Source organism: Sorangium sp. So ce131 (assembly GCF_051519095.1).
Taxonomy (GTDB): Bacteria; Myxococcota_A; Polyangia; order Polyangiales; family Polyangiaceae; genus Sorangium.
Window position 1 is genome coordinate 3,224,130 of sequence record NZ_CP150455.1, and the last position, 56,806, is coordinate 3,280,935.

44 protein-coding genes, 2 tRNA genes and 1 pseudogene (2 of these 47 only partly in view) are annotated in these 56,806 nt (G+C 75.1%); 19 read left to right on the forward strand and 28 right to left on the reverse strand.

Features of this window, described 5'->3' with window-relative positions:
* The 7 genes from WMF43_RS11935 to WMF43_RS11965 all read right to left on the reverse strand — a co-directional run.
* A protein-coding gene (locus tag WMF43_RS11935; protein WP_437679880.1) for an ABC transporter permease crosses the window boundary here: on the reverse strand, positions 1 to 118 show its start. The gene continues 878 nt to the left of window position 1, outside the view; the window shows 118 of its 996 coding nt (coding positions 1-118); its start codon is at positions 116 to 118; its stop codon lies beyond the left edge, outside the window.
* Complete coding sequence (locus tag WMF43_RS11940) at positions 115 to 1,647, reverse strand: ABC transporter permease (protein ID WP_437679882.1); 1,533 nt, start codon at positions 1,645 to 1,647, stop codon at positions 115 to 117. Before WMF43_RS11940 ends, WMF43_RS11935 begins: the two co-directional genes overlap by 4 nt.
* Before the next feature lie 16 nt (positions 1,648 to 1,663).
* Entirely contained in the window at positions 1,664 to 3,313 is a 1,650-nt protein-coding gene (locus tag WMF43_RS11945) for an FHA domain-containing protein (RefSeq protein ID WP_437683996.1), read from the reverse strand.
* Positions 3,313 to 4,407, reverse strand: coding sequence for a S1 family peptidase (locus WMF43_RS11950; protein WP_437679884.1), 1,095 nt, complete (start codon positions 4,405 to 4,407; stop codon positions 3,313 to 3,315). Before WMF43_RS11950 ends, WMF43_RS11945 begins: the two co-directional genes overlap by 1 nt.
* Before the next feature lie 17 nt (positions 4,408 to 4,424).
* Positions 4,425 to 6,242: a Stp1/IreP family PP2C-type Ser/Thr phosphatase gene (locus tag WMF43_RS11955; protein ID WP_437679885.1), complete on the reverse strand. Its 1,818-nt coding sequence runs from the start codon at positions 6,240 to 6,242 to the stop codon at positions 4,425 to 4,427.
* Entirely contained in the window at positions 6,239 to 8,260 is a 2,022-nt protein-coding gene (locus WMF43_RS11960; RefSeq protein ID WP_437679887.1) for an FHA domain-containing protein, read from the reverse strand. The genes WMF43_RS11955 and WMF43_RS11960 overlap by 4 nt, the downstream gene beginning before the upstream one ends.
* Before the next feature lie 172 nt (positions 8,261 to 8,432).
* The gene (locus WMF43_RS11965; RefSeq protein ID WP_437679888.1) at positions 8,433 to 9,230 is read right to left on the reverse strand and encodes a hypothetical protein; all 798 of its coding nucleotides are present in this window, start codon (positions 9,228 to 9,230) and stop codon (positions 8,433 to 8,435) included.
* 277 nt (positions 9,231 to 9,507) lie between these two features.
* Here WMF43_RS11965 and WMF43_RS11970 point away from each other — a divergent pair, with 277 nt between their 5' ends.
* Positions 9,508 to 9,897, forward strand: coding sequence for a hypothetical protein (locus tag WMF43_RS11970; protein ID WP_437679890.1), 390 nt, complete (start codon positions 9,508 to 9,510; stop codon positions 9,895 to 9,897).
* A 99-nt stretch (positions 9,898 to 9,996) separates the two neighbouring features.
* Here the strand turns inward: WMF43_RS11970 and WMF43_RS11975 are convergent, their stop codons facing one another.
* From WMF43_RS11975 to WMF43_RS11990, 4 genes are read right to left on the reverse strand one after another with little or no spacing between them, the layout of a single operon-like run.
* A complete protein-coding gene (locus tag WMF43_RS11975) occupies positions 9,997 to 11,094 on the reverse strand; it encodes a tetratricopeptide repeat protein (RefSeq protein WP_437679892.1) in 1,098 nt (365 codons plus the stop codon).
* Positions 11,091 to 12,266 carry a threonine aldolase family protein gene (locus tag WMF43_RS11980; RefSeq protein ID WP_437679894.1) on the reverse strand — a complete coding sequence of 392 codons (1,176 nt, stop codon included), beginning with the start codon at positions 12,264 to 12,266 and terminating at the stop codon, positions 11,091 to 11,093. Before WMF43_RS11980 ends, WMF43_RS11975 begins: the two co-directional genes overlap by 4 nt.
* 54 nt (positions 12,267 to 12,320) lie before the next feature.
* Positions 12,321 to 13,904 carry a GMC family oxidoreductase N-terminal domain-containing protein gene (locus tag WMF43_RS11985; protein ID WP_437679896.1) on the reverse strand — a complete coding sequence of 528 codons (1,584 nt, stop codon included), beginning with the start codon at positions 13,902 to 13,904 and terminating at the stop codon, positions 12,321 to 12,323.
* Positions 13,901 to 14,434: a hypothetical protein gene (locus WMF43_RS11990; RefSeq protein ID WP_437679897.1), complete on the reverse strand. Its 534-nt coding sequence runs from the start codon at positions 14,432 to 14,434 to the stop codon at positions 13,901 to 13,903. Before WMF43_RS11990 ends, WMF43_RS11985 begins: the two co-directional genes overlap by 4 nt.
* 97 nt (positions 14,435 to 14,531) lie before the next feature.
* Here WMF43_RS11990 and WMF43_RS11995 point away from each other — a divergent pair, with 97 nt between their 5' ends.
* The 8 genes from WMF43_RS11995 to WMF43_RS12030 all read left to right on the forward strand — a co-directional run bounded on the left by WMF43_RS11995 (position 14,532) and on the right by WMF43_RS12030 (position 21,894).
* The gene (locus tag WMF43_RS11995; protein WP_437679899.1) at positions 14,532 to 16,226 is read left to right on the forward strand and encodes a hypothetical protein; all 1,695 of its coding nucleotides are present in this window, start codon (positions 14,532 to 14,534) and stop codon (positions 16,224 to 16,226) included.
* A gap of 304 nt (positions 16,227 to 16,530) precedes the next feature.
* Entirely contained in the window at positions 16,531 to 17,085 is a 555-nt protein-coding gene (locus tag WMF43_RS12000) for a Spy/CpxP family protein refolding chaperone (RefSeq protein WP_437679900.1), read from the forward strand.
* Positions 17,086 to 17,108: 23 nt separating this feature from the next.
* Positions 17,109 to 17,336: a hypothetical protein gene (locus WMF43_RS12005; protein ID WP_437679901.1), complete on the forward strand. Its 228-nt coding sequence runs from the start codon at positions 17,109 to 17,111 to the stop codon at positions 17,334 to 17,336.
* Positions 17,337 to 17,391: 55 nt separating this feature from the next.
* A complete protein-coding gene (locus tag WMF43_RS12010) occupies positions 17,392 to 18,078 on the forward strand; it encodes a response regulator (protein WP_437679903.1) in 687 nt (228 codons plus the stop codon).
* Positions 18,075 to 19,424 (forward strand): HAMP domain-containing sensor histidine kinase, encoded by a 1,350-nt coding sequence (locus WMF43_RS12015; RefSeq protein ID WP_437679905.1) that lies wholly within the window; start codon positions 18,075 to 18,077, stop codon positions 19,422 to 19,424. Before WMF43_RS12010 ends, WMF43_RS12015 begins: the two co-directional genes overlap by 4 nt.
* Before the next feature lie 66 nt (positions 19,425 to 19,490).
* Entirely contained in the window at positions 19,491 to 19,865 is a 375-nt protein-coding gene (locus tag WMF43_RS12020; protein ID WP_437679906.1) for a response regulator, read from the forward strand.
* Positions 19,866 to 20,095: 230 nt separating this feature from the next.
* On the forward strand, positions 20,096 to 21,250 hold the full coding sequence (locus tag WMF43_RS12025; protein ID WP_437679908.1) for a hypothetical protein: 1,155 nt from the start codon (positions 20,096 to 20,098) through the stop codon (positions 21,248 to 21,250).
* Between the two features lie 155 nt (positions 21,251 to 21,405).
* A complete protein-coding gene (locus tag WMF43_RS12030) occupies positions 21,406 to 21,894 on the forward strand; it encodes a hypothetical protein (RefSeq protein ID WP_437679910.1) in 489 nt (162 codons plus the stop codon).
* Between the two features lie 21 nt (positions 21,895 to 21,915).
* Here WMF43_RS12030 and WMF43_RS12035 read toward each other — a convergent pair whose 3' ends face one another.
* Genes WMF43_RS12035 through WMF43_RS12045 form a run of 3 tightly spaced genes read right to left on the reverse strand, consistent with a single transcriptional unit; the run spans position 21,916 to position 27,064 of the window.
* On the reverse strand, positions 21,916 to 22,926 hold the full coding sequence (locus tag WMF43_RS12035; RefSeq protein WP_437679912.1) for a hypothetical protein: 1,011 nt from the start codon (positions 22,924 to 22,926) through the stop codon (positions 21,916 to 21,918).
* Positions 22,923 to 25,553 carry a Kelch repeat-containing protein gene (locus WMF43_RS12040; RefSeq protein WP_437679913.1) on the reverse strand — a complete coding sequence of 877 codons (2,631 nt, stop codon included), beginning with the start codon at positions 25,551 to 25,553 and terminating at the stop codon, positions 22,923 to 22,925. The genes WMF43_RS12035 and WMF43_RS12040 overlap by 4 nt, the downstream gene beginning before the upstream one ends.
* 8 nt (positions 25,554 to 25,561) lie before the next feature.
* Positions 25,562 to 27,064, reverse strand: a complete 1,503-nt coding sequence (locus WMF43_RS12045) for a serine/threonine-protein kinase (protein WP_437679915.1) — start codon at positions 27,062 to 27,064, stop codon at positions 25,562 to 25,564.
* Between WMF43_RS12045 and WMF43_RS12050 the strand changes: the two genes are divergently transcribed.
* Complete coding sequence (locus WMF43_RS12050) at positions 27,063 to 27,281, forward strand: hypothetical protein (RefSeq protein ID WP_437679917.1); 219 nt, start codon at positions 27,063 to 27,065, stop codon at positions 27,279 to 27,281. The two genes, WMF43_RS12045 and WMF43_RS12050, sit on opposite strands and share 2 nt — an antisense overlap.
* A 65-nt stretch (positions 27,282 to 27,346) precedes the next feature.
* Here the strand turns inward: WMF43_RS12050 and WMF43_RS12055 are convergent, their stop codons facing one another.
* From WMF43_RS12055 to WMF43_RS12065, 3 genes are all read right to left on the reverse strand, one after another.
* Complete coding sequence (locus tag WMF43_RS12055; RefSeq protein WP_437679918.1) at positions 27,347 to 28,387, reverse strand: diacylglycerol/lipid kinase family protein; 1,041 nt, start codon at positions 28,385 to 28,387, stop codon at positions 27,347 to 27,349.
* On the reverse strand, positions 28,388 to 29,587 hold the full coding sequence (locus WMF43_RS12060; RefSeq protein ID WP_437679920.1) for a hypothetical protein: 1,200 nt from the start codon (positions 29,585 to 29,587) through the stop codon (positions 28,388 to 28,390). It abuts the gene before it with no gap.
* Positions 29,588 to 29,741: 154 nt separating this feature from the next.
* On the reverse strand, positions 29,742 to 31,082 hold the full coding sequence (locus tag WMF43_RS12065) for a hypothetical protein (protein WP_437679922.1): 1,341 nt from the start codon (positions 31,080 to 31,082) through the stop codon (positions 29,742 to 29,744).
* Positions 31,083 to 31,403: 321 nt separating this feature from the next.
* On the opposite strand from WMF43_RS12065, the gene WMF43_RS12070 reads away from it, so the two are divergent.
* Together WMF43_RS12070 and WMF43_RS12075 are read left to right on the forward strand one after the other, a co-directional pair.
* Complete coding sequence (locus WMF43_RS12070) at positions 31,404 to 32,756, forward strand: MFS transporter (RefSeq protein WP_437679924.1); 1,353 nt, start codon at positions 31,404 to 31,406, stop codon at positions 32,754 to 32,756.
* Between the two features lie 97 nt (positions 32,757 to 32,853).
* Entirely contained in the window at positions 32,854 to 36,186 is a 3,333-nt protein-coding gene (locus tag WMF43_RS12075) for a protein kinase domain-containing protein (protein WP_437679926.1), read from the forward strand.
* Positions 36,187 to 36,325: 139 nt separating this feature from the next.
* On the opposite strand, the gene WMF43_RS12080 is transcribed toward WMF43_RS12075, so the two are convergent.
* Positions 36,326 to 37,288 carry a hypothetical protein gene (locus WMF43_RS12080; protein WP_437679928.1) on the reverse strand — a complete coding sequence of 321 codons (963 nt, stop codon included), beginning with the start codon at positions 37,286 to 37,288 and terminating at the stop codon, positions 36,326 to 36,328.
* Between the two features lie 795 nt (positions 37,289 to 38,083).
* Between WMF43_RS12080 and WMF43_RS12085 the strand changes: the two genes are divergently transcribed.
* Together WMF43_RS12085 and WMF43_RS12090 are read left to right on the forward strand one after the other, a co-directional pair.
* Positions 38,084 to 39,607, forward strand: a complete 1,524-nt coding sequence (locus tag WMF43_RS12085; RefSeq protein ID WP_437679930.1) for a M16 family metallopeptidase — start codon at positions 38,084 to 38,086, stop codon at positions 39,605 to 39,607.
* Complete coding sequence (locus WMF43_RS12090) at positions 39,604 to 41,232, forward strand: M16 family metallopeptidase (RefSeq protein WP_437679932.1); 1,629 nt, start codon at positions 39,604 to 39,606, stop codon at positions 41,230 to 41,232. Before WMF43_RS12085 ends, WMF43_RS12090 begins: the two co-directional genes overlap by 4 nt.
* Positions 41,233 to 41,295: 63 nt before the next feature.
* Here WMF43_RS12090 and WMF43_RS12095 read toward each other — a convergent pair whose 3' ends face one another.
* From WMF43_RS12095 to WMF43_RS12105, 3 genes are all read right to left on the reverse strand, one after another.
* Positions 41,296 to 41,940, reverse strand: coding sequence for a hypothetical protein (locus WMF43_RS12095; RefSeq protein ID WP_437679934.1), 645 nt, complete (start codon positions 41,938 to 41,940; stop codon positions 41,296 to 41,298).
* Between the two features lie 45 nt (positions 41,941 to 41,985).
* Entirely contained in the window at positions 41,986 to 43,542 is a 1,557-nt protein-coding gene (locus tag WMF43_RS12100) for a DUF6600 domain-containing protein (RefSeq protein ID WP_437679935.1), read from the reverse strand.
* 242 nt (positions 43,543 to 43,784) lie between these two features.
* Entirely contained in the window at positions 43,785 to 47,258 is a 3,474-nt protein-coding gene (locus WMF43_RS12105) for a HEAT repeat domain-containing protein (protein WP_437679937.1), read from the reverse strand.
* Positions 47,259 to 47,816: 558 nt separating this feature from the next.
* Here WMF43_RS12105 and WMF43_RS12110 point away from each other — a divergent pair.
* Positions 47,817 to 49,040, forward strand: coding sequence for a hypothetical protein (locus tag WMF43_RS12110; RefSeq protein WP_437679938.1), 1,224 nt, complete (start codon positions 47,817 to 47,819; stop codon positions 49,038 to 49,040).
* The gene (locus tag WMF43_RS12115; protein ID WP_437679940.1) at positions 49,037 to 49,831 is read left to right on the forward strand and encodes an MXAN_2562 family outer membrane beta-barrel protein; all 795 of its coding nucleotides are present in this window, start codon (positions 49,037 to 49,039) and stop codon (positions 49,829 to 49,831) included. The genes WMF43_RS12110 and WMF43_RS12115 overlap by 4 nt, the downstream gene beginning before the upstream one ends.
* A gap of 131 nt (positions 49,832 to 49,962) precedes the next feature.
* On the opposite strand, the gene WMF43_RS12120 is transcribed toward WMF43_RS12115, so the two are convergent.
* Together WMF43_RS12120 and WMF43_RS12125 are read right to left on the reverse strand one after the other, a co-directional pair.
* Positions 49,963 to 50,553, reverse strand: a complete 591-nt coding sequence (locus WMF43_RS12120) for a serine protease (protein WP_437679942.1) — start codon at positions 50,551 to 50,553, stop codon at positions 49,963 to 49,965.
* Positions 50,554 to 50,735: 182 nt separating this feature from the next.
* Positions 50,736 to 50,809, reverse strand: a tRNA-Pro gene (locus WMF43_RS12125).
* Positions 50,810 to 51,119: 310 nt separating this feature from the next.
* Here WMF43_RS12125 and WMF43_RS12130 point away from each other — a divergent pair.
* The 3 genes from WMF43_RS12130 (at position 51,120) to WMF43_RS12140 (ending at position 52,984) form a co-directional block, all read left to right on the forward strand.
* The gene (locus tag WMF43_RS12130) at positions 51,120 to 51,536 is read left to right on the forward strand and encodes a VOC family protein (protein ID WP_437679944.1); all 417 of its coding nucleotides are present in this window, start codon (positions 51,120 to 51,122) and stop codon (positions 51,534 to 51,536) included.
* Positions 51,537 to 51,779: 243 nt separating this feature from the next.
* A complete protein-coding gene (locus tag WMF43_RS12135) occupies positions 51,780 to 52,790 on the forward strand; it encodes a hypothetical protein (RefSeq protein ID WP_437679946.1) in 1,011 nt (336 codons plus the stop codon).
* A gap of 121 nt (positions 52,791 to 52,911) precedes the next feature.
* Positions 52,912 to 52,984: transfer RNA gene (locus tag WMF43_RS12140), tRNA-Arg, on the forward strand.
* Positions 52,985 to 53,117: 133 nt separating this feature from the next.
* Here WMF43_RS12140 and WMF43_RS12145 read toward each other — a convergent pair.
* The 5 genes and pseudogenes from WMF43_RS12145 to WMF43_RS12165 form a co-directional block, all read right to left on the reverse strand.
* Positions 53,118 to 53,906: pseudogene (locus WMF43_RS12145) on the reverse strand (tyrosine-type recombinase/integrase); the annotation flags it as partial.
* A 633-nt stretch (positions 53,907 to 54,539) separates the two neighbouring features.
* A complete protein-coding gene (locus tag WMF43_RS12150) occupies positions 54,540 to 54,848 on the reverse strand; it encodes a hypothetical protein (protein ID WP_437679948.1) in 309 nt (102 codons plus the stop codon).
* Positions 54,849 to 55,097: 249 nt separating this feature from the next.
* Positions 55,098 to 55,376, reverse strand: a complete 279-nt coding sequence (locus WMF43_RS12155; RefSeq protein WP_437679950.1) for a hypothetical protein — start codon at positions 55,374 to 55,376, stop codon at positions 55,098 to 55,100.
* A 162-nt stretch (positions 55,377 to 55,538) separates the two neighbouring features.
* The gene (locus WMF43_RS12160; RefSeq protein WP_437679952.1) at positions 55,539 to 56,315 is read right to left on the reverse strand and encodes a hypothetical protein; all 777 of its coding nucleotides are present in this window, start codon (positions 56,313 to 56,315) and stop codon (positions 55,539 to 55,541) included.
* Positions 56,312 to 56,806, reverse strand: partial view of a hypothetical protein gene (locus tag WMF43_RS12165; protein ID WP_437679954.1) — the 3' portion only. Its footprint extends 21 nt past the window's final position; only the last 495 of its 516 coding nucleotides appear in the window; the start codon falls outside the window, past its right edge; its stop codon occupies positions 56,312 to 56,314. The genes WMF43_RS12160 and WMF43_RS12165 overlap by 4 nt, the downstream gene beginning before the upstream one ends.

Sequence of the window (56,806 nt, forward strand, 5' to 3'; positions counted from 1 at the left end):
GCGCGGCGAGCAGCTCGGCGAAGATCGCGATCAGCGCGAGCACGCCGAGCAGCGCGGCGCCCGCGGCGACGCGCTTGCTGCCCAGCATCCGGCGGAGGAACGCCGCGGCGTGGGTCACGCGCCGCCCCGCCGGGTGAGCACCGCGGTGCCGAGCCGCGGATCGACGAGCACGTAGGCGAGATCCGTCGCGATGACGCCGAGCGCGGCGATGCCGGCGGCGACGATGGAGATCGCCATGAGCCAGCTCACGTCGCGCGCCTGCACCGCGAGCAAGGTGAGCTCGCCGAGGCCGTGGAGCTCGAAGACGCGCTCGACGACGAAGGCGCCGCCGAGCGCCATCGGCGGCTCGAGGACGGCGAGCGTGACGACCGGCAGCGCGGCGTTGCGCAGGCCGTGGACGACGATGGCGCGCGCCGTGCCGGCGCCGCGCGCCCGCGCCGCGCGGACGAAGTCCTGCGTGAGGACGGCGACGAGCGCGGCGCGCTGCTGACGCGTCGGCGCGGCGATGAGCGGCAGCGCGAGGATGCACGTCGGCAGGAGCAGCGAGCGCGCGCCGTCCGAGAGGATCGCGGCGGCCATCGCCACCATGGCGGTCGGGAGGACGGCGAGCGTGAGCACGGCGACCGTGATCGCCGAGTCGCTCCGGCGGCCGCGCGAGGCCGCGCTGAGCGCGCCGAGCGGGACGGCCACCGCGTAGGCCAGGGCGATCGCCCCGAAGACGAGCGCGAGCGTGACCGGCGCGCGGCGCGAGAGCTCGTCGAGCACCGGCTCGCCCGTCGCCGCGACGCCGAGGCGGTGGGTGACGGCGCCGAGCGCCCACTTGCCGTAGCGGGTCTCGAGCACCGTCGCCGCGACCCGCGTCGGGCCGGTGAACACCTCGAAATCGCTGCGATACACGTTCCAGAAGGCCTTCCACCGCGCGACGCAGGCGCGGGCCTCCGCGAGGTCGTCGCCCGGGGCGATCCTGTCGTCGACCTCGGCGATGTGGGCGGCGATGTCGACGAGGGCGCGCGCCTGCGCGAGCGTGGCCGCGTCGCGCGGCGGCGCGAGCGCGGCGAGCACCGGCTGCAGGGCGAACGTGTCGAGCTCGCGCAGCTCGGCGGCGCGCGACGCGGAGCCGTAACGGACGAGGCGCCGCACGGCGCTGCGCACCGACGCGCTCCGGAACTCGACGCCGCGGTCGCGCCAGAACCGCGCCCAGAAGGCGACCGCCTGCGCGGGGGCCGCCGCCTCCTCGGCGCGCGGCAGGCCCATCCGCGCCGCGACGGGCGCGAGCGCGACGGCGACGCGGGCGCGCGGCTCCGGCGCGAGCCCGTCGAGGGCCGGCAGGATGTGCGGCAGCGCGGCGCCGCCGAGGCGCCGCAGCTCGGCCGCGGCGGCGCGCTCGCCCTCGCCGCCGGCCGCGATGGCCTGCGCGGCCGCGAGGGCGCGCAGGCGCACGTCGAGCGGCGCCAGGTTGAGGAAGCGCGGCAGGTCGAGGAAGCGCTCCCGGCGGAGCCGCGCGAGCTCGGCGCTGGAGAGCGAGGTGGCGAGCAGCGGATCGTCCGTGGGATCCGGGACGTAGGAGAGCACCAGGAACGTGAGCAGCGAGACGCCGAAGAGGGTGGGCAGCGTCCAGAGGAGCCGGCGGAGCGCGTGGCGGAGCATCTCTCTCGCGCAGGGGTCAGCGCAGGATGGCGTCGAGCAGGTCGATGCGCATCCCGAACTTGTAGGGGGAGGCCTTCACGACCTCCGTCTTCTGGCCGGAGATCGTCTCGTCGTTCCCCTCGAGGTAGCTGCCCGCGTTGATGCCGATGACCTTGCCCTGGCCGTTGAAGATGGGGCTCCCGTTCATGCCGCTCGTGCTGCGGGCGTCGTGCTGGATCAGCCAGGCCTCGGCGGCGGGCGCGGGCCGGCCGTTCGCGCCCGTGATCCGGCCGATGTTGGCGGCGAGGAAGGTGGCGACGGGGTTCGCGGCGTCCGTGAGCCGCTCCGGGAAGCCGATCAGGTACACGTCGTCGCCCGCGCCGGCCGCGGCGAGCTCCTCGCGGGTGGCGAGCTCCAGGACGGCGGCGGCGCGCCCCGAGATCGACACGACGCCGACGTCCGGGGTGAGCTGGTCCGCGCTGTCGCGGTGCTGCGGGTGCGTCCGCATGCTGGTCACGGCGAAGCTTATCTGGCCTCGGCCCTCGTTCTCGAGCGCCACGATCGCGCCGCCGCGGCGCTTGGCCGCGGCGATGCAGTGCGCGTTCGTGGCGAGGACGGAGGGGCGCACGGCGAACGCGGTGCAGAACCCCTCGCGCCCGGCGGCGAGCATGAAGATCCCCTTCCTCACGCGATCGTGGAGGTTGCGCCCGAAGTTGGCGTTCGAGGGGTGGAGCGTGCCGAGGCGCCGCTCGATCTCCTTGCGCCGCGGGTCTTCCGGCGGGAGGCGCGCGAGCTCCGCGCGGAGCCGGCTGATCTCGTCGTGGGAGGAGCGGTTGTAGACGATCAGCCCGGCGAGGCTCGCGAGCGCGACGACGAGGAGGAGCGCGAGGATGTAGGTCGTGCGGCGCTGGCCGGCCGTCGCGGCGTGCACCTCCTTGTGGAGCATGGCGTTGAGCTCGACGGTGCCGCGGGGCTTGGAGCGCCCGGTGGCGGCCGAGACGGCCGAGGAGATCATCATGGCGATCGTCCGCTCGCCGACCCGCCGAGCGCCGGCGGGCGGCGCGAGCGCGGCCGGCGCGGGGTGGCCGGCCGCGGGATAACCGGCCGCGGGCGCGGGATAACCGGCCGCGGGCGCGGGGTGGCCGGCCGCCGGCGCGGCGTAGGCCGCGGCGGGTCCAGGGGGCGGTGGTGCCGCCTGCGCGTGCGCCGGCGTCGCGTGCGCGTGCGCGTGCGCGTGCGCGTGCGCCGGTTGCGGCTGCGCGTGCGCCGGCGTCGCATGCGCGTGGGCTGGAGCCGCGTGCGCCGGAGCCGCGTGCACGTACGCCGGAGCCGCGTGCGTCTGCGGCAGGGCGGCGTGCGCCTGCGGCGGACCCGGCGCGCGGCGCTCGACCAGCTCGAGCCGCACCCGCGGCCCCTTCGCGCCGAACGTGACCTCGTCGCCCGAGGCGATCGGGTGCTGCTTGATCCGCTGCCCGCCCACGTACGTCCCGTTGCGGCTGTCGAGGTCGTGGAGCACCCACCCCGACGCCTCGAGGCGCGCCTCCGCGTGGTGGCTGCTCGCGTCGCGGTCGTAGTTCGCGTCGAACACGACGTCGTTGTCAGGCGCGCGACCGAAGCGCACGGCGCGCTTGTCGTGCAGCTCCACGGCGCCGGCGTTGCGCCCGAAGGTGTGCACGACGCGCAGCATCACGGCGCGGGAACCCCCTGCAGCAGATCGATTCGCATCCCGAGCCGGAACGGAGAGCTCTGGGTGACCGTCGCCTTGCGCCCGTCGATCGTCACGTCGTCCTCGTCGTCGATGTGCGCCGCGTGGATCCCGATCACGTGCCCGTACTGGTTGAAGATCGGGCTCCCGCTGTTCCCCCCGCGCGTCACCGCGTCGTGCTGGATCAGCACGGCGCGGTCCGGCGCCGCGGCCTCGCCGTCGATGCCGGTCACCCGCCCGATGCGGCCCTCCAGGAACGTCGCCGAGGGGCTCAGCGGGTCCATCAGGCGGCCGGGGAAGCCGAGGACGTAGGCGTCGTCGCCCGGCCCAATCGCCCGCAGCTCGGCGTCGTTCGCGAGCTTCACCGTGCGCGGCGCCTTGCCGTCGATGCGGAGCAGGGCGACGTCCGGCGTGATGATCCCCTCCGCGCCCGACTTGTACGCCGGGTGGGACGACATCGCGACGATGCGGAAGCGGGTCTTGCCCATCGAGTCGTTCAGCGTGGCGATCGAGGTGCCGCCGCGCGCGCGGCAGTCGCGGATGCAGTGGGCGTTCGTGGCCAGGAGATCGGGCGCGATCGCGAACGCCGAGCAGCAGCCGCCGATGCGGTTGTCGACGGTGTAGCCCATCACGTAGAGCGCCTGCCGGTTCTGCTCGAAGATGGCGCGGCCCGAGAGCACCTGCTCCGGGATCGCCCCCGAGGGGCGCGCCGCGGGCGCGAGGCCGAGGCCGACCTCGCGCGCGAGCGCGTCCGCCGCCCGGCGCGACCGGAACGCGACCACGCCCGCCACCGCCACGGCGACGAGCGCCGCGGCGACGCCGAGCCCGAGGAGCAGGTTGTGGCGCGCCACCTTGCGCCGCGCCTCGTCCGCCCTGGCGCGCACGAGCGCGACCGCCTTCTCCTCGCGCTGCACCGCGCGCACGACCGCATCCCTGACGATGCGCTGCGCGGTCTCGACGTCCACGCGGCCGTCCGCGTCCGGAGCGCGCGGCGGCGCGCCCCCCTGCTCGACGGCCGGGGTCTCCCGGCCACGCTTGTCGTTGCTGCGCAGCATGGCGATCGAGGACGCGCGCATCCGCCGGGGCGCGCGGCCTAACGGAGCAGGTAGTAGCCAGCGATGGTAACGCAGGCGACCGCGCTCGCGATCATCAAGATCACGAGCCACTGCGGCGCGCCGTCGGTCGGGATCAGGATCGGCTCGTCGCCCTGGACGGGGGCGCGGGCGTTGCGCTCGCCCAGGGCGTCGTCCGCCGACGCGGCGGCGAAGGCGTGGTCGTAGATGTCGCCGTCCTCGCCCAGGTCGGGGTCCGTGGTGGCCAGCCACGACTTCGGCGACGGGGGCCGCTGCGAGATCTTCTTCTCCTCGAGCTCCTTGACCCGCCGCGCCGGCTCGGACGCGGCCGCGTTCTGGGCGAGGAGGTGCTCGGGCAGCTGGTACTTCTGGTAGCGCAGCTCCTCGACGTCCTCGAGCGTCGGCGACATCAGCCCGCGGCCGTCGAACTTCGCGACCACCACCGTGATGTTGTCGTGCCCGCCGGCCTGGTTGGCGCGATCCGTCAGCACCTTGCAGGCCTCGATCGGATCGTCGACCGTCCGAAGCACCTCGCGGATCTCCTCGTTCCGCACCATGCCCGAGAGCCCGTCGGAGCAGAGCATCAGCGTGTCGCCCTGCCGGAGGTGCACGTAGGTGAGATCGACCTGCACCGAGTCCGCCGTGCCGAGCGCCTGGAGGATGATGTTGTTGTGCTCGAAGGTCTCGGCCTCCTCCTCGGTGAGCTGGCCGGCCTCGATGAGCTGGTTCACGAGCGACTGGTCGCGCGTCACCTGCACGAGCCGCTCGCCGCGGAGGATGTACGCGCGGCTGTCGCCGACCTGGCCGAGGAACAGGTGATCGTCCATGAGCGCGGCGATGGTCGACGTGGTCCCCATCCCTCGCCGGGTGCGGTCGAGCTTCGCCTCGCTGAAGATCCTGAGGCCGGCGGCCTCGATCGCCTGCACCAGCCGCGCCGCGAGCTCATCGTGGTTCTGCGGGGGGCCGCCCGCGCTCATCCGCTGGTAGATGATGTCGACCGCGAGCTGGCTCGCGACCTCGCCGGCCGCGGCCCCGCCCATCCCGTCGCACACGCCGAGCAGCGCGCCGCGCTCGCCGATCACCTGGCGGCGGTCCATCTCCATCAGGCCGCGGCTCGCCTTCGTGAGATCCGCGACGATGAAGTTGTCCTCGTTGTGCTCGCGCACCTGGCCCACGTCCGTCCGGCCGAAGAGCCGCAGCACGACCTCCGGGCGCGGCGGCGCCTCCGGCGCGCCGTCCTGGTCCTCGGCGTGAGGCCCTCCCTCCGCAGGATCCTCGCCCTGCGCGTCGCCGCCGGAGGCGACGTCGCTCCGGGCGGCCTCCGCCGAGGCGTCGTCGAGCGCTTCGTCGTCGTACGCGCCGACGGCCGACCGCGCCGCGGCGACCGCCTGCGCCTGCGCCGGCGGCGCGTCGGGGGTCGTGTCCTCCGCGGGGTCGTCCGCCCGCGATCCGGTCGGGTCCGCCTCCTCGTCGCGCGACCCGCTCGCGGTGAGCCGCACCCGCGGCGGCGGCGGGAGCTTCCTCGCGACGCTCGCGGCCTTGTCCGGGCTCGGCGCGCCGGGCCCCTTCACGGGCTTCACGGTCGCGCCGGTCTTCTGCTCGCGCGCGGCGGGGCGCGTCTTGGGCGGGGGCGGCTTCCAGTTCACGGGCTTGCCTGCTTCCACAGCCCCCGCCTTGCCGGGCTCGAGCGACGCGGCGCCGTGCGGGGGGTCACCAAGGGCATTGCCCGCGTTGCCGCTCGAGTCGGTCCCCAGCGGCGCCGAGAGCCCGTCGACCTCCAGGGCCTCGGTGGGCGTTTCGCGCGTTTCGCGCGTTTCGCGGACGGTCTGGTCGCTCATCGGGCGAGATCCACGCGGAACAGGTGCTGCCCGATGCGCACGAAGTCGCGATCCACGAGGCTGACCTCCTCGCGGATCGCGACGTAGGTCCCGTTCGACGACTCCAGGTCGGCGAGCGTGAACTCGCCCGTGGCCGGGTTCCTCCGGATGGCGGCGTGGCGTCGCGAGAGGAACGGATCGGCCGTGAATACGATGTCTCCCGTTTCCCGTCCGATCACCGTCTCGTCCCGGTAGAGGTGGTACACGTCCCGCGTCACGCCCTCCACCGTCCGCTGGCAGAGTCGCGCCCGCCGGTGGATGGCGGGCGAGCCAAACAGCAACGTTCCATGCTGGATGGCATGGCCGAGGCCTCGCTCCCCGTCGCTCACAGTCTGAAACTGTAACACCTCGAGCCCCAGGAGAAGCAAGTCGCCATCTCGGAGCGGGTGCGTCTTCCTGATGCGCAGGTAAATGCGGTTGATGCTGCCCAGGTCGCGGAGCACCCAGGACCCGTTCTGCGCGGCGATCCGCGCGTGCCGCGGCGAGACGTACAGGTCGTCCTCGAGGAGGATGTCCCCCTCGCTGCGGCCGATGTCGACCTGCGGGCCGTCGAGCGGGAAGCTCTTCCCCTCCGTCCCGTCTTCGACGATCACGATGAGCTTGCCCTGGGGCGCCCGGGTGGGCCGGGTGTCGGCTGGCACCCATGCGGGCGGCCGCACCGAGTAGGACGCCCGAAGCGGAGCGAGCGGGATCTGGGAGGGAGGCGGCGGCGCGCTGCCCGTCTCGGGGCCGGGAGCGGCGGCGGCGTCCGCGTCCCGCGGCCGCACCACGTCGCGCGCTCCCTCCAGGGTGGGCGCGGCCGCGGGCTGCGGGCGTTCGGCGCCGTGGGGCGGGCGCTCGGCGCCGTGGGGCGGGCGCTCGGCGCCGTGGGGCGGGCGCTCGGCGCTGGGCCGCTCGGGGTCGAGGGGGGCGCCACAGTACTTGCAGAACCGTGTGCCCGCCATGCACTGGCCGTGGCAGCGCGCACACTCGACCGGCGGCGCCGGCGCGCGCTGCGACGACGCGATGTCGAGCACCGGCGAGCCGACGATCTTGTCGGGCGTGCCCCCGCCGGCCGGGAGCGGCGGCAGCCGCGGCGGCGGGAGCGCGACCGGTGGCAGCGGGGGGCGCGCCTGCTTGGCCGACGGCGAGCCGCCAGCGCCCGCCGGCTGCAGATCGCCGTCGTGCGCGCGCTCGTCGTGCGCGCGGCGCGGCGGCGCGGCGTCGGGCTCCGGCCCGTGCCGGAGCGCGGCGTCCTGGAGCGCCCGCGCGGCCGGCATGACCTCGTCGCGCGCCGCGTGCGGCGCGCGCGCCGTCTCGAGTGCGGGCCTCGAATCGGCGCCCGCCGCGCTCGTCGATGTCGGCAGGCTCGGCGGCGCGGGCGCGGCGTCGTCTCTCTTCTTGGGGAGCGGCGCGCCGCACGTCACGCAGAAGCGGAACCCCGGGGGGTTGACCGCGGCGCAGCTCGGGCAGGAGCTCGCCGCCAGCGCGTCGGACGCCGCGGACGGCGGCACGGCCGGCGCGGGCATGTTGATCCGATCCGCGAGGCTGGGCCCGTGCAGCGCCGGCGCCATCTGGATCGCGCTGTCCAGCGCGCCCGTCGCGGGCGCCGCGGCGCCCTCGCGCGCCGGGCGGGGGCCTGCGTCGGGGCGGCCGTGCACCGCCGGCAACGAGGGCTCCGTTCTCGGGGTGCCGAGCGGGGTGAACGAGAACACCGGCGCCTCCGGGCGGAGCCGGCTCGGCGTGTGGCGAGGCCCCGCGGCCCGGGCGGCCGCGCGGTTGTCGGTCGCCGGCGGCGTGTCGGCCAGCGCAGGCGACACCAGCGCCGGGAGCGCCACATGCGGCATGCCGCTCGGCGGCGTCGGCGGGGCGACCCGCGCCTCGCGCGCCCTGAGCCGTCGGCCGCAGTCCTGACAGAACGTCAGATCGTCGGCATTGTCGCGACCGCACACATCGCAGATCACGCTGCCGAGGGGACCGCGGAGCGACGGTCGAGTCAAGTAGCCGGTGCGTTCTCTCGATCGGGCCGGGGGTGCCGCTCAGCGCCGCCCGAGCTCCTCGGCGCCGCCCGAGCTCCTCGGCGCCGCCCGAGCTCCTCGGCGCCGCCCGAGCTCCTCGGCGCCGCCCGAGCTCCTCAGCGCCGCCCGAGCTCCTCAGCGCCGCCCGAGCTCCTCAGCGCCGCCCGAGCTCGGAGCGCACCTCGAGCAGGAACTCGAAGGCGACGAACTGCGCGATGGCCGTCTGCCGCTCGTAGTTGGCCGTGTCCTTCCAGCCCGCCAGCAGCACCGGCCGGTAGACGCAGCTGAGGCCGATCACCGCGCGGCGCGATACCTCCAGCTCGACGCCGACGCCGGCGAAAATGAGCGCGCCGCCGGTCTCGACGCCCCACTCGTTGCCATAGACGACGCCTCCGATACCAGCGGAAAAGTACGGGGCCGTCCGGTAGCCGATGTCCGGCAGGTACCTCATCTCGGCGCGCAGCTGCTGGAAGATGCCGAGCCGGTAGAGGTTCTCCGAGTCCATCTTGGTGAACTCGTAGGCCCCTCCGAAGTACCAGGGGCCCGGCGAGCGGTACCCGCCGCGGACCGTGAGCCCGCCGCCGCTGCCGAGGATGCACGGCGTGAAGCGCTCCGCCGCCGGGCAAGCGGCGCCGGGGTCGAGGTTGATCTCCGACGCGAGGGCCACGCCGTACTGCGCGTATTCGACGTGCAGCGGCGGCGGTCGGGTGGCGATCTCCACGCGCGGCGGCTCGACGGGCGGCGGCTCGACGGCGACCCGATCGTCCTGCGCCTCCGGCGCCGCGCCCGCGGCCGGGTCGCCTCCGGCGTCATCGTCCGCGGCGTTCGCGCTCGCCGCGGCGGGCGCGAACGCGGCGCGGGCCGGCGGCGCGGCGGCCGCGCTCGCGGACAGCGCGGCGCTGGCCGCGAGCATCGCGACCAGGAGCGCGCCGGGCGGAGGTCGTAAACGCACGACTCGCTCTGGATACGCGAGAGATCCGCCGCCCGCAACGCTTCACCTGCGGCGCGCTCGCGGCGCTGAGGGCGACGTCGCGCCGAGGAGCGGCCGTCCGGAGCCTCGCTTCGCCGTCGGGCGCGCCCCGAGAAACGAGAGGAACGGACGGGGAAACAGGCCGGGCACGGACGGGTAAACGGACCGGGAACAGAGGGGCGGCAGGCGAACTCTTGAAGCTCGATGACATACGCCGCTTGACGGCAGCGGCGAGGGTCGCCTAAACGAAGCCACCTTCATGGAGATTCACCTCGACAAGCGTGCCGTAAAGCAGATCCGCCTCTCTGCGGCGGATGCCGTTGAGGAAGGCGACACCGAAGCCCTGCGCGAGGACGTCCTCGAGGCGTTCTCGGAAGAGCAGGTCGAAGAGATCGAGCGTCGTCTGGACAGCGGAGATTTTTTTGAGTTCTTGACCGACGTGCTCGATGAGTGGGGGGGCGACGACGTCGACGAGCTCTTCGAGCTCCTCGAGACGCAGCTCGGCGACATCGGCATCGACCTGAAGTACGAGCCCCGCGACGACGACGACGACCTCGAGGAGGCCGACGAGGACCTCGGCGACGACGACGACGACGACGAGGAGGGCGACGACGACGCCGAGCTGGAGCCCGAGGACGAGGACGACTGAGCGCGGGCGCCCTCTCATCGAGGGCGCAGCGGCCCCGCCGCGCGGCGGGGCCGCGTCAAGCATCCTTGCGCCGGGACCCCGCCGCGCAGCGCGCCCGCGTCAAGGATCCTTTCGGGGTTCGAGCTCGCGGAGGATGTACTCCGCGCAGGAGCGCTGCCCCTGCGGGATCGACGGGCAGATCGCGTGCGCGCAGCGCGCGTAGCGCGAGTCGGGGAGCTCCCGGCTGAGCAGGGCCACGGTCGCGCAGGCGTCCTCGGCCCGGCCGTCCTCGCGCCACAGCTTCGCCTCGGCCCAGAGCGCGTCGTCGCGCAAGAGGGACGTGCGGTGGTCCGTGTAGAGCTTGCGCAGCTCGCGGCGCGCCGACGCGCGATCGCCGAGCGCGTCGCGGTAGAGCCGCGCGATCTCGAGCTGCGCGTCGTCGAACCGCTCGCGGTCGTAGCTGCCCGTCACCGCGGGCTCGCGCGAGGCGAGCATCTCCCGCAGGTAGCCGATGGCCTCCTTCGGGCGGCCGAGAGCGGCGGCGAGCTCCGCCGCGCGGAAGAGCGCGTCGTCCGTCAGGCTGCCCTCCGGGTACGGGTGCGCGCGCGCGGCGGCGACGAGCGCGCGGAGCGCGCCCTCGCGGTCGCCGCTCCGCTCGAGGAGCAGCCCCGTGTGGTAGGCGACGTCCTGGTCGAGCTCCGTCCCGCGGAAGGCCGGGCCCTCTCGCCGCAGCCACGCGAGCGCGCCGGCCGCGCCGCCGCGGTCCTCCTCGCGCTGGATCAGCCGCTTCAGCGCGCCGCGCGCGAGCCCGTGCGACGGGTGCCGCCGCGCCGCCGCGAGGAGCCTGGCGTAGCCGGCGTCCGCGTCGCCGTGCTCGATCGCGAGATCGGCGAGCTCGAACTCCGCGCGCGGGGAGCGCGGGCCGCTCGGCGAGTCGGCGAGCAGCCGCTCGTACGACGCGCGCGCCTCGGCCCACGCCTCGGCGCGCTCGAAGGAGCGCGCCTGTAGGAGCCGCGCCTCGTCGCGGTCCTTGACGCGCAGCGCGCGCGCGGCGGCGCCGTCGTACGCGCCCGCCGCCTCGCGGTAGCGCCCAGCGTGGTAGGCGCGCGCGCCGGCCGCCATCGCGTCGAGGTAGGCGTCGCCGCGCGTCGCCGCGCACGCCGGGACGAGCAGCGACGCGAGCGCGAGCGCGGCGGCCGTGAAGGCGCGGCGGCTCATGCGCGCGCGCCCGCGCCGCCGCGCTCGCGCGGCGAGGCCAGCACCTCGGCGAGCGCCTCGGCGAGCGCGCGCGCCGCGGGCGCGACCTGCGCGGGCGCGAGATCGAGGTGGGTCACGACGCGGACGGCGCTCCGGTCCGCCGCGCCGACGAGCACGCCGCGCCGCCGCGCGGCCTCGACGAGCCGCTCCGCCGGGATCCCCGGCGTCTCGACGTAGACGATGTTCGTCTCGGGCTCCGCGACCGTCGCGGGCGGCGTGGCCGACGTGGCCGACGCGGGCGGCGTGGCCGACGCGGGCGGCGTGGCCGACGCGGGCGGCGTGGCCGACGTGTCCGTCGCGTGCGGCGCCGAAGCGCTGCGCGCCGCCTCGCGCATCGCGCGCGCGATCGCGCGCGCGGCCTCGTGATCCTCGGCGAGGCGGACCTGGTGGTGCGCGAGCGCGTGCAGCGCGGCGGCCGCGAGCACGCCGGCCTGCCGCATCCCGCCGCCGAGCATCTTCCGGAAGCGCAGCGCGGCGCGCACCACCTCGGCGCTGCCCGCGAGCGCGGAGCCGACCGGCGCGCCGAGCCCCTTCGAGAAGCAGACGCTCGCCGTGTCGAACGGCGCCGCGAGCTCGGCGACCGTCCGGCCGGAGGCGACCGCCGCGTTCCAGATGCGCGCGCCGTCGAGGTGGAGCGCGAGCCCGTGCGCGCGCGCGACCGCGGCGATCGCGAGCACGTCGCGCTGCGGGAAGACCCGCCCGCCCGCGCGGTTGTGGGTGTTCTCGATCGCGACGACGCGGGTGCGCGGGAGGTAGTACTGCGGCGGCTTGATCGCGCGCTCGACGTCCTCCGCCGTGAACAGCCCGCCGCGGCCCGCGAAGGCGAACTGCACGCCGCTCCACGCGGGCGCGGCGCCGCTCTCGTTGTACGCGCAGTGCGCGCCCTCGCCCGCGATCACCTCGTCGCCGCGCTGGGTGTGGCAGAGCAGCGCGATCTGGTTGCCCATCGTGCCGCTCGGCACGAACAGCGCCGCCTCCTTGCCCGTGAGCTCCGCGACGCGCTCCTCGAGCCGGCGCACGGTGGGGTCCTCCCGGTAGACGTCATCGCCGACCTCGGCCGCCGCCATGGCCGCGCGCATCGTCGCGGTCGGTCGGGTCACGGTGTCGGAGCGGAGATCGATCATCGCTTGCATGCTGGAACCTCGGTGTCCGTCGCGGCCGGCATCGTAGCACCGCGCCCTCCCTCGCTACGCGGGGCTCTCCGCCGCGAGCCTCGGGAACCGCTCGGCCATGCGCCACGCGATCCGCGTCGCCATCGCCATGATCGGCACCTGCGAGTTCACGCCGATGCTCGTGGGGAGGATGGACCCATCGGCGACGAAGAGCCCCGGCAGCGCGAAGCACTCGCCGCTCTGATCGACGACGCCGCGCCTCGGGTCGTTCGCCGCCCGCGCGCTCCCGAGCGGGTGGAACGCCATGCACTCGATGCGGCGCGCGTCCAGCGGGGCGCGCTCGGCCGCCCGCGCGGCGTCCATGGTCGTGATCGGCGGGCCGCCGAGCACCGCGGTGTAGACCTCGCGCGCGCCGGCGGCGATCGCCATCTCGCTGAGGATCGTGATCGATCGCCGGAGCCGCGCGAGATCCCGCGGCGCCATCGCGTACGAGATCACGGGCTCCCGCCCGAGGCCCGGGCGGACGCGGCCGCCGCCCTCGTCGTGGATCATCGCCCCGAAGACGGCGCAGCTCGGGAGCGCGCGGACCCGCCGCCGCAGCGCGGGGCCGACGCCGGGGAGGCCCGCGGCGAGCACGTTCACCGCCGAGTACACGCCGACGAGCTTGATGCCCTCCGCGTCGAAGTGATCGGAGTACACGCTCTGGAGGGCGCCGTCCCAGCCGTTCAGCGCGTCGTCGAACCGCGCGACGACGCGCACCGCGGGGTGCAGCGTCACGCCGCTGCCGAGCGCGGGGCTCGCCTTGAAGGCGCCGGTCGATCCGAGGAGCAGCGGGGTGTGCAGCGCGCCGCACGCGGCGACGACGACCTTCGCGCGCACGCGGAACCTCCGCGGCGGCGCCGCCGGCGCCCCGGGCGCGCCGCCGAGCAGCGTCCCCTCGACGCCGGCGGCGCGCCCGCGCTTCACGGAGATCCGGTCGACGAGCGCGTCGGCGACCACGCGCGCGCCGCGCGCCGTGGCCGACGGCAGGTAGGCGACGTCGACCGAGCGCTTCGCGCCGGCGGGGCAGGTGAAGTTGCAGCGGCCGTTCCCCTCGCACGCGTCGCCGGTGTTGCGGCGGAGCGGGCGCATCGGGATGCCGAGCCGCCGCGCCCCCTCGACGAACCGCGCCGTCGACGCCGAGCGCATCGCCTCGGGGACCTCGCGGACGTGGAGCCGCTCTTCGACGCTCTCGTACGCCGGCTCGAGCGCCCGCTCCGAGAGCTCGTCGAGGCCGAGGTCGCGCACCCACCGCGCGTGGACGCCGCCCGGGATGCGGAAGCACACGCCGCCGGTCACCACCGAGGAGCCGCCGACGGCGCGCCCCAGGGTGAGGGAGATGATCGGCGTCTGGCCCACGCCGAACGCCGTGACCATCCCGCTGTCCCGGAACAGCCGGCGCAGGGACTCGCTCGGCGTGAAGCGCTGGTAGTCGGCGGGGCGGTGGTAGGGGCCCTCCTCCAGCACGATCACGCTGCGGCCCGCCTCGGCGAGCAGCGCCGCGACCACCGCGCCGCCGGCGCCCGAGCCGACCACGACGACGTCGCACGCCTCGTCGAACCCCGCGGGCAGGTCGCGCCCGCGGACGATCGGCTCGCCCGACGCGATCGCGCCCTTCACGCGGCGCCCCCGTCGCGCTCTTTGACCGGGGAGAGCGCCGGCAGCCTGCGCCGCGCCGCGGTGCTCTCGCGGTCGAGGCCCGTCATCGCGAGCTCCGCGCCCTCCTCGAAGGCAGGGATGCAGAGCGGCACCTTGAAGGCGAGCAGCAGCACGGAGAGCAGCCCGACGCGGCTCGACTCCAGCGCCTCGAGGTAAGCGAGCCGCCGGCCGAGCGGGAGCCGGCTCATCCGGCCGAAGGCGCCGATGACGAACAGCGGCAGGAGCTCGAGGCAGACCGCGAGCAGCGTGAAGCCGCGCCGCGTCTCGGCGCTTCCTTCCCCGAGCGAAAGATCCAGCCACACGACCGCGCGCTCGCACACCTCCGGTCGCGGCGGGACGAGCTCGCCGCGCTCGTCCTCGTCGCACAACATCGCCTCGGCCGCCGACCACGCGACGCGGCGCGCCCACGGCGAGAGCCCGCGCGCGGCGCGGTCCGATCGATCGAGCCCTTGCGCGGCGCGTCTGCGCGCGTCTCCGGCCAGGTCCTGCATGCGCGCGCGAGCCTACCGCGAATCGTGGCGCGCGGTCTGGTCGGCGCCGATCCGGTTCTGATATGCACCTGAGTGGCCGAGGGTACACGGAGGACACATGGCGGAGCGATCGCTGCAGCACCGGGAGCCTGACAGCAAGGACGACGAGACGCTGAGGAGAGAGGCGCGCGTGCACCTCGCGAGCGAGCCGGCGCTGCAGCTCGTGGCGGAGCTGATCGCGCGGCTGCGGGAGCTCGACCTGCCGTGGTGGACGCCGGTCAAGCTGCGCGAGCGCTGGGGCGCCGTCGAGCGGATGGGGTGGTTCCGCGAGCGGAGCGACATCCGCCAGCAGATCACGACGTCCCTCACCGGCCTCTCGCCGCGCGCGGCGCGCCGCAAGACGCCGGACTTCCAGGGCGCCCTCATCGACTCGGTCATCGACGAGGGCGACATCACCCCGCGCGCGTTCGAGGCGGCGTTCGACCCGCGCGATCTCGCCGTGTACGGCCCGGCCGGCGCGTACTGGCACTTCTTCCGGGAGTCGATGCCGTGGGACCAGGACACGCCGGGGCACCAGGAGATCGTCGCCTGGCTGCTCAAGGCGCTGCTCGCGGATCGCAGCCCGTTCGAGGGCATCGGGAGGACGCCGATCCTCACGCCGTGGGACGTGCGCACGGCGATCGACGGCCGGCTCTGGCAGACCCGGATCCCGCTCGAGATCCGCGTCGCCATCGACAACGCGCGGCTCAAGCAGGAGCGCGAGCGGCCGGGCGTGCCGTTCCACGCCGACGGCGAGCTCGCGATCGCCGGGCCGGACATCATCGCCGCGAACATCCCGCCGCGCGAGATCCTGCCGGTCGTGCAGCTCGCGCAGAAGGCGATGCGCTTCGATCCGCCGCGGGCCGCGCAGAAGGCGGAGGCCCCGAAGGCGGCGGCGGCGGAGCTGTCCTCGGGCCGCAGCGGCGCGGCCGCGCAGCCGGCGGCAGCCTCGGCGCCGGCGGCGTCCAGCGGCGCGCCCGCGTCGGCGCCGACGGCGTCGGCGGCGGCGGCCTCGGCGCCGGCGGTAACCTCGGCGCCGGCGTCGTCCGGGGCGCCGGTGTCGGCGCCGGCGGGCTCGACCCCTGCCGTGTCCGGCGGCGCGCTCGACGCGGTCTCGGCTGGCAAACCCGCCGCGGGCGCCGGCGCCTCTTCCGGCGCGGCCGGCTCGCCGCCGGCAGGTGTGTCTGCCGCGGTGAGCGGCCCGCCGAGCGCTTCTTCCCCGGTCTCCGCGGCGTCCCCGGCCTCCGCGGCGCCGCGGTCCGCCGGGAACCTCACGCCCGCGCCCGGCGCGGTCGCCGCGACGCCGAGCGCGATCGCGGCGCGGCCGGCGTCGTCGGCCGGCGCGCCTGCGTCGGCCGCCGCGCCGTCGATCGCCGAGCCGGCGCGCGCGAGGCTCCCGAGTGATCCCGGCATCACCTCGCCGTCGCGTGTGTCTGCTCCTCCTCCGCCGCCGGCGCCCCCCGCGGCGCGGGCGTCGACGCCGCCCGCGCCGCCCGCGACTGCAGGGGCGCGCCCGTCGACGCCGCCGGCGCCGCCCGCGACCTCAGCGGCGCGCCCGTCGACGTTGCCCACGACGCCGCCGGCGCCGGGCGCCGCGCGCGGCGCCGCCGGGATCGAGTCGCTCGACGACATCGAAGAAGAGGACGACGACGGCGTGCAGAGCGAGCGCACGAACCCGTGGGCGATCTCGGCTTCCGAGCAGGCCGACGTCGATCTCGACGACCTCGGCGACGTGGGGCCGTCCGACGGCGCCAAGCCGCCCGCCAAGCCCTGACGAGCCGCTCCGCCCCGGCGCGGAGCGCCGGAGGCGCGCGGCGCTTTAACACTTCTTCACGCACATCCCTGCATTCCCTTCACACGCCCTGCGCAGCTTGACCGTGGTTCGGGGCCGCGCGTCTGCGGCGCCGGTCCTCGTCGCTCGGGGCGCGCTCGCGGCGCGCGACGGCGCGCAAGCGCGCCGCCCTCGTCTTGGGCGGCGCCCGCGCTCGTCCCCGATCGCGCGCGCTCTCGGGTGAACCGAGCGCGCGCCCACGCCCCGCGCGCGAACGTCAACGGAGACGCTCACGGAGGTGCTCATCATGCTCGGATTCGTGATTGGAACGGCTTGCCTCATCGGCCTGATCATGGCGCTCAGGCGCGGCCGGTACGCTTGCGGCGCGCCCTGGGCCGCGGAGCCGCACCCCTTCCGCCGCCGCGGCTTCGGCGGCTTCGGCGGCTTCGGCTTCCGGCGGCGGTTCTTCCTGTCGTTCCTCTTCGACCGGCTCGACACGACCCCGGCGCAGGAGAAGGTCATCGTCTCCGCCCTCGACGAGCTGCGCGCCGCGGCGGACGCGCAGCGCGGCGAGCTCCGCGGTACGCGCGCCGACGTGGCGGCCGCGCTGCGGAGCCCGAGCCTCGACGAGACGCGCCTCGGCGAGCTCTTCGCGCGGCACGACACCGCCATCGAGGCGCTGCGCAAGGCCGCGGTCGGCGCGCTCGGCAAGGTCCACGCCGTGCTCGAGGACCGGCAGCGCGAAGAGCTCGCGGACCTCGTCGAGATCGGGCCGGCCGCGTTCCGCGGCGGGTGGTCCGGCCGAGCGCGAGGGCGCGGACGTTACGCCGATCCGTACCGGACCCGTGGCCACTGGGCGTGAGGAAGGGAGCGAGGGATAGACACATGATCCGACGCAAGACCACGATCGCGCTGCTCGCGCTCGGCACCGTCCTCGGTTACGCCTCCGGCTTCGCCTCGCTGGGCTGCCACGCAGAGGCCCGCCGCCAGGCCTTCCAGCGACACGTCGCGTCGCTTTGCGTGGACGCCGCGAGGGGCGCCGAGCGCGCCGGACCCACCACGGCGCGGAGCGCCGCGGCCGACGCGCAGGTCGACACCGGCGCGGCCCGCTGATCTATAAAACGAAGGCGGCAGCCGCGCGCTGCCGCCCTTGCTCCCGGGTCACTTCATGGCGTTGCGGCTCCTTCTCATCGATGACGACACCCGCCTCCACGGCTTGCTCGCGAGCTACCTCGAGCAGAACGGCTTCGCGGTCACCGTGGCGAACGACGGCGCGCAGGGCCTCGCCGCGCTCGCCGCGGGCACCTTCGACGCCGTCCTGCTCGACGTGATGATGCCGGGCATGGACGGCATCGAGGTCGTGCGCCGCATCCGGCAGAAGAGCTCGATGCCGGTCCTGATGCTCACCGCGCGGGGCGACGAGGCCGATCGCGTGGTCGGCCTCGAGATCGGCGCCGACGACTACATCGCGAAGCCCTTCAGCCCGCGCGAGCTGCTCGCGCGCCTCCGGGCGGTGCTCCGGCGCGCCACGCCCGACGCGGCCGGCGAGCGGATCGTGGCCGGCGACATCGTGATCGACGTGCCCGGCCGCGTGGTCACCGTGGCCGGCAAGTCCGCGGATCTCACCGGGATCGAGTTCGACATCCTCGTCGCCCTGGCGCGCCGCGCCGGGCGCGTCGTCGCCAGGGACGCGCTGCTCGAGGAGGCCGGCCGCGGCGACGTCAACGTCGGCGGGCGGACGGTCGACGTCCACATCTCCCACCTGCGCCAGAAGCTCGCCGACGACCCGAGGTCGCCGAAGCTGATCAAGACGGTGCGCGGGGTCGGCTACGTGCTCGCCAAGGACCGCGCGTGAGCGGTTGCCGGTCGTGGCTGCACGAGCGCCGGGCGAGCGTCGCGATCGGCCGCTTCCTCAGCGCCCGGCTCCACCGCCGGATCTTCATGTGGTTCGGCGCGACGATCCTGCTCACCGCGCTCGCCGCGTTCGCCACGGTCGGGGCCCTCGATCGCGTCGGCAGCTCCGGCTGGCGGCGCGATCACGCGAGCGCCCAGTCCTTCGTGGGCGACCAGTTCCAGCGGGTCTGGGGCGACCCGGCGGCCCGCGACGCGCTCGCCCGCGTGATCGTCGAGGACTTCGACACCGACCTCGAGCTCCTCGACGCGCGGGGGCGGCGGATCGCGCGGTACGGCCAGCCCTGCCGGGCGCACGCCCTGATCTCCCCCATCCGCGGCGAGGGCGGGCCGCTCGGCACCGTGCGCCTCTGCCCCGGGCGCGGCCGCTCCGGCGGATCGCTCCGCCTCGCCCTGCCGCTGCTCGCGGTGGCGGTCGTCCTCTGGGCGGCCACCGGGCTCATCTCGCGGCGCCTCGCCCGGCCGCTCGTCGACCTGGCCCGCGTCGCCCACGAGATCGGCGCCGGCAAGCTGTCGAGCCGCGTCCGGCTCGACGTCCGCAAGCAGGACGAGGTCGGCGTGGTGGCCGAGGCGGTCAACGACATGGCCGCGCGCATCGAGCGCCAGCTCGCCGACCAGCGGGAGCTCTTGGCCGCCGTGTCGCACGAGCTCCGCACGCCGCTCGCCCGGATCCGGCTGCTCACCGAGATGGCCCGGACGAGCGTCGCCCCGAGCGCCGCCGTGCTCGACGACCTCGACCGCGAGGTCATGGAGATCGACGCGCTCGTCGGCGATCTCCTGGCGAGCTCGCGCCTCGACTTCGCCGCCCTCACCGTGAGCCGCCTCGTGCCGGCCGAGGCCGCCATCCGCGCCCTGGAGCGCGCCGGGCTGGATCCGACGCTGCTGGAGGTCGCCGAGCGGACGCCGACGTTCGAGGCGGACGCGACGCTGCTCGCGCGCGCCCTCGCCAACCTGCTCGAGAACGCGCGCGCCCACGCGGGGGGCGCCGAGCGCGTGCGGGTCCGTCCCGGTGGTCCGGACAGCATCGTCTTCGAGGTCGAGGACCGCGGGCCCGGGTTCGCGGAGGGGGAGGAGGCGCGCATCTTCGAGCCGTTTTTCCGGCGCGATCGCGCTCAGGGCAGCGGCGCGGAGCGCGGCTCGCTCGGCCTCGGCCTCGCGTTGTGCAAGCGCATCGCCGAGGCGCACGGGGGCCGCGCGTTCGCCGAGCGCCGGGAGGGCGGCGGGGCGCGCGTGGGCATCGAGCTCGCGCTGCGCCCGCCGGAGGTCGGCGCGCGGTCCGGCCGCGTGTAACCGCGCCGGGGCGTTCCCGCTTGACCGGGCGACGGCGCGGGTGCAACCCTCCTCTGGCTCGCGAACATGCGAATCCTCCTCTGTGAAGATCAGGACGCGATCCGGCGCATGATCGAGGCGCTGATCGGCGCGAGCGGCCATGAGGTCATCGGCGTCAGCACCGGCCCCGAGGCGGTGGAGCGCGCCTTGACGGAGCCGTTCGACGTCCTGCTGCTCGACCTGATGCTCCCCGGGAGCATGGACGGGTTCGAGGTGTGCGCGCGCCTGCGCGCCGATCCGAGCACCTCCAGCCTGCCGATCATCGTGATCAGCGCCCTCGACGACGTCGACGCGCGCCGCCGCGCCGAGCAGCTCGGCGCGACCGCGTACTACGCGAAGCCGTTCCGACCGCTCGAGCTCCTCGAGTACATCGGCGGGCTCAAGGCCGCGCGGCGGGGCTGAGGCGCGCAGTCCTTCGGGGGCGGGGGCCGAGGCGGCGAACCGCCGAGGCGGCGAACCGCCGAGGCGGCGAACCGCCGAGGCGGCGAACCGCCGAGGCGGCGAACCGCCGAGGCGGCGATCCTGCGCGGGGCGCGCGGCGTCGAGCCGCGTTGCCGGCGAGAGAGGGCGCTGGAACATGGCGCCCGATTTGGCTACACCCCGCCGTCATGCACACTGGGTGGCGCGGGGTGATGGCTTCGGCGCTCGCGGCGGCCTCTCTGGCCGGGCTTGCGGCGGGCTGCGAGGACGACAAGGGCAAGGCGCAGGTCGCGGCCGACGCGGGCGCGCGCGACGCAGGGCCGGCGCAGCCGGCCATCGGCGGCAAGCTCGGCGAGGCGGTCGCCCAGGCGGCGTCAGGCAGCCCCGCCGCGGCGGCGCCGACCGCCGGCGCGACGGATGGCCCGCCGGAGAACGGGGTGTTCACCCTGCCCGGAGCGGCCGCGGCGCTCCCGAAGGACGCGCCGTACAAGATCGAGATCATCGCCGAGGGGGGCGAGCCGCGCGCCCAGCTCGCCGCGAAGATCGACCCGAAATCCGAGCAGAAGCTCAACGTCACGCTCGGCCTGCGCATGGGCGGACCGCAGGGGCTGCCGAACCTCGAGCTCGGCGTGACCCTGAAGACGGACAAACCCAAGGAGGGCGCGGGCGCGGCCGGCGCAGCTGCCGGGGCCGCCGGCGCGGCCGCCGGCGCGGCGGCGACCGGCGCGGCCGCGACGAAGGTGATCGCGCAGGTCACGTCGGCGACGCTGGCGTCGATGTCCCCGGGCGGTCCGCCGAAGGAGCTCGTGGACGTGCTGGGAAAGCTGAAGGGGAGCTCCGTCCGTTACGACCTCTCGCCGGCGAACGTGGCCAGCAACTTCAAGCCCGAGCTGCCCAAGGACGCAGACCCGGGGCTCGAGCCGGTGCTCGAGGCGCTCGGCGAGGCCATCGGCCTCCTCACGCCGGCGCTGCCGGACAAACCCGTCGGCGCCGGGGCCTACTGGATGGTCACCGACCGCGCCGTGGTGTCGGGCGCCGGCCTGCCGGTGCTGCGGTACCGGGTCTTCAAGCTCGACAAGATCGAAGGCGACACGGTCTCGCTCTCCGTGGACACACGCCAGTACGCCGAAGGGGCCGACCTCAGGCTGCCCGGACCGAACGGAGACGTCACGATGACCATCGACCGGGTCGAGTCCTCCGGCAAAGGCGCGCTCTCCTGGTCGCCGTCGCGCTTCGTGCCGGCCACGGGCGACGTGTCGCAGCGGCTCCAGGCGCTGCTGGTACCGCCCGGCGGCCAGCAGGCAGCCCAGCGCAGCGTGGCGCAGGTGGAGCTCACGGCGAAGCTCGCGCCCCCGGCGGCGCAGTAGCGCCGCGCGGCGGCCCGGCCCGCCCGGTGCACGTGCCGGACGGCACACCGCACCTTGGCCAATTCCGTGCATGTGCGCCCGCGAGGGGAGCCGCGATGTCTGTCCAACCTGGCCGAGGGCTGCGTGCGGACGGACGGACCGGCGGGACAGGGCGCATGGCCACCACGGACGAGCAGAACGTGCACGGTTGCGGCGTCGAGGCCTACCTCGACGAGCCGGGTCTCAGCGACGGGCAGCGGCGGCGGCTGCGGCTGTTCCACGCGGTGGAGGAGGTCGTGAACGACCGCGTGGAGCAGCTCTGCGCGTCCAGCGAGCTCGAGGTGACCGACGTGGCGGTCCTCGTCGTGTCGCCGGCGGCGCGCCGGCTCTTCTGGCGCAGCGGCGCGCCTGGCGCGGGCGGCGCGCGCGCGGCGGCGGCGAGCGCGAGCGTCCTCCTCGGCCATCGAGCGCGGCTGCACGACTTCCTGCACGCCGTGCTGCCGCCCGCCGACGAGGCGCCGTTCGACCCCTACGCCGACCTGCTCGCGCCGTCTCCGCCGCAGTGCGTCCGCGTGCTCATCGTCGACGAGGGCTCGCTCACGGTCCTGAATTACGGCGCGTTCGTGACGGTATGCCTCGATCGGCGCGAGATGCCGGAGGCGTAGCGGGCGGCCCCTCCGGCCTGCTCAGAAGCGCACCGTGAGGCCGAGCGGGCTGACGGCCGCGCGCGGCGGGGCCGGCGCGCGCGGGGCGCTCTCCGCGGGGCGCCCGAGGATCAGCACGAGCGCGCCAGCGCCGGCCGCGGCGAGGCCGGCGCCGGCGACGAGGTCGCCCGCGAGGGCCTGGGCGCGCGCGGCGTCGGCCGCGTCGCCGTCGCGCGTCGGCGCGTCCGACGCGTTCACGACGCCGACGAGCCCGACGGCGACGCCGGCCGCGAAGGTGGTCAGCCCGCCGACGAGCAGCGCGATGGGCACGAGGCGGCCGCTCGCGGGCTCGGCCGCGGCATCCGCGCCGGGCGGCAACCCGCGCGGCGCGGCCCGCGGCCCGGCGGCCGGTCGCAAAGCAGCGGCGGCGTTGCGCTCCAGGTGCAGCACCAGGATCGCGCGGCTCCCCGGCGCGGCGGAGACGTTCCGCTGCACCTCGAGGTGGCCCGGCGCGCTCGCGATGATGACGTGGTTCCCCGGGTTGATCAGCCGCGGGCGATCGAGCGCCGCCGTCGGCACGGCGACGCCGTCGATCTTCACCACGAGGCCGGCGACGCTGCCGGGCGAGAGCCGGAGCTCGATCGCGGCGACGCGGCGCTCGAGCTCGTGCACCGCCTGCCGCGCGAGCGGCTCGTACTCCTTCGTCGCCGGCGCGGACGGCTCGATCAGGAACGCGCGGAAGCTCTCCAGCGCCTCGACGAGCAACCCCGTCTGCTGCTGCGCCACCCCGAGGCTGTAGAGCGTGATCGGCGCGCGCTTGATCGCGAGCGAGCGCTCGTACCGCTCGCGCGCCTGCTCCCAGCGGCCCTGCTTCGCGAACTCGGAGCCCTCGATGAAGATCTCGCGCGCGACGGCCACGTCGGCCGCGCTCTGCGCCGCCGCGGGCGCGGGCGCGGCGAGGACCCCCGCCGCCCCGGCGAGGAGCGCGAGGGCGGCAGCCAGCGGTCGCAGCGGTCGCAGCGGTCGCAGCGGTCGCAGGCGCGGCGGGGTCACGGCCTGAACCTCTGCCCGTCGGGCGACAGCGCGAACCCGTCGAGCCCGGACCACACGATGAGCTCCGTCCCGGTCCAGACGCCCACCCCGTAGCTGTGCTGCCGCTCCGCCGCCGGGTTGATCGCGGCCCACCCGGACCCCGGATCGTAGAGCTTCCCGTCCCTCCTCAGCGTCGCGCCGTCCCGCCCGCCGACGAGGAGCGCGCGCGAGCCGGTCCACCCGGCCCACCCGGTGCGCCGCTCCTCGCGCATGCGCCGCGACGGGCGCCCCCCGTTGACGATCCCGCCCCAGGTGCCGGCCACGGGGTCGTAGATGCCGCCGCTGTCCATGGCGTCGCCGTCGTCGTCCCGGCCGCCCCAGATGAGCAGCCGGTCGCCCATCCAGACCGCGAACGCGTCGCTCCGCGGCTCGGGCGCGCCCGCGGTGGGCAGCGCCCGCCACGTGTCGGTCGTCGGGTTGTAGGTGTACCCCTCGTTGGTGGGCGTGTTGCCGGAGCGCCCGCCGAAGAGGTAGAGCATCGCGCCCGACCAGGCCCACGCGACGCCGTTGCGCGCCGGGGCCGCGCCGTCGCCGGAGACCGCCGTCCACGTGTCCGCGCGCGGGTCGTAGAGGGCGCCGCCGGCCACGGGGACGCCGCCCGCGGACCCGCCCCAGATCAGCAGCCGCGTCCCGGTCCACACGGCGATCGGCGCCCGCCTCGCCGCGGGCGCGCCCGCGGTGCCCATCGCGCGCCACGTCCGCGTCGCGGGATCGTACTGGCCGCCGGTGGCGAGGGCGTCCGCGTTCGAGGACGGGCCGCCGCCCCACACGAGCACCCGGGAGCCGGTCCACGCCGCGCCCGCGAGCACGCGCGGCGACGGGGCGCCGGCGCGGCCGAGCGGCGACCACTCGTCGCGCGACGGGTCGTAGTGCGCCCCGTCGTCGACGTCCCCGGCGCTGGTGCGGCCGCCCCACACGAACAGCACGCTCCCCGTCCACGTCGCCGCGGCCATCTGCCGCGCCGCGGGCGCGCCGGTCCGCGTCATCCCGACCCACGCCGGCGTGCACGCGCCGCCGCCGCACGTGCGCCCGCTCAGGCAGTCGTTCCCGCACGCGCCGCAGTGGGCGCTCGACTCCAGGCTGACGCACGCGCCGTCGCAGGCCACGAGGCCGGTGGCGCAGGGCGCGATGCAGACGCCGCCGGAGCACAGATCGCCGTCGCGGCAATCGGCGCTGGTGCAGCACTCGCTGCACTCCGCCATGCCGCAGCACAGCTGCCCGGACCCGCAGTCCGTGTGCTGGCACGCCCCGCCGCCGTCGACGCACACGTCGGTGGTGCAGCCGTCGCCCTCCGAGCAGTCCTCGTCCGAGCAGCACACGCGGCAGTCCGCGCCGCAGTCGCGCGGCGTGGACCCCGCGCACGCGCACGCGCCGGCGACGCACAGGGCGCCCGGCTTGCAGGCGACGCCGCACGCGCCGCAGTGCCGCGCGTCCGAGTCGAGCGCGGACTCGCAGCCCGGGACGCCCGGGTCGCAGTCGTCGAAGCCCTCGTCGCAGACCAGCGTGCCGCCGTCGCAGTGCTGGTGCGGCCCCGCCGCGACGCCGCACGCGCCGCAGTGCCGCGGGTTGGTCCGCGTGTCGACGCACTCCCGGCCGCACGTGGTGAGGCCCGCGCGGCAGGAGGCCGCGCACGACGCCCCGTCGCAGAACGGCGTGGGCTCGGGGCACCGCGCGCCGCACGCGCCGCAGGTCGCCGGGTCGGTCACGCTGGCCTCGCAGCCCGGGGCGCCGTCGCAGTCGAGCAGCCCCGGCGCGCAGGTGCACCCGGCGGGCAGCGCGCAGGCGCTGCCGGACGGGCACGCGTCGCCGCACCGCGCGCAGTTCGCGTCCGTGCCGAGCGAGGCCTCGCAGCCGTCCTCGGGCGAGCGGTTGCAGTCGGCGTACCCCGGCGCGCACGCGCACTCGCCGCCCACGCACGAGGTGTTCGGCCCGCAGGTGACGCCGCAGGCGCCGCAGTTCGCGTCGTCCGAGGAGCCGTCGATCTCGCACCCCGTCTCGACGCGGTTGTCGCACTCGAGGAGCGGCGGCGCGCACGTGCACTTGCCCCCGTCGCAGACCGCGCCGGAGGGGCACTGGAGGGAGCACCCGCCGCAGCGCTCGCGGTCGGAGCTGAGGTCGACCTCACAGCCGTTCGTGACGATGTTCCCGTCGCAGTTGTCGAAGCCGAGGAGGCAGTCGGACGAGCAGTGGCCGCCCACGCAGGTGGTGTTGGGGCACGCGGCGTCGCAGGCGCCGCAGTGCGACGGGTCGTTGAGGACGTCGGCGCACGACCCGCCGCAGCACGCCTCGGCGCTCGCGCACGCCGCGCCGCAGGCGCCGCAGTGGCGGACGTCCCCGCTCAGGTCGACGCACACGCCGTCGCAGCAGGCGCCCTCCGGGCAGTCCGGCCCGCAGCGGTCGCCCCCGGAGGCGCTCCCGGTCGGGGCGCCGCCTCCGCCGCTCTCGGACGGCTTGTCGGAGAGGGCGCTGTCCGCGATGAGCGAGCAGGCGCCGGTGAGCACGGCGATCGCGAGCAGGGTCGGCCATCGCGCGGCGACCGCGCGCGCCGGGCCTCGAACCTCGCGCGCGGACGTCTCTTGCGTGGGCATGGTGGGCTTCAGAAGTTCGGCCTGGCCGGGACCGGCAGCGCGGCGCCCGAGGTCTTCGATCGCGCGGGGGCGGTCCGCCGCGCGCCGGCCGTCGAGGGCGGCGCCGCGGTCTCCCTCGGGGCAGCGCCGGCGGCGTCGCCCTGCGCCGCGCCGCGCCGCGCCGCGCCGGCCGAGGGCCCGGTCGCGGCGGGCTTCGAGGCGGCCGCGCGGTCGGGCTCGGGGCCGCGCTCGCCCCCGGCAGCCTGAGGATCGGCGGGCGGCGCCGCCGCGGCGGACGGCGCGGGGTGCTGCGGCGCGGCGGCCTGCGTCGCCGCCGGGGGCGCGGCGTCGGCCGGCGCCGCGCCGGAGCGCAGCGAGGAGAGCGCCGCGCCGAGCGCGCCGATCACCACGACCGCCGAGAGCGCGAGGGCGACGACGAGGCGCCGCCGGTCGCGCGTGGGCGCGGCCGGCGGCTGCGGGGCCGTGTCCTGGGCGGCGCTGGTCTGCTTCGGCGGCCGCATGGTCGGCCGCTCGGAGAGGGGCCGCTGCACGCCGTCGCTCAGCCAGTGCACGGCGATCGAGGTCCCGGTCACGTCGTCCTCGACGCCGTTGGCGATCGCCCACCGCGCGAGCGCCACGCCCATGTCGCGGATCGTCCGCCAGCGATCGGCGCGCTCCTTCGCGAGGCCGCGCGCGATGATGGCCCACAGCGTCGCGTCGCCGACGCCGAGCGCGGTGGTCGGCACCGGATCCTTGACGAGGATCGCGGCGACCAGGTCCGGGTAGTTGCCGCCCTGGAACGGCCGCTGCCCCGTGATCGTCTCGTAGAGCACCACGGAGAAGGCCCAGATGTCGGTCTGCCCGTCGACGTCGGTGATCCCGCGCGCCTGCTCGGGCGACATGTAGTCGGGGCTGCCGAGCACCGTGCCCGCCTTGGTGACGTCGCCGCCGGAGGTCTCGCTCCACACCTTGGCGATGCCGAAGTCGACGATCTTCGGGGTGATGTCGCCGCGGTCGTTCTTCACGAGGAAGATGTTCTCGGGCTTGAGGTCGCGGTGGACGATCTTGCGATCGTGCGCGGCGGCGAGGGCGCTCGCGATCGGCAGGAGGATGCGGACCGCGGCCGCGGGCGAGAAGCGCTTCCTGCGCTCGATCGCCTCGACGAGCTGCTCGCCCCGGAGCACCTCCATCACGATGAACGGGTCGAACTGCTCGGACTCGCCGAAGCCGTAGTCGAGCACGCGGACGATCGACGGGTGGTCGATGCGCGCGGCGGCGCGCGCCTCCTGGAGCAGGCGGTGCGCCGCCTCGGACGAGTTGACCTCGCGGCGGATGAATTTGACCGCCACGTCGACGTGCAGGACGTCGTTGCGGGCCAGCCACACCATGCCCATGCCGCCCTCGCCGAGCACGTAACGCAGCCGGTACTTGCCGCCGATCACGTCGCCCTCGCGGTAGATGCGCCGCGTCGACCGCCCGAGCTCGGGCGACGACGGGCTCGGTGGAGGAAACCGCGGCGAGAGGAGCGACATGTCGACCGCCTCCGGGGCGCCGGCGTCGGGGGCGCTGGCGCGGGCGCTGGAGTCGGGGGCGCTGGCGCGGGCGCTGGAGTCGGGGGCGCTGGCGCGGGCGCTGGAGTCGGGGGCGCCGGCGCGCGGGAAGGCCGCGGAAGCGCGGCTCACGCCCTCACCCTGCAATGTCCTGCCCGTCGCAGAGGCGGGCGCGGAGGTTGAGCGCGGCGACATGTAGAGAGAACAGTCTACCGTTGCGTGCTTTCCTTATCCATGGTCTCGCGCAAGTGTGCGCGGGGCGGATCAGCGCGGGTCGTCGGCGACGCGCGCCGGCGCAGGCACGTCCCCGCGCAGGTTGCACACATCGTGCGGCGCGCGCCGCAAGGTAGGGCGATGGCCGGGTTTGTGCTCCACGAGGAGCTTCACCCGGGGGCCGATCCGCACCGTGAGCGGCCCCGCGTGCTCGTGGACGTCGCCGTCGCAGACGTAGCGGACCACGCCGGAGCGCGCCTCGAGCACCGCGTTTCGCGCGATCTTCTCGAACGTGTGCGCCTCGCCCATCGGCCGCGCGCGCCAGACGTCGCCGAGCTTCCTGACGAAGCCGAGCGCGGAGGTGTGGATGCCGAGCATGTGGAAGCTCTCCGGGCGCTCGTCGTAGCGGTAGAACGGGCGGAACCCGAGGCCGATCTGGTCGACGGTGCCGGCGGCGACGGCGAGGTAGTCGCGGTCCGGGAACGCCGAGCCGTCGTCGAAGTGGACCCGGCCCTCCCAGCGCGCGGCGACCTGCGTGTCGGTCTTGAGGATCACGGCGGCGCTCGCGCGGGCGAGGACCTTCGCGGCCCAGCGCGCGCTCCGCTCCTCGCTGCGGTTGTACTCGGCGATGAAGCCGTGGACGCAGCCGGTGCCGAAGATGAACCCGTAGTGGGAGCCGATCCGCATGACGTGCCGCTCGACCCAGCGCAGCGGGTCCTGCCCCCGGTCGGTGTAGCGGGCGATGAGCCCGGCGAGCAGCCCGTCGGGGCGGCCGCGGGGGACGCCGATCGCGTTGGCCACGGTGTTCATCGTCCCCCCGCGCAGGAAGGCGATCGGCGGCAGCGGCTCGTCCTCGTAGACGTCGAGGAAGCCGGTGATGGTGACGTGGTTCGTCCCGTCGCCGCCGGAGATGCCGAGCACGTCGATGGAGAGCTTCCGGAAGTCCTCCGCGATGCGGGCGAGGTCCTCGCGGGTGCGCGCGGTGCGGACGACGCCGTGATCGCCGAGCGTGCGCGCGAGCCGGACCGCGGCGCGCGGATCGCCCTGGTTCTGGCGCGAGCGGGGGTTGATGACGACGCCGATGCCGCCCATCTAGAGCCGACCTTTCGGCGTCTTCCACCGCGGCTTGAGGTGGACCCGCAGGACGTCCGCCATCAGGCCGATGTGGGCGCAGTGGTCGGGCTTGTCGTCGCCGGTGTAGCCGCGGACGTGGAAGTCGCCGCGGTCGTAGCGCTGGATCATGTCGAGGCCGAGGACGTCGCGCCGGGAGGAGCCGCGCGGCTTGCCGCGGAGCTGCCGCACGATGAACTCCGCGGTCTCGCCGGTGGAGGCGTAGCCGGGCGGCACGATGGACGAGTGGCTCATGAACATGAACGCCTCGCCCGACGCCGCGCGGCGCGCGAACGCGATGAACGGCTCGAGCTGCGCGACCTTCAGCTTGTGCTGCTGCTCGTCGGCGTAGCCCGCGTGCAGCGAGTCGAGCAGGACGAGCGCGTCGACCCGCTTGCCCGCGGGCTGGCGGAGGATCTGCTCGATGGCGCCGTAGCCCGCGCTCCACGCGGAGAGACCGAGCTTGCGGATGTAGACCTTCTTCTTGCCGGTCTTCTTCGCCACGGCGCGCTCGATGCTGTCGAGCAGCCGCTCGAAGGCGTACGGCGCCGAGAACGCGCTCGTGTAGGCGCCCGATCCGATGCCGAGATCGATGCCGACGAGGACGACGCCGTCGGCCGTCTTGACGAACTCCTTCCGCAACGCCTCGTGGCCGTGGAAGTGGATGAGGACGTCGAAGCCGCCGCGCTTCGTGATCCCGCCCCGGTGCGGCATGATCATCTGCCCCATCGACGGCGCGCGCGACCAGCGGTCGTAGACGCCCCAGCCCGGATCGGGCGTCATGCACGGGTTGACGTCGCCGCGGCGCTTCTTCGTGGGCGTGGCGCGGCTGCTCGTCGCGCCGGGCCGGTCGCGCCGCGGCGCGCCGCGCGCGTCGCCGTCGCGGCGGGCGGCGTCCGCGGCCGGGGCGCCGTCGCCGTCGCCGTCGTCGCCGGGCGCGCCGCCCTCGGCGGCAGGGGCGTCCCCCGCGGCGGGCGCGGCCGCGTCCCCTGCGGCGGGCGCGGCGGGCGCGGCGGGCGCGCTGGGCGGCGGCGCGGCTTGCGCTGCGGGCGGCGCGCTGGGCGGCGGCGCCGGCACGTCCTCCGCCGCGGCGGGGGGCGCCGCGAGCCACCACGTCGCCGCGAGCAGGGAGAGGAGCGCCCAGCGCCCGGAGGGCCGGCGGGCCTGCAGGGGGTGTCTCATGTCGGGTGCGCCTCCATTCCATGGAACGGCGTGTGGATCGAGCGCTCGCTGTGATGGCGCCGTCTCCGCGCTGTCATCCGCGGCTCCGCGCCGGGGTTTCGCCGCGACATGGACGACGGGCGGAGCTCCGCGCTTCAGGCCGGCGTGGCCGGCGTCACCCGGGCGGCTTGCCCGGGCCGTAGGCGGCGCCCGCGTCGGCGGCGGCGAGGATGCGCTCCTCGGCCTGGGAGGCGAGCTTCTCGACGGCCGCGGCCGCGTCGGCGGGGGGCAGCGACCGGAGGAACTGGATGAACTCCGGCTCGAGGCCGGGCTTCACGCCGCTCAGGGCGAGCACGATCGGGATGGCGGGCTTCTCGACCTCGGCGAGCTCCGTGGCGCGGGCGCGCCAGCGGCTCGCGCCGATGGCGAGGCGGAACGCCCACTGGGCGCCGAGGCCGATGAGGAGGCCGGCCATGACCCCCGCGACGAAGAGGTCGGCGTCCTTCGGCGCGAGCAGCGCCGCGGAGAGGCCGCCGAGGGCCGCGCCGATCACGATGCCGGGCTCGCCGCTGTTGTGCGCGGCCGCGGTCTTGAGGATCTCCGCGGCCTGCATGCCCGGGCGCCCGCTGCGCACCGCCTCGCGGAGCGGCAGCAGCGTCGCGAGCCGGCGCATGGAGGCGGCCCGCACGCCGAGGTAGCTGATGAGCAGGGCGCAGACGGTCAGCCCGACGCCGACGCTCACCGCGACGCGCCGCGAGAAGACCCCCTGGGGCAGGGGCTCGCGGACCATGGCGGTGTTCGCGCGCTCCCGATCGCGCTCGGCGGTCGACCGGATCGCGGCCTCGGCGTCCTTCGTGGCCTGCGCGACCTTGTCGGCGGGGATGTCGGCGAGCAGCGAGAGCAGCTGCTTCGCCGCCTCGAACTGCTCGGCCTCGGCGTTGCCGGGCGGCGTGATCGCCGCCGCCTTGGCGATGGCCTCCCAGGCGGGCAGCGCGCTCACCCGCGCGCCGATGGCCTCGTCGGTCGCCGCGCGACAGCCCGCGAGGATCTTGGCCTGCTTGTACGACGGCTGGGCCGAGGCCCACGCGAGCTGCTTGTCCGGCTCCTTCGGCTTCGGCGCCGGCGCGTTGCCCGCGGGGCGCCGCGCCGGCGCGGGCCGGGCCGGCGGGGCGCCTCCCTCGGTCGGGTCGGGCATGCGCGCGGATTTCGCGAGCTCCTTGAAGACCTCGATCTCGGCGATGAGCTTCTCGCCGGCGAGCGCGCACGCGCGCGCGGGCGCGAGGCGCGCCTCGGACTCGTCCGCCTTTCGCCGCGCGCTCGGATCGGGGATGAGCCTGCCCTCCACGGTCACGAGGCGGAGGACCGCCACGGCGATGCACAGGACGAGGATGGCCGAGGCGATGAAGGTGGCGCGGACCTCCTCGCGCCGGGTGTACTCGTTCACGCTCGCTCCCTCGGAAGAGCCGGAGATGGTCCCGGCGCCGGCCTGCTCGGCGTGGACACGGCGCGCGTCCACGCGGCGCGCCCGGACGCAGCGCGCGCAGCCGCGCGGCCGATCCAGCTCGGGGCGGCGCGACCCGAGTCGCGGCCGTCACTGCAGGGGGTCACCGAAGAAGCGCGATCCCGTCGCATGCGGTCACCGTTAGACCAGATGTTGGACCGATACCACAGGGTCGCTCGCAATGGAGTCCACCGCGCCCTCGGGTCGGCGGCCGTGCTGCTGGGCGCGGTGGGCTGCGCGGCGTTCTACCATCCCGGCACCCTGGAATTTGGTCGGCCCTGGGGAGCCTGGTGTAAGGGTGCGGGGAAGGCGCGGAAAGCGCCGCGTGAGTAAGGCGTGGAGGCTGCCGTCACATCCCACAAGCCCGTCGACCCCGCCGCCCCGGCGCGCGGCGCGTCGCCCGCGGAGGGGACGGCGGCCGCGGCGCGTGGCGCTCCGTCCGCGGAAGGGACGGCGGCCGCGGCGCGCGGCGCTCCGTCCGTGGTGGCGCCCGGCGCCGCGGCGTCGCGGGGGCCGGGCCGGGGCCTCTGGATCTCGTCGACCTACTTCGCCGAGGGCCTGCCCTACGCGATCGCGCACAAGGTCGCGGGGGAGTTCTTCACGGCGGCGGGGGCGAGCCTCGAGATCATCGGCCTCGTGTCGCTCTACGGGTTGCCGTGGAACCTGAAGTTCCTGTGGAGCCCGCTCGTCGATCTGCACGGCAGCTCGCGGCGCTGGCTCGTGGGGGCCGAGCTCGCGCTCGCGGTGATCCTCGTCGCGCTCGCGGCGGCCGCGGACAGCGGCGCGCTCGCGCTCGTCGCGGCCCTGTTCGGGGCGGTCGCGGTGGCGGCGGCGACGCACGACATCGCGGTCGACGGCTTCTACCTGCAGGCGCTCGACAAGGACGCGCAGGCGGCCTTCTCCGGGCTGCGGGTCGCGGCCTACCGGGTCGCGCTGCTCGCGGGGGCGCTCTTGGTCGCGCTGGCGGGCTGGGCGTCGTGGCGCGCCGGCTTCGCCACGGCGGCGGTCGGGATCGCGCTGCTCGCGGCCGCGCACGCGGCGGGCTTGCCGCGGCCGGCCGCGGCCGCGCGGCCCGAGGCGGCGGCCGGCGCCGCCGGGCTGCGGCGGTACGTCGAGCCGTTCCGGGCGTTCGTGCGGCAGCCCCGGATCGGATCGAGCCTCGCGTTCATCCTCTGCTACCGGGCGGGCGACGCGCTGATGTTCGCGATGTCGTCGCCGCTGCTCAAGAGCCTCGGCCTCGACACGGCGGCGCGGGGCAACGTGGGCGGGATCGGGACGGTCGCCTCGATCGCCGGCTCGACGCTCGGCGGCGTGGTGATCAAGCGGTGGGGGCTCTCGAGGACCATCTTCCCCATCGCGCTCGCGCAGAGCCTGGCGATCCTGCTCTACGTGGCGCTCGCCTGGCAGCGGCCGGCGCTGCCGTGGATCGTGGTGCTCGTCGTCCTGGAGCAGCTCGTCGCCGGGGTCGGGACGGCGGTGCTCGTGGTGTTCCTGATGCGGCGCTGCGTCGAGGGGTACAAGTCGTCGCATTTCGCGATCGGGTCGGCGCTGATGTCGGTCTCCGCGACGCTCGCCGGCAGCGCGAGCGGCTACCTGGCCGGCGCCGTGGGGTTCACGGCGTTCTTCGCGATCGCCTTCGCGGCGTCGATCCCCGGGGTCGTGCTGTCGCGGCGCGTGCCGCACGAGTAGCGCCGGCCGACGCGCGCGGCGCTGCCCGGCCATCGCGAGCTGGGCTCGCTGGTCCGGGTTTGCTCGGGCTTCTGGCGGCGGGGTACGCTCGCTCTTCGTGCCGGGCCCGGACGAGGATCTCACGCTTCTCAGCGATGCGGTGCCCGTCATCACGCGGCCCGTCAGGGCCGAGCGTGACGAAGCCGAGCACGGCACGGGCGGCCGGGTGCCCTCCCCGAGCGACGCCGCGGGAGCCGAGGCGCGGCCTCGGGGCGACGCCGCGGCCGGCGAGGCGCGCCTCCTCGGCGAAGGCGCCGGTGCGGCCAGGGTGGAGCGGCACGGCGAGGCCGACGTCGCGCGAGGAGGCAGCGCCGCGCCGGGGCAGGTGATCGCGCGGCGTTATCGGCTCACCGATCGCCTCGGCGCGGGCGCGTACGGCGAAGTGTGGACCGCACAGGACCTCGTGCTGGGCCGGCCCGTGGCGCTGAAATGGATGCACCGCTCGGCCGGCGCGAGCTCGGCGCGCGTGCGCCGCGAGATCGCCGCCCTGCGCATGCTGCGGGTGCCGGGCGTGGTGCAGCTGCTCGACGAGGGGGTGGAGGGCGATCGCCCCTTCCTCGTCATGGAGCGCGTGGAGGGCACGCCGTTCCCGGGCGGGAAAACCCGCGACGCGGAGCCGCCGTCGCGCCGCGCGTGGGCCGACATCGCGGCGCCAGCGCTCGCGCTGTTCGAGGTCCTCGCGCGCGTGCACGCCGCGGGCATCGTTCACCGCGATCTGAAGCCGGACAACGTGCTCGTCGACGCCGAGGGGCGCCCGACGGTGCTCGACTTCGGCATCTCGCTCTGGAGCGAGCCGGGCGCGCGGCTCACCCAGGACAACCAGGTGCTCGGCACGCCGCTCTACCTCGCCCCCGAGCAGATCGTGGACGCGGCCGTGGACGGGCGCGCCGATCTGTACGCCGCCGGGGTGATGCTCTACCGGGCGCTCACCGGGCGCGTGCCCCACGAGGCCGAGGGCGTGAGGGCCCTCTTGAACGCGCGGCTGTCATGGCCCGCGGTGCCCATCCAGGAGATCGATCCCGGCATCCAGGCGCAGCTCGCCGAGGTGATCAACCGGCTCCTGGCCCAGCGGCCGGAGGATCGGTTCCGCTCCGCGGCCGAGGCGCTGACCGCGCTGCGGGGCGGTCGGGTGCCGCGCCGCCATGGGCCGGAGCTGCCTCGCCTCGGCGATCACGCGGCGCTCCGGGCCGTCGTCGAGGCGGCGCGCGGGCGGCGTCCGGTCGATCTGGTGGGGCCGCCGGGCTCGGGCCGCTCGCGCTGCCTGCGCGACGCGAGCGAGGCGCTGGAGCAGGCGGGGCTTCGCGTCGTGTCGCTGCAGCCGTCCCGCGCGCCGCTGGGCAGCCTGCACCCGCTCCTCGGCGCCATGGAGGAGCAGAGCGCGCGCCGGCTGGAGGACGTCACGGCCTGGGCTGCGGGGCAGCTCCAGCGGGCGCTCGCCGACGGCGCGGTGATCCTCGCCGACGACGCGGACCGGCTCGACCCCTGGTCGGCCGCGATCCTGGAGCGATGTCGGGCCGGCGAGGGCGCGATCGTCCGGGCCTTCTCCGGCGTGCCGCGCGTGCCGCGCGTGCCGCGCGCGCCGTCCGGGCCCCCGCGCGCGGACGTGATCGCGCTCGGTCCCCTCGACGAGGCGGCGCTGCGGCCGTTGTTCGCGGGGCCGGACCGGCTCTTCCATCTGCGCGAGGACGCCGCGCGCGCCTTGTGGGAGCGGACCGAGGGGTTCCCCGCGCGGATAGAGGCCGAGGTCACGCTCTGGCTCCGGATCGAGCTCGCGCGCTGGGACGGCGCGGCGCTCGCCGTGCAGCGCGAGGCGCTCGATCGGCTGAGCGCGGGGCTCCGGGAGACGACGCCGGCCGTCGAGGGGCCGCTGCTGGCAGACGAGCCGCACCTCGGCGAGCTCCTGCGGTGGCTGGCGCTCGCCGGGCACCAGCTCGACATCGAGCAGCTCGCGGCGGCGATGGAGCGACCGGTGTGGAAGGTCGAGGCGGAGTGCGAGCAGCTGGTGCGCCGCGGGATCGCGCGGCGTCTGTCGGGCGATCGCGTGGAGCCGCTCGGGCAGGTCGACATCACGTGGCCCGCGGTGCGCCGGATCAAGGCGCACCGCGCGATCGCGCGCGTGCTGCGTCCCGGGCAGGAGGGGCGCCTGTTCCATCTGCTGGCGGGAAACGAGGAGCTGGCGGCGGCGCACGAGGCGATCGAGGTCGCGCTGGGCCGCGCGTCGGCCGGGATGCTGGGTCAGGCGGTGGCCACGCTCGGCGAGGCGCTCCTGGTTGCGCGCCAGCCCGGCGGGGAGGCTGCGGGCCAGGCCGAGCTCGGGATCCTCTCGGTGTGGGTCAAGATCGCCTTTGCGGAGGGGACGCCGCGCGCCCTGGACAGGGTGCTCTACGAGCTGTCACGCGCCGGGGTGCGCGGCCCGGACGTGATGCGCCTCGAGCTCTTGGTGCAGGCGGCGCTGGCCGGGCTCGGGCCGCGCGGGGACCGGGCGCGCGAGCTGGCCGACGGCCTCTCGCCGTTCTCCGACCCGGAGCTGGAGCGGCGGCGGCACGGGGTGCGGATCGAGGCCGCGGCGAGGCGAGCTTCCCCGTCGATACTGGCCCAGGCGCTGGTGGAGATCGACGCGTGGGCCGAGCGCGCCGGGCACCCGGTGGCGCGGCTCTGCCTCGTCGAGGGCCGCGCGCGGCTTCGCTACGTCGAGGGGCGCTTCGACGAGGCGGCGGCGCTCCACGCGGAGGCGGCCGCGTCGGAGCCGTGGCAGACGGGGCAGGTCGCGGCGATGCTGCGCTCCGCGTCGGCGCTCCTGGAGGCGTTCCGTCACCGCGAGGCGATCGCGCGGGCGGAGGCGGCGCGGGAGCTCGCGGCGCGCTGCAGGAGCCCGTACTGGGAGGGGCGCGTCGAGTGGCTGGTGCGGTCGGCGCTTTACCGCATGGGCGAGGCGGCGGAGCCGGACATCGAGCTGGTCGAGGCGATCGTGCGCGTCGGCGTGCCTCAGCTCGAGGCGCTCGTGTGCCTGACCGAGGCGGCGGTGGCGTATCGCGCGCAGCGAGCGGCGGTCGCTGCGGAGCTCGGGGCGAGGGCGGAGCGGTTGTGGCGGGGGATGGACCGCCCGTCGGGGGCGCTGCTCTCGCGGTGCCTCGCGCTGGCGGCGGGGGCGCGGGCGGACGACGGCGAGGTGGAGGAGCTCGCCGAGGCGGCGAGGGCGTGCCGGGTGCCGGGGATCGGGCTGCAGGCGCTGGGCCTGCTCGGGAGGGCGGCGCCGGAGGCGCGGGCGGGCTTCCGGGGGGCGCTGGGCGCGCTGGCGGAGGGGATCCCGCGGGAGCGATGGGACGAGCGGATGGATGTGTTGTCGGCCGCGGAAGCGTTCGAGGGGGCGGGAGGGGAGGGGACGACGTAGCGGGGGCCGCGGCGCACTGCCTATGGCGCGGGGGCGGGGGCGCCGGTGGGAAGGGGCTGACGTGGCCATCCAGAGGAGGGGAGAGCGCTGCGGCTGACGTGTCAGCGCTCGGTGCGGTGGATCCCCTGGACGCAGGAGATCACTCCGCGTCGGGCCCGAGCAACCAGGCCAGGAGGGCGTCGGTGTCCAGGTCGAACACCGCGGCAGCGGCCTGGGGATCGTCGAGCGAGCTCGCCCTGTTCGCCACGGCGGCTTGCTCTGCAGTGCTCAGCTCGCGGCGCAGCCGGCGCGCGAGCACGCCCCGCAGCATCACCTCGATGCCCTGCCTGCGGCCCTTCTCGATACCCTTCTCGATGCCCTGCTCGATACCCTTCTCGATGCCCTGCTCGAACACCTCCCGCAGGGTCTCGCTCGCCAGGATCGACTGCTCATCCAGCTCCTGTACTCGCATCCTGATCTCCTTGCTCCAAGTGTGCCCCCAGGGGGCCAGCTCTGCCAGCACCTGCATCACGGCATACAGCTCCGCGCGTTGCTCGTCGCGAGGCTCGCGGCGGCGGAGCTCCTCGACCACCTGCCGTATCGAGTGCTCCGTGGCATCCACGGCCAGGGGCGTGAAGACGAGCCAGAACACGCCCGGGCGCGCCATCAGCTCGGCCACCTTGCGCTGGTAGACCGCCTCGATACGGAAGCGCTGGCCGCAGAAGCGGTGGCTCTCGGGCCAGTTCGTCCGGAACTGCCCTTCGAGAGGCCACGGCGCAGCGCGCCCGCTCAGCAGGACGGCCACGCTCTCTACCGGGGGGATCACGTCGTCGCCGCGGCCCCGGTCGGCCGCAGCCCGGAGCGAGAGGACGAGTAGGACCGCGTACTCGAACATGCGGAGCGCGAGGTCCTTTCCCGGCGCGACGATGAACTCCAGCTGCACGAGGCACCGCTCACCGCCGCCGCGGAGCTCGAGGACTCGGTCGATCCTGCGCTCCAGCGCGGTGAGCTGCGTCTCGACCCACGACACCGATTCAACCGGAAACGAGAACCTCAGCCCCTGAGCAAGCTCGCCGCCGCAGCGCAGCGCGATGTGCCGCAAGGCGATGTCGTACTGACCCATCCAACCGACCTCCACCCGGGCGCACGCAGCGAGAGAGGCCGCTGCGCCCGGCGCTGATCCAACGCTCCACCTCGACCGGATTTGGACGGCCCGAGGTGCTCTCGTTGTGGATTCCGGGCACGAGGCTCGAACGATCCGGAAATGAGACATGAGGGCCAATGCCCTCGCGTCCTTGCGTCCGGCAAACTCCGGTCCTTCTGGACCTGCTCGCTCCTTATCTGAGGCCCCACCCGGCCATCTGGACACCCCACCCGGCCATCTGGACACCCCACCCGGCCATCTGGACACCCCACCCGGCCATCTGGACACCCCACCCGGCCATCTGGACATCCCACCCGGCCATCTGGACATCCCACCCGGCCATCTGGACATCCCACCCGGCCATCTGGACATCCCACCCGGCCATCTGGACATCCCTCCGCCTCCACCTCGCCCCGGAAGCCCACCCCGTGCGTCCAGATCCAGCTCCCGCGTGGACACCCAACGTCAGCGAGCTCATCTTTGCTGCTTCGCGCCGCCCCCGCCCGCCGTGCTCCCGACGCCCGTCGCTCAGCCCCTGTGAGTCCAGTGCCCCCAGCACGCGTCTCCTCACGGGCGGCGTGATGGCAGGCGAGGGGCCACCCGCCGCGGCGGCGCGCCAGGGCATCGACGGTGATGCCATTCTGTCACCGCAGGCGTGCCCCCGTCCTCTCGCTGCCGCGTCCATGCGGCGCGACCTCTCCCTTGCTCGTCCCGCTCCCCTGCCGGGCCGAGCCCGCTTGCGTCCTGACCGGGGCGGGCGCAACCCTCGGGCCCATGCAGATCCGCGCGCGTCATCCGTCGCTTCCGCGCTCCGCCCGACCGATCGTGGCGGCCGCGGCCGCGGCCCTCTCCGTCTCCGTGCCGCTGGTCGCGCCGGCGGCGCCGCCGCAGGCCGCGCCAGCGGCCCCGAAGGCTTCGCCGGCGGCTGCCGCACCGGCCTCGCCGAAGCCCGAGCCCGCCGCCTCGCCGGCCTCACCGAAGGCCACGCCCGCCGCGACGCCCCCGCCGAAGCTCGACGTCCCCTTCACCAAGTACGCCCTCAAGAACGGCCTCACCGTGATCCTCCACGAGGACCACGCGCTGCCGACCGTCGCCGTGAACCTCATGGTCAAGGTCGGCTCGCGGTTCGAGGAGCCGGGGCGCACCGGCTTCGCGCACCTGTTCGAGCACCTCATGTTCATGGGCACGCGCCGCGTCCCCACGAAGCAGTTCGACGCGTGGATGGAGGCGGAAGGCGGCTGGAACAACGCGTGGACCAGCGAGGACCGGACCGACTACTACGAGGTCGCGCCGGCCCACGCGCTGCCGCTCCTGCTCTGGCTCGAGGCCGATCGGTTCTCGTCGCTCGCCGCCAGCATGGACCAGGCGAAGCTCGACGCGCAGCGCGACGTCGTGCGGAACGAGCGCCGCCAGACGAGCGAGAACGAGCCCTACGGCAAGGTCGAGCTCCTCCTGCCCTCGCTGCTCTACCCGAAAGGACACCCCTACCACCACCCGGTGATCGGCTCGCACGAGGACCTCCAGGCCGCGACCGTCAACGACGTGACCGCGTTCTTCCGGCGGTGGTACGTGCCGAACAACGTGTCCCTCGTCGTGGCGGGCGACTTCGATCCGCAGAAGACGCGCGACCTCATCGAGCGGTACTTCGGCGGCATCCCGGGGCAGCCCGTGCCCGCGCCGGCCGCGCCCGCGCCCGCGAAGCTGAACGGGATCGTGCGGGAGACGATCGAGGACAACGTGAACCTCCCCAAGGTGGTCATGGCCTGGCACAGCCCCGCCCGCTTCGCGCCGGGCGACGCCGACCTCGACCTGCTCGCCAACGTGCTCGAGGAGGGCAAGGCGAGCCGCCTCTACAAAGCGCTCGTCTACGACATGCCGCTCGCCCAGGAGGTGCGCGCCTACCAGAGCTCGAGCGATCTCGAGTCGACCTTCTTCGTCGAGGCGATCGCGCGGCCGGGCGTGCGGCTCGAGAAGCTCGAGGCCGCCATCGACGACCAGCTCGCGAAGGTGCGCGACGCCCGGGTGAGCCGCGAGGAGCTCGACCGGGCCAAGAACCAGTACGAGACCGCCTTCGTGACCGCGCTCGAGTCGGTCAACGCGCGGGCGAGGATGCTCAACCAGTACGAGACGTGGAAGGGCGACCCCGGGTTCGTCGAGCAGGACCTCAGGCGGTACCGCGACGCGACCGCGGAGTCGCTCCAGGCCTACGCGAAGAGCACGCTCGACCCGAACGCGCGGGTGATCCTGCGCGTCGTGCCCAAGGGAAGCGACGAGGCGAAGAAGGCGGTGACGAAATGAGAGCGAGATACGGTCTGGCGATCAACGCGGCGACGATCGCGCTGCTCGGCGCCGCGGCCCTCGGCTGCGGTGAGCCGAAGGCGCCGGCGCGGCCCGCGGCCCAGGCGGCGCCGCAGCCGAGGGCGACGGCGGCCGCCCAGGAGCCCGATGCGCTCGGTCCCAAGCCGGCGCTGCCGGAGCCGCAGCCGTTCACGCCGCCGTCGCCCGTGGTGCTCGACGGGCCGAACGGCGTGAAGGTGTGGCTGCTCGAGCGGCGCGCGCTGCCGCTCGTGTCCGTGACCGTCGCCGTCCCCTCGGGCTCGGCGGACGATCCCAGGGGCGCGGCGGGGCTCGCCCACATCACGGCGGACATGCTCGACGAGGGCGCCGGGCAGCGGAGCGCGGTGGAGCTGTCCAGCGCGATCAACGACCTCGGCGCGACCCTCTCGGTCGGGGCGCGCGCGGACGGCAGCCTCGCGACCCTCTCCGTGCTGAAGAAGAACTTCGCGAAGGCGTTCTCCCTCCTCGCCGACGTGATCGCGCGGCCGCGGCTCGAGGCCAAGGAGTGGAAGCGCGTCAGCGAGCTCTGGCAGAACGACCTCAGGAAGCGCGGCGACGATCCGTCGCGGGTCTCGCTCCTGGTCTCGATGGCGGCGCACTACGGGCCGGGCACGCCGTACGGGCACCCCGTCGAGGGGCTGCTCGCGGACGCCGGGACGATCGGGCTCCCGGCCGTGAAGGCGTTCTACAAGGCGGCGTGGCGCCCCGACCGCGCGGTGATCGCCGTGGTCGGCGACGTCGGGCGGGACGAGGTGATGCAGGTCGTCTCGCGCGAGCTCGGCGCGTGGTCGGCTCCGAAGGGCGCGGCCGGAGCCGCCGCGCAGTCGCCGAAGGGCGCGGCCGGCGCTGCCGCGCAGTCGCCGAAGGGCGCGGCGCCCGGCGCGGCAGGGGCGCAGCCGGGGACGGCGGGCGCGGCGGGCGCGAGCGCCGCGCCGTCGTGGAGACCCCCGCGGCTCGTGCTCGTCGACCGGCCGGGGGCGCCGCAGTCGGTGATCGCGGTCGTGCGGGAAGGCGTCGCCGCGGGGGATCCGCGGCGGCCGCTGCTCCAGCTGATCAACACCGCGCTCGGGGGCTCGTTCACGTCGCGCCTGAACCAGAACCTGCGCGAGGACCACGGCTGGTCGTACGGCGCGGCGTCGGCGTTCACCGAGATGAAGCAGCAAGGCGCCTTCATGGCGCGCGCGTCCGTGGTCGCCGAGGCGACCGGGCCCGCGCTGAAGGAGATGCTCGCCGAGCTCACGAAGATGGCCGACTCGGGGCTGACCCCGGGCGAGCTCGCGAAGGTGCAGGCGCACGACCGCGCGGACCTCGTCGCGTCCTACGAGACGGTGAGCCGCACGTCCGTGCGCTTCGGGATGCTGGCGCGGCTCGGGCTTCCGGAGACGTTCGACGTCACCGCGAGCCAGGCGCGCCAGAAGGCGACGCTGGCCGGCCTCGCGGAGCTCGCGAGGGCGGTGGACCCCAAGGGGGCGACGCTCGTGGTGGTCGGGCCGCGACAGGAGATCTTGCCGCAGCTCCAGGCGATCGGCCTGGGCGAGCCGGAGGCGTGGGACGTCGAGGGACAGCCGATCCAGGCGAAGAAGTAACACCCGGCGCGGCGCTCGTCCTCGCCGAGAAAGGCGCGAGGACGGGCGGCCGCGCGCGGCGCTTCAGGGAGACGTCGGCTCGAAATCGAGCGGGTTGCTGGGCGCGCCCTCGTGCAGGACGCCGTTGCCGAACCAGTAGACGAAGCGGGGCTGCAGCTCACCGTCGAGGTAGGCCTCGAGCCGGACCACGGCGCCCTCGGTCGTGGTGAAGGTCATCGCGTCGACGTCCGCGCCCGTCTCGGCGTGGAGGTACGCGATGCCCTCGTCGGCCAGGCGCGTCGCGTCCGTCTTCTCGAGCTCGACCCCGGTGATGTCGAGCAGCTCGGACGAGGTGTCCACCGAGGCGTAGAGGTCGAAGCTGCAGACGACCTTCGAGGTGTTCGTGTCGCAGGTCGTCCAGAGCGTCCACGTCCCGCCGGCCGCGTACTCGACGAAGATGCCGACGCCCTCGCCCGGCTCGCTCTCCACGACCGCATCGGTGTCGATCGCGACGCGCAGCGGATCCTCGGAGGGCTCCTGGGAGCCGTCGTCGGTCGCGCCGTCCTGATCGTTGTGGTCGTCGTGGTAGACGTCGCCGTGGTGGCCGCGGTCGTGGCGACCGTCGCCGTCGACGACGATGCAGCCGCCCAGGGCGACGGGCGCGGCGGCGAGAAGGAACGACCACAGGCCCAGTGAACGAACCTTCACAAAGTCGGCGAAACAAGTCATCGCTTCTGCTCCTGCTCGTGGACGTCGCAAGACGTGGACCAAGCGCTACCTCCGCGGCCGACCCGGCGACGGCGCCGCCCTCACCGGCGAGGGGCTCGAGGGGAGCTGGAACCGGGGGCGCGCCGGCGCAGGCGACACGCTCGGGAGGGCGCGCGGCCTCGCGACCGGCGCGCTCAGCTGCGGCGTGGGTACGGCGCGCGGCGCGGGGGCCGGCGCCGGCTCGCGCTGGACGGCGCGCGGCGCGGGGGTGACCCGCGGCGCCGGGGCGACGCGCGGTGCCGGGGCGACGCGCGGTGCGGGGGCGACCCGCGGCGCCGGGGCGACGCGCGGCGCCGGGGAGACGTGCGGCTCCGGCGGCGACGGCGGCGTGGTGAGCGTCCGCGGAGCGCGGTGCGGCGCGCTCACGCCGGCACGGGGCAGGGCGCCCGTGTCGGGCAGCCGGCGCTGCGGGCCGTCGGGCCTCGCGATGCCGGAAGGCTCCCGGCCGTCGGGGGTCCTCGGCGCGCGCAGCGAGGACGCCTCCCGCCGCCCGCCGCCCGCGGGGGGCGCCGCCAGCGGGCGAGGAGGCGTGTTCGCGAGGTTCGCCCGCGGCGTCGTGCTCTTGCGCGCGTAGGCAAGGGCGCGAGGATCCGGCCGGCCGCGGTGCTTCGGCGCCGCCGAGTCGGGGACGCCGGCCTCCGCGAGCGAGGGCGACGCAGGGCGGTAGCTGCCGGGGCGCAGGCCGTGCGACGAGCTCGAGCGCGGGTCGCGACCCGCCCCTTGCGGGCGAGCGTCGGCCCGCCCCGGCCTCGTGGCCGTGGGGCGCGCTGGCCGGTACGTGTGCGAGTGCGCCGCGATGCGCCGGACGACGTGGCGGTCGCGGACGATGTGCGTGTGGACGTGGCGGTGGAACACGTGGGTCGTCGGGCAGAAGACGTAGGCCGCCGGGGGGACCGTCCAGAGCGAGACCGCGACGCCGCCGCTCCAGTAGTACGTGGGCGGCATCGGCGCCCAGCCGACGTAGCCGTAGTCGCCGACGCGCCAGACGACCCAGGCCGGGGCATACACGCGGCCCGGGATCCAGGCCCAGCCGTGCGCGGCGATCCAGACCCAGCGGCCGTAGTGGAAGGGGATGTGGCCCCAGGAGTAGTCGCTGACCCAGAGCCACTCGCCCTCGTCGGTCATCGACCAGTGCCCCGCGGTCTGGTACGGCGCGAAGTCGGGGCCGACGACGACCGCCGAGGGCACCCACACCTGGCCGTAGCTCGGGTCGTCGATCCAGGTGCCGTAGGGGGCGAGCGGCTCCTGGAACTCGATCAGGGCGCTCGGGTCGGTGTCCTCGTACTCGTCCGCCGAGAGCTCCGCGCTCACGCCGACCTCGACGTCGACCTGCCGGGTCTCGGCGGGCTGTGAAGGAGCGGTCTCACCGGCCGCGGCAGGGCTGTCGGTCGTGTAGCCCTGGGGGAGCCCCTGGGCGGCGCCGGACCGCGGCAGCGCGAGCAGCGCGGCGAGCAGCGGCAACACGCGCCCGAGCCGGCGGAGGCGGCTCCTGTTGAGGTCGGACGCCCCGGCCGGCGCTGGGCGCGAAGGGGAAGCGGGCAGCGGAGGAGTCATCGGCAGCATGATGGGTCCTTCTCGGTGTGAGTGCCAGGGAGAGGTCGCGCTGGCTCCGGGGCAGCGGTGCAAGCGGCGTTCCGTTGTTCCGCTCGAGGGCGCCGCGCGGCGCGTGACGTTTTGACGTGTCGCGCCGCAATTCCCTTCGGCGTGTCGCGCCGCGCCTGACGTTTTGACGTGGCGCGTGATGCGCGTGATGCGCGTGATGCGCGTGATGCGCGTGGTGCGCGTGATGCGCGTGGTGCGCGCGATCAATCGATGTCGCCGTCGTCCAGCGCCGGGGTGTCGTCGCCGGTCGCGGACGGCGCGGCCCTCGGAGGGAGCGCGACCGGCAGCTTCGGCAGGAGCGAGAGCCGGGTGTGTGCGTCGGCCAGCTTGCGATCGGCCTCGCGCAGGCGGCGGTTGAGCACCCGGATCACGGCGTCGGCGATCTCGGCCGTCTCCCGGACCGCCTCGCGGAAGTCTTCGGCCGAGACGCGGAGCAGCTCGGCGTCGTCGATGACCACGGCGGTGGAGCCGCGCGGCTCGCTGTCGAACAGCGACATCTCGCCGAAGACGTCGTTCGCGCCGAGGCGGGCGATCTCGCGGCCGTCGAGCGTGAGGCTCACCTCGCCGGAGAGGATCGAGTAGAGCGCGCCGCCGGGCTCGCCCTGGCGGAAGATCACGTCGCCTTTCATGAGCGAGACCACGAGCGAGCCGCGCGCCAGCGCCGCGAGGTCGTCGCCGGCCACGCGCGAGAAGAGCGGGACGCGCTGGAGGAACAGGATCTTCTCGATCGTGGTGTACATGTCGTCCTCGGGATCGATGCCGGTGCCGCCGGTGACCGCCCAGTATCGTGCGAAACGGGCCACCGCGGGATCGCCGTCGGACCGCAAAGCGGTCAGGCGCTCGCGGGCGCCCGGCGGCGACGTCACGGCGATGGCGAGCGCGGCGGCCTCGCGCACGAGCGGGTCGGGATCGTACGTCGCGGCGAGCGCGTCCTCGGCGGCGCCGGCGATCGCGTGCTCCGCGACGGCGTTGAGCGCGAGCGCGGCGCCGTAGGGGTCGCCCCGGGCGATCTCGCGGCGGATCCAGGCGACGGCGCCGGCCTCGGGGGGCATGGGCTTCGGCGGGAAGGCGGCGTAGAGCTCGAGCAGGCGCTCGACGAGGGCGACGAGGCGCTCGCGCAGCCGGCGCTCGAGGAGCGACTCGAGCACCTCGAACGCGTTGGCCCGGAGCGCGGGGTCGGGGTCGAAGACGTGCGTGCGCACGAGGGCGACGACCTCGCGCGGGTAGGCGAGCTCGCACAGGCGGAGCACGCGGATGAGCCCCTTGCGGAGCCGGCGGAGCTGGTGCTGGTCGAGCAGCGGGCCGGCGACGCGGGGGCGCACCGCGATGTACGCCTCGCGCATGCGGACGTGATCGACGGTCTCGTCGTCGATGCACGCGCGGACGACGCGGAGCGGGGCCGGCGGCGCGTTCAGCGCGAGGCGCAGGCGCGAGGCGGACGCGAGCACCTTCTGCCGGAGGGACTCGTCCGGGTGGTCGATCCGTGCGAGCAGGGCGTCGAGCGCGCCGCGGCTGCGGAGCCGCGCGAGCACCCGGGGGATGGCGAGCCGCGCGGCGCGCGGCGTCTCGTCGTCGTCGAGGCGCGCGGCGAGCTCGGGGACGGCGTCCTCGCCGAGCGCCTCGATGGCCCGGGCGGCGGCGGGGGCGAGGGCGCGCTCGGCGAGCGCGTCGGCGAGCAGCGGGAGCAGGCGCGGGTCGGCGACGTTCGACGAGGCGCGCACGGCCTCGCGGCGCACGGCGGGATCGGGGTCGCCGATGAGCCGGGCGAGCGCGCGCTGGAGCGACGCGTGGCCGACGAGGCCGAGGATGCGCGCGGCGGCGGCGCGGTCGCGCGGCGACGGGCTGTCGAGCAGGGCGCGCAGCCGCGGCGCGCCCTCGAGCATGCCGTCGAGGCCGCAGTAGCGGAGGAGCGCCGCGACGGCGGCGACCCGGAGCGCCTCGTCGCGCGGCGACCGGCTCTCGGGCGGCTCCGGCGAGGCGCCGCGGGCGGGGGCGCCGTCGCCGGCGAGCGCGAGCAGCTCGTCGTGGGCGTCCTCCCGCAGGAGCGCGGCGAGGGCCTCGACGGCGGCGACGCGGACGGCGGAGCTCCGGTCGCGGAGCGCGGCGCGCGCGATCTCGGCGCCGTCGTCGTGCTGGAGCTCGGCGGCGAGGCGCACGGCGAGGGCGCGCACCCGGGCGGAGCCGTGGCGCGAGAGCGCGGGGATGGCCTCGCGCACGAGGGCGGGGTCGTGCGGCCGGAGCTGGTCGACCGCGAAGAGCACCTGCGTGACGGCGCGGCTGTAGAGCGCCTCCTTGAGGACCGCGCGCGTCTGCGGGCCGTACGCGCCGAAGGCGACGCTCTCGGCGTCGAGCTGGCGGCGCATCAGGGTGCGGCGCATGGCGTCGAAGTAGCCGCGCCGCGCGAGGGGGATGAGGGCGATCGTGGCGATGCAGAGCGGCAGGGAGTAGAGGCCGATCAGCGCGGCGTCGTCGACGAGCGCGGGGCCGGCCGCGGCGGTGGGGGCGAGGGCGAGCAGGAGCAGGGCGCCGACGCCGTAGCCGAGGGGCTTGGCGATCGCGGAGACGAGCGTGCGCACCCGCTCCCGGAGCGCCGGCGGGAACGGGAAGAAGAGCAGCTGCATGGTGGCGTCGTGCAGCGTGAACTGGAGCGCGTTGTCGCTGACCTTGAGGATCGCGGCGAAGGCGAGGGAGGGGCTCGCGAGCAGCGCGGCGGTGCTCGCGGTGAACGCGGCCGGCATGGCGAGCAGCCCGCCGAGCACGCCGTGGCGCCGGAGGACGAGCGGCGTGACGCCGAGCTGCACGACGAGGCCGATCACGCCGACGGCGCCGTAGAGGAAGCCCATGAACCGGGCGAGGTCGTCGCGGTCGGGGTAGGCGGTGAGGGCGATCGCCTTGAACTGGTAGTCGCCGACCGTGAGGACGGTGAAGAGGAGGAGCGTGAACAGCGCGACCGTGAGCGCGTACGGCGAGCGCCAGGCGGCCGCGCGCGGGAGGCGCGCCTGGAGGAGGACGTCGTCGCCGGACGGGGGCCGCTCGAGCGGGTGCCGCCGCGCGAGCCGGATCGTGAGCGCGGCCATGGCGAGCAGCGCCGCGATGAGCACGAGGAGGAGGTTCTCGGTGCCGATCCACGTGACGATGCCGCCCGTGGCGAAGCCGCAGGCGACGGTGCCGAGGACGCGGCCGGTGCCGATCAGGCCGAAGAGGCGCTTGGCGCTGCGGGGGTCGTGCAGGTCCTGGGCGATGGCCCAGACGAGGACGGTGGTGAAGTTCGCGATGATCTCGGACCAGACGTAGAAGACGAGGTAGGCGGCGCGCACCTCCTGGCCGATGAGGACGCGCAGCAGCGCGAAGGTGGCCGCGCTGAAGAGGGCGAAGGCGACGCACAGGCGGGCGCGCGAGAGGCGGCCGGCGACGAGGTTGTAGACGAGCGCGGCGGCGGCGGAGGCGACGCCGTACACGATCCACATGGGGGCGATCCAGGTGACGGGGAACCTGGTCAGGAACAGGGCGTCGCGGGCGGAGCGGCCGACGACGAGGATGAGGGCGGAGAGGAAGAGCAGGCAGAAGAGCAGCGCGGTCCGGTGCAGCTCGGCGCGGGTGAGGGGGACGCCGAAGACGGCGGTGTCGGCGCCGGCGGCGGGCGCGGCGCCGCCCGACGGCAGGCGGCTGGGCCGCATCGACGGCGAGCCGGGGCGCCCCGACGGCGAGGCCGGGCGCCCCGACGACGAGGCCGGGCGCGTCGAGGAGGCGGGCCGCGACGTCGGCGCGCCGTCCGGGCGTACGCTGGGCTGTCCTGGTCGTGCGGCCTCCGGGGCAGAGCCGCGCTCCTTGGCGCTCGGCTCCGGCGGAGCGGCGTCGGATGGATCCACTGCGCTCAACCCTAGCCGAGCTTCGCTGGACGGCGTGTATCTAGGGGCACGCGGACCACCGACGGCCACGCGGACCGCCGGGCGGCCGCGGGCGAGGCGCGCCGGCCGCTCGCTGCGGGGGCGGAGGGCGACGGGGCTGAGGGCGACGGGGCTGAGGGCGACGAGGGCGGAGGGAGGGCGGCGGGCTGCGGGGAGCTGCGGCATCTCGATGCGCGGCCGCGGCGGCGCTGACAACTTGTCAGGAACGGAGAGCTGCGCTGGCCAGACCGTCATCCGGCGGGGGCGGCACGCGTGATTTTCCCCTGACCTGAAAGGCCGTGCGAGGTATTTGCGGCGTGGTACGAGCTGTGCTGAAAGGACGCGCGCATGGACAAGACAAGCTTTCTCTTGGGGCCGCCGCCGCGCGGGAGGCGGCTCCTGGCCCGGCTGCTCGCGGCGACCCTCGCGGCGGCGGCGCTCGTCGGGGGCGCGGGCCGGGCCGGCGCGACGGTGACCATCAGCACCGACGTCGAGCGCACGGGGGACCGGCGCCCGACCTCGCGGTTCCCGCTGTGGATCAGCCGCCAGGACTGCCTCGAGGACAACGATCTCGTGTTCACGATCACGCTGTCTCCCGGGAGCTACTCGCGCGGCGATACGCTGTCCGTCTGGGTGAGCGGGACGGTGGATTGCAGGCTGTACGAGGAGCGCAGCGAGGGCCACTGCAAACAGATCGAAGCGAAGTCCAACCTGGAGCCGACGATGGGGTTCCGCGTGTCCGCCAAGGAGATCGCGGAAGCCCTGAACGCGGGGAACTGCGAGGACGCTGGCCCGAGCACGAGCGGGCGCCCGGTGTCGATTTACTTCCTGCGCCAGGAGTCGACGCAGGACAACGTCGGCGCCGACGATTCTGCCGTTTGGACAGACACCAAGATGGATCTGCTCGGCCCGAGGCCGCCGGACAGCGTGACGGCGGGGAAGGGCGATACCCGGCTCATCGTCGAGTACACGCAGTCGGTGGATGAGGACCTCGCCGGCTATTACTTCTATTGCGACAGCAACGTCGTGAGCTCACCGGGCTCGGGCGGGGGCGGCGCAGACGGGGCAGGTGGTGCAGCTGCTGGGGGCGGCGCGGCCGACGGGGGCGGGGGTGGCGCAGGTGGAGGAGACGGCGCAGGCGGCGGGGCGGACGACAGCTCGACGGCGGGCGGAAGCTCCGACTGCGGCTCGGGGCGGCTCGCTCCGGGGAAGGTCCCGGATCCTTCGCTCACTCCATGCGGCCGGTCAGGAAAGGCCAGCGCGGGTGAGGCGACAGGCCTCCAGAACGGCGTCGAGTATGCCGTGGCGGTCGCGGCTTACGACGACCTTGGCAATCCGGGCACGCTGTCGCCGCTTGCGTGCGCGACGCCGGTGGACGTGGACAGCTTCTTCGAGCTGTACCGGGAAGCCGGTGGGCAGGCGGGAGGGGGGTTCTGCAGCGTGGGGGGGCCGGTCGGTGCAGGCCGGTGGGTCCCGTTGCCCCTCGGCGCCGTCGTGGCCGGTGCTGCCCTGGGGTTGTGGCGCAGGACTCGACGGCGGCGCGCGCGCCCCTTCGCACAGGAGCATGGATGAACTCCCACTTCACTCGGATCGCCGCGGCGTGCCTTGCGGGCGGCGCGGCCCTTCTCGTCGCCAGCGCCGCGTCGGCGCAGGTGGGCACGCCGCACAACGACTGGCGGCGGATCAACCGGTCGAGCAACGGCAGCGACCGGTACGCCTCGCCTCAGAGCTTCGCGTTCGAGGCGCGCTTCGGCGCCTACTTCCCCGGGGTGGACGAGGAGTTCTCGGCGGGAGGGGCGGGCCCGTACGAGAGGAGCTTCGGGGGCGACAACCTGTTCTACTTCGGGCTGGAGCTCGACTGGCTGCCGCTGCGCATTCCTTACGTGGGCGCGATCGGCCCGGGGCTCGGCTGGGGGTACACGTCGGCCTCGGGCAAGGGGTTCGAGGACGGCACGGAGGACAGGTCGGAAGAGGACACCTCGCTGACGATCATGCCCATGCACCTCTCTGCGGTCATCCGCTTCGATGAGCTGATGCGGAGGACGGGGGTCCCTGTCGTGCCGTACGCGAAGGGCGGCCTCGGCATGGGGCTGTGGTACGCCGGGAAGGCCTCCGGCGGGGACGAGCAGGACGGGGTGGCGGGGGAGGGCATCACCTGGGGCACGCACTTCGCTTTCGGCGCGATGCTGGCGCTGAACTGGCTGGATCGGCGCTCTGCCTCTCAGCTCGACGAGTCGACGGGCATCAACCACACGTACCTGTTCGGCGAGTGGATGTTCGCGAACCTGGACGGGCTCGGCTCGCGACCGCAGATGCACGTCGGCTCGTCGACGTGGGTCCTTGGGCTGGCGCTCGATATGTGAGGTGACGAGCGGCGCTGGCGCCCCGGGGGAGCGGCGCCAGCGCGCGGAGGGAGCGGCGCTGGCGCGGTAGGGGGGAGCGGCGCTGGCGCGGTAGGGGGGAGCGGCGCTGGCGCGGTAGGGGGACGCTGGCTTTACAGCTCGTTGCTGTCGAGCGGTGTGCTGGTGTCCTCTTCTTCGATCACCGTCGTTCCCCGCCGACGGGCCGCGGTCGGGCGGCGCGGCGGGCTGTCGCTCTCGAAGGTCTTGACGACCTCCTGCGAGGGAGGGCCGAAGATGGGCACGACGAGCTCGCGCGCCGTCCCCTCGCGCTCGTAGGTGACCTTGAGCTCGGTCGCGCTGGCGAGCTTGCGGTAGGCCGCGAACAGGTCGTCAGGGCGCTCCAGCGGGGTGCCGTTGATCTGCGTGACGACGTCGCCAGGCTTGAGATCGAGCTCGTTCCAGTCCGGGGGCAACGCGAGGATCTTCCAGCCGATGAACGCGCCCGCCCGGATGACCTCCTCGACGGGCACACGCCGCAGGATCCAGGGCGGGCCCAGCAGCAGCACCCGCTCGACGTCCGCACGAGCGAGCTGCCCCGCCGGCGCCGCCTGCTTCGTCGGCGCCGCGCTCGGCGCACGCGAGACCGGCGCCGGCGCCGGCGCAGCGGTCTGCTGGCCGCCGCAGCCGGCAAGGACGGACAGGGAGAGGCACGCGACGAGCGTGAGCGTTCCGTGCGTCGACATCGGGCGACTATGCGCAGGAGGGGCCGGGGGGCCAAGTAAGACGAGGACGGCCGCGGCGCCGGGCCGGGCGCGCGGAAGGGCGCCGGCGTGCGGGTCGGAGGCCGGAGCTGCACGTGCAAGAGAGAAGCCGGCCGAGCGGCGGTGGCAGCGGGGGACCGGGCTGACGAGGTCGTCGGAAAGGGTCGGGGAGGCGGGATTTGAACCCGCGACGACGAGCACCCAAAGCTCGTGCACTACCGGACTGTGCGACTCCCCGGGCGAAGCGTCCGCAGGCGGGACCATAGACGACGTGCCCCACCGGGGCAAGACGGGTCGCGAGCGCGGCCGCGCGCGCTGCCCGGGGAGGCGAACGAGAAGGGCGGAGGTGCAGGAGGGGGAGGAGCGCCGGAGGTCGAGGCGCAGGAGGGCGAGGCGCCGGAAGGCGCGGCGACGGCGGGGCGAGGCGACGGCGGGGCGAGGCGCAGGAAGGCGAGGCGCAGGCGGGTCGAGGGGCGAGGCGGCGCAGGGGAGCTCGTTTCCAGGTGCGACGCCGCGAAAAAGGCGCTGAGATGCGGGCGAGGCGCTGCATGAGCGAGCCGCTGTCGTCGATGTCGCCGCCGTCTGTCCATCATCTGGCCGTGGTCGTGCGCGATCTGGAGCGGGCCGAGGCGTTTTACGCGGGCGTCCTCGGGCTTCCGGTGGTGCGGCGCTGGGAGGACCAGGCCGGGATGCCGCGATCGGTTTGGCTCGGGCTCGGGAGCGGGGCCTTTCTGGCCGTGGAACGGGCGGCAGCCAGCGGGCCCACCCGCCCGGACGAGGCGCCGGGGTGGCACTGCGTCGCCCTGGGGATCGCCCCGTCCGAGCGGGAGGCGTGGCGCTGCCGGCTCGCCGCCGCGGGCGTGCACATCGAGCGGGAGAGCGCCTACTCGATGTACGCGCGCGATCCGGAAGGGAACCTGGTGGCGCTCAGCCATTACCCGCACGTGGAGGAGCGCGCGGGTTGAGGGCGCGCCATCCCGGGGGCGCGGGGAGCGCGCGAGGGAGGCAGCGGTAGGCGCGCAGCGGAGGCGAGGGAGAGGAGGCGCCGGCGTGAGCCGCGCCCGATGCGCAGTGCACGTGGAGCGCTGCGGTGCGAAGATGGAAAGTCGTGCCGCGAGCCGGCGTACAGGAAGCGGGTCGGGCCGATACGAATTCCAGGGAACGGTCGAGCCGGAGGTGTCGAGATGCCGGGTTCAACGTCGGATTCCATGTCGCCCGATGCTCCCGTGCCGCTCGCCCTTCCCTTCGGGGCGATCGGCCTCGTGGGCGGCTGGCTCACGGCCGACCAGATCGGGCGCCCGGAGCCAGCGCTCCGGTTGCTGCTCACGAGCATCACGCCCATCGTCGCGGCGCTGCTGGGCAGTTACCTGACAAGGCAGATCGGAGGCGTCGGACCAGGCGCGAGGGCGGAGAACGCGGGGTGGGCGGAAGGCACGACCCCGGTGGAAGGGCCGGGGCAGTGGACGCGGCGCGGGCCGATCGTGGCGGGCCTGCTCGCGCTGGGGGCGATCGGGGTGGCCGGCGTTGCGAACGGCATGGCCATCGGGGTGATGTTCGGGCCGCCAGGGCTCGTGTTCGGCGCGGCGTTCGGCGCCGTGTGCTCGCTGCCGTTCATGCCGGCGCTCGCGGTGGTGCTGCTTGCTGCGAGCCGCGTCGGCAGGGCGCGCGCAGGGTCGATCGTGGCGGCGTCGGATCGACGCGCGGTGTGGGGCGCGACGGCGGGGGTGATCGCGGCGGCGGTGCTGGCGGCGCGGGCGTGGATCGGGGCGCACGTGGTGGCGGAGCTGGGACATGCCGTGGCCGGCGTCGCGCTCGCGGTGGTGGGGGCGCTCGTCGTGGCCGATGCGGTCGCGCTGGCGCGGGTGGTGAAGCTGCCGCGGGGGCGAACGGAGGTGGGGGAGAGCGGAGACGGCGTAGAGATGGGGGAAGGAGGAGAGGCGGGGGACGACGACGCGAGGGGGGCGGAGAGCGCTGCGTGTGCCGGTGCACTGGGCGCGAGCGGGGCGGCGGGGAGCGCGGAGAGGGTCGACCTCGGCCTCGGGGACGACGTGCACGTCGAGGTGGTGCGGCCGACCCACGCCTACCGGGGCGTCCGGCAGATCGCGCGGGTGGTGCGGGGGAACCGCGAACGCGCCGCGGCGGCGCTGCGAGGAGCGCTGGTGCGGGGCGGGACCGTGCTGGCCGTGGGGGCGGCGCTCTGGGGAGCGCCGTGGCGTTGAGGGAAGGCGGGCAAGGGAGGTCGCGGCAGCTCGAAGGGAGACGGGCGAGCGAAAGGGCGGGGATCTGGCTTGAAGCATGGGACGAGGTGTGCCAGGGTCCGGCGCCGGTAGCGTTGCCTTTGCCCCCGTAGCTCAGTGGATAGAGCAGCGGTTTCCTAAACCGTTGGTCGGACGTTCGAGTCGTCTCGGGGGCGCCTCATTTCCCGAGGATTCGGCGGGATCCGCCCCCCCTTGCGGGGGGCCGCTGGGCCGATCCTGGGCCAAGCGGTCGGCCCACGCGGCGTGCGTCTCGCGGGCGGCCTCGGAGAGCGCGGACGCCGCGAGGTGGGCGTAGCGCTGGGTCGTCGCGATCGAGCGGTGGCCCAGCAGCTCCTTGATCTCCTCCAGCTGCCAGCGGCGGCCCCGCCAGCCGCTGACGAGGGACGACGCGCAGCTGTGCCGGAGGTCGTGCCAGCGCACCGGCCGACCGTCGTGGCGCTCGGCAGGGACGACGCCGGCGGCCTCCAGGAACGCCGGCCAGTGCCGCGGCGCCTTCCCTTGCCGACGCGCGCCGCGCAAGGTAGGCCAGAGCAGCCCGTGCTCGTTGGGCCGTCCGCGCGCGAGCCGCTCGAGCTGGCGTAGCGTGGCGTCGAGCGCGAGCCCCATCAGGGGCACGCGGCGGACGCGACCGCCCTTCGTCGAGCGCGAGCCGCGACGCTTGCCGAAGCGGATCACCACGTGAGGGAGCTCGGCGCGCGCGTGCACGTCGCGCAGCTCGAGGTTCCACTGCTCGCCCTCGCGCACGCCGGTCCAGAGGGCGAACGCCGCGAGGTCGGGCAGGTCTGGATCGCCAGGGGGCGCCGGCGCGTCGAGCAGCGCGGCCTGCTCGTCGAGCGCCAGGTAGGTCCACGGATCGAAGGTCCGGCGTTCGTGCGCCACCCGCCGCGGCAGGCGGACGTCGGCCGCCGGGTTCGCGTCGATGAGCTCCGCCTCCACCGCCGCCTGCAGGCAGCAGCGGAGCAGGTTCAGGGTGTTCTGGGCCGTCGACTTGCTGATGGTGCGCGCCGGGTCGCTCTGGTGCCCACGCCCCCGCGTCGCACTCTTCTTCACCAGCAGCGCCGCCCACCGGCGGATCATCACCGGCCGGAGCGCGCGGAGCGGCTGGTCGATGAAGTCGGCGCTCTCAACATGCGTCCGCCAGCGGCTGCGGTCGCTGCGCACGTCCTCCACCGCGAGCTCGCGGTCGTCCAACCAACGCGCGCCCCACGCGCGGAGCGTGTTGGCCTTCTCGGGCACCTGCTGTCCTTGCTGCACGAGCCCCAGCCGGGCGTCGAGCGCCCGTTCCGCCTCCTCGTACGTGGTGCACACGTCCAGCCACGCGCGCCCCCAGCTGCGGGGCAGGCGAGGCCGCCACCGGCCGTCGGGGGTAGGCTCGATCGAGCCGGTGCCGCGGCCTCGGGGCGGCGGCGCGGGCGGGACGGGTAGAGCGCGGGAGGGAGACGAGGCAAGCTCGTGCACGCGAGGGTCCAGCCCGAGCTCGCGCAGGAGGCGACGCGCCCTCGCTCGGCTCAGGTCGTCGGGCGGTAACACAGGCCCGGACACGAGTGGAGCTTTGCTCCGAGCGGCGGCGGTTTGCCGCCGAACCCGCGACGCGCCGGCGGGGGCCGCGCCCTCGCCCGGCTCCGCGCCGTGAGCGGCGGCGAGCTCGGCGTGGAGCGCCGCCAAGCGCCGATGCAGGTCCACCACTCGGCAGCTCACGCGCCGTCCCTCCTACCCAGGGCAGCAGAACAGGTTGGTGGTGGTCTGACGCTCCGGGCAGGGCAACCCCTGCTGCGGCGCCCAGGTGCACCCCGCCTCGAGCGCCTGTTCAGGGACCTTGCAGTCGATTACACCCCACCCGCAGGGGCACATGTCGGGCATGTCGCAGTAGGGCTCCCAATCCCAGCAGGACTGGCCCGGCTCATCGACCGGCTCGTCCTGGGGGCACTCGCCCCCAGCGACGCCGTCCACGATCACTGGAGCGGCGCAGCCGGCCACGGCCAGCGCCACCCACGTCAACGACCACGCTCCGCAACGCATTGCCGCCCTTTCTCGTGCGCGTCGCCGCAGATCCACACCTCCCGGCCGCGCTTCCACGCCCACACCCAGCCGCTCTTCAGCGCGGCCACGTAGCCGCGCCACTCCCAGGCCCGCCCGCATTTCGAGCACGACACCACGCGACGCTCTGGCTGCGCCCACATCGCGGCGTAGCCCAGCCGCCCGGCCCGTCGGTCGCGCCGGCGGCGCGCTGCCTCGCGGCTCCACCAGGCCACCGACACGCCCTCGGCGTCACGGCACCTTCGGGAGGAGTCGACGCATCGCCCGGTGGCGCTCGTTCAGGCCCTCGTAGATCTTGAAGTGGCGGCCTCCGGGGCGCGCGCTGGTCATGTTCGCCCGTTGGTGCATCGCGACCGCCTCGCGGATCGCGCTCAGCGCCGCCTGCCACGCCCTTTTCGAGCGTTCGGTGGGTTTGGCGTTCTCGTACGCGGTCGCGAGCTTTTCGGCCGCAGCGGTGAGCTTGTCGGCCTCCGCGGCGTAGTCGTTGTACACGTCAAGCGGCTTCCCCATGTCGTCTTAACCCTCCACCAGCCGTGGCCTTCGCGGTCCCCTCGCAGGGGAGTCACCACCCGACCAGCCACACCGCCGCGCGCACCACCATGGAGAGCGCGGCCAGACCCAACGCGTACGACGTGACCCGCAGAACGAACTCGACCATAACGCTTCCCCCTTTCACTTCTCGCCGCGGTACCGCAGCCGGACTGCCGAGCGGTCCGCCGACACCACCACCTCGCGCGCGGCCTCGAGCCGGCGCAGGGACTCCTCGAAAGCGGCCACGCTTGCAGCCTTGCCGACCTTCTCTCTCACGCGCCCCACCAGGTACTTCCGGTCGGAGACGTTGCCCTTGCTCAGGGCCTTGAGCGCGCTCAGCACAGCGTCGTCAGTCGCCCGCTCCTCGGGCGTGCGTCGCGAACGCTTCGTCGGCTCGGGGCTCTCTTTGGTCTGCTGCGCCGACCCGGCGCGGGCTCCAAAGACGGCAGCCTCCAGGCGGTCGACGCGCTGTTCCACGTACGGGCCGCGGCTCGGGAGCGACTCAGGCGCGGCCGCTGGTGCTCTCGAGCTGCGCGCGGCGCTCGCGCGCTCTGGGGCCGGCTTGGCGGCGCGGCTCCGCTCCACCCCGGCGGTGGCCCGTGGAGGAGCCGCGCGGAGGTCGTCGATGCGCACGAAGTGCCACTCCGTGCTCAGGTGCGTGACCGCGCTTTCTTTCACCATCTGGGCGGGCATCACCTCGACGAGGTCAGCCCTGCTCAAGTCGACGAGCCCTTGACGCTGGCACTTCAGCACCTGTGCCTTGAAGTCGGCGGGCTTCAGGCCCCGAAACTCAGGCTGCTTGCCGACCTCCGAGATGAAAGCCTTGTGCTCGCCGAACGTGCCCGGTGCTTTGGTCCGGAGCATGTCCGCGGCGACCGCGTTGACGGTCCGCGCGAACGCCTGGAGGTCGGCGGTCACGCGACCCTCCCCTCGAGCCCCGTGGCGCGCTTCTCCCCGAACGCGCACACGCAGCTGCACGGCGGGGTGCAGTGGTCGTGCTCCCTCGCCGAGCACGAGCCGCACCAGCCGCCAGCAGCGCGGGGGTTGGGCGCCAACGCCAGCTCCCAGAAGGCGTCCGGGTCCTCAGACGTTGGCCGCGCGAGCAAAAGGTGCCCCTCCGGCGTCGTGTGGAGCTCCCTCGCGTTCGGCGTGCGCGCGTCCAGGAGCGTGCCCTCGCTCTGGAATGTCACCGCGTAGAGGCCCCCGCCCGCCGGCGTCACGCGGAGCCCCAGCGCCGCGAGCGTGTACGGGTCTCTCACGTAGTAGACGCCCCGTGCGCCAGAAGCCGGCGGCGGAGCGTCGGCACCCGTCGGCAAAGGGGCAGCCGCCGAGGGCGGGTCGGCAGCAGCGGGAGCGCGGCCGCGGTGGAGCCCCCACAGAAGGGCGATCAGCACGACTACAGCGAACAC

Bases quoted from the DNA above. Each gene is read 5' to 3' on its own strand.
- WMF43_RS12030 (WP_437679910.1), top strand. From the start codon at position 21,406: ATGGCCACCACGGACGAGCAGAACGTGCACGGTTGCGGCGTCGAGGCC.
- WMF43_RS11995 (WP_437679899.1), top strand. From the start codon at position 14,532: ATGGCGGAGCGATCGCTGCAGCACCGGGAGCCTGACAGCAAGGACGAC.
- WMF43_RS12060 (WP_437679920.1), bottom strand. From the start codon at position 29,587: ATGAGACACCCCCTGCAGGCCCGCCGGCCCTCCGGGCGCTGGGCGCTC.
- WMF43_RS12115 (WP_437679940.1), top strand. From the start codon at position 49,037: ATGAACTCCCACTTCACTCGGATCGCCGCGGCGTGCCTTGCGGGCGGC.
- WMF43_RS12040 (WP_437679913.1), bottom strand. From the start codon at position 25,553: ATGCCCACGCAAGAGACGTCCGCGCGCGAGGTTCGAGGCCCGGCGCGC.
- WMF43_RS12000 (WP_437679900.1), top strand. From the start codon at position 16,531: ATGCTCGGATTCGTGATTGGAACGGCTTGCCTCATCGGCCTGATCATG.
- WMF43_RS12150 (WP_437679948.1), bottom strand. From the start codon at position 54,848: ATGCGTTGCGGAGCGTGGTCGTTGACGTGGGTGGCGCTGGCCGTGGCC.
- WMF43_RS12095 (WP_437679934.1), bottom strand. From the start codon at position 41,940: ATGACTTGTTTCGCCGACTTTGTGAAGGTTCGTTCACTGGGCCTGTGG.
- WMF43_RS12045 (WP_437679915.1), bottom strand. From the start codon at position 27,064: ATGTCGCTCCTCTCGCCGCGGTTTCCTCCACCGAGCCCGTCGTCGCCC.
- WMF43_RS12100 (WP_437679935.1), bottom strand. From the start codon at position 43,542: ATGCTGCCGATGACTCCTCCGCTGCCCGCTTCCCCTTCGCGCCCAGCG.
- WMF43_RS11990 (WP_437679897.1), bottom strand. From the start codon at position 14,434: ATGCAGGACCTGGCCGGAGACGCGCGCAGACGCGCCGCGCAAGGGCTC.
- WMF43_RS11980 (WP_437679894.1), bottom strand. From the start codon at position 12,266: ATGCAAGCGATGATCGATCTCCGCTCCGACACCGTGACCCGACCGACC.
- WMF43_RS12105 (WP_437679937.1), bottom strand. From the start codon at position 47,258: ATGCGGCCCAGCCGCCTGCCGTCGGGCGGCGCCGCGCCCGCCGCCGGC.
- WMF43_RS12120 (WP_437679942.1), bottom strand. From the start codon at position 50,553: ATGTCGACGCACGGAACGCTCACGCTCGTCGCGTGCCTCTCCCTGTCC.
- WMF43_RS11970 (WP_437679890.1), top strand. From the start codon at position 9,508: ATGGAGATTCACCTCGACAAGCGTGCCGTAAAGCAGATCCGCCTCTCT.
- WMF43_RS12090 (WP_437679932.1), top strand. From the start codon at position 39,604: ATGAGAGCGAGATACGGTCTGGCGATCAACGCGGCGACGATCGCGCTG.
- WMF43_RS11955 (WP_437679885.1), bottom strand. From the start codon at position 6,242: ATGAGCGACCAGACCGTCCGCGAAACGCGCGAAACGCGCGAAACGCCC.
- WMF43_RS11940 (WP_437679882.1), bottom strand. From the start codon at position 1,647: ATGCTCCGCCACGCGCTCCGCCGGCTCCTCTGGACGCTGCCCACCCTC.
- WMF43_RS12085 (WP_437679930.1), top strand. From the start codon at position 38,084: ATGCAGATCCGCGCGCGTCATCCGTCGCTTCCGCGCTCCGCCCGACCG.
- WMF43_RS12155 (WP_437679950.1), bottom strand. From the start codon at position 55,376: ATGGGGAAGCCGCTTGACGTGTACAACGACTACGCCGCGGAGGCCGAC.
- WMF43_RS12010 (WP_437679903.1), top strand. From the start codon at position 17,392: ATGGCGTTGCGGCTCCTTCTCATCGATGACGACACCCGCCTCCACGGC.
- WMF43_RS12055 (WP_437679918.1), bottom strand. From the start codon at position 28,387: ATGGGCGGCATCGGCGTCGTCATCAACCCCCGCTCGCGCCAGAACCAG.
- WMF43_RS12020 (WP_437679906.1), top strand. From the start codon at position 19,491: ATGCGAATCCTCCTCTGTGAAGATCAGGACGCGATCCGGCGCATGATC.
- WMF43_RS12135 (WP_437679946.1), top strand. From the start codon at position 51,780: ATGTCGCCCGATGCTCCCGTGCCGCTCGCCCTTCCCTTCGGGGCGATC.
- WMF43_RS12005 (WP_437679901.1), top strand. From the start codon at position 17,109: ATGATCCGACGCAAGACCACGATCGCGCTGCTCGCGCTCGGCACCGTC.
- WMF43_RS11950 (WP_437679884.1), bottom strand. From the start codon at position 4,407: ATGCGCGCGTCCTCGATCGCCATGCTGCGCAGCAACGACAAGCGTGGC.
- WMF43_RS12110 (WP_437679938.1), top strand. From the start codon at position 47,817: ATGGACAAGACAAGCTTTCTCTTGGGGCCGCCGCCGCGCGGGAGGCGG.
- WMF43_RS12050 (WP_437679917.1), top strand. From the start codon at position 27,063: ATGTCGACCGCCTCCGGGGCGCCGGCGTCGGGGGCGCTGGCGCGGGCG.
- WMF43_RS12130 (WP_437679944.1), top strand. From the start codon at position 51,120: ATGAGCGAGCCGCTGTCGTCGATGTCGCCGCCGTCTGTCCATCATCTG.
- WMF43_RS11975 (WP_437679892.1), bottom strand. From the start codon at position 11,094: ATGAGCCGCCGCGCCTTCACGGCCGCCGCGCTCGCGCTCGCGTCGCTG.
- WMF43_RS12025 (WP_437679908.1), top strand. From the start codon at position 20,096: ATGGCTTCGGCGCTCGCGGCGGCCTCTCTGGCCGGGCTTGCGGCGGGC.
- WMF43_RS11945 (WP_437683996.1), bottom strand. From the start codon at position 3,313: ATGCTGCGCGTCGTGCACACCTTCGGGCGCAACGCCGGCGCCGTGGAG.
- WMF43_RS12080 (WP_437679928.1), bottom strand. From the start codon at position 37,288: ATGGGTCAGTACGACATCGCCTTGCGGCACATCGCGCTGCGCTGCGGC.